55 protein-coding genes, 1 tRNA gene and 3 pseudogenes (1 of these 59 only partly in view) are annotated in these 56309 nt (G+C 72.2%); 26 read left to right on the plus strand and 33 right to left on the minus strand.

Going from position 1 to position 56309, the window contains the following annotated elements:
- Positions 1-367: 367 nt before the first annotated feature.
- Positions 368-1645: a hypothetical protein gene (locus C1729_RS08195; protein WP_102509510.1), complete on the minus strand. Its 1278-nt coding sequence runs from the start codon at positions 1643-1645 to the stop codon at positions 368-370.
- A complete protein-coding gene (locus C1729_RS08200; RefSeq protein WP_129590702.1) occupies positions 1642-2970 on the minus strand; it encodes a hypothetical protein in 1329 nt (442 codons plus the stop codon). The genes C1729_RS08195 and C1729_RS08200 overlap by 4 nt, the downstream gene beginning before the upstream one ends.
- Positions 2971-3110: 140 nt before the next feature.
- Here C1729_RS08200 and C1729_RS08205 point away from each other — a divergent pair.
- The 4 genes and pseudogenes from C1729_RS08205 to surE form a co-directional block, all read left to right on the plus strand.
- Positions 3111-3518, plus strand: a pseudogene (locus tag C1729_RS08205) (aldehyde dehydrogenase family protein); the annotation flags it as partial.
- 166 nt (positions 3519-3684) lie between these two features.
- Positions 3685-4092 carry a DUF779 domain-containing protein gene (locus C1729_RS08210; protein WP_102509512.1) on the plus strand — a complete coding sequence of 136 codons (408 nt, stop codon included), beginning with the start codon at positions 3685-3687 and terminating at the stop codon, positions 4090-4092.
- Positions 4093-4128: 36 nt separating this feature from the next.
- On the plus strand, positions 4129-5061 hold the full coding sequence (locus tag C1729_RS08215) for a 1-phosphofructokinase family hexose kinase (protein WP_102509513.1): 933 nt from the start codon (positions 4129-4131) through the stop codon (positions 5059-5061).
- Between the two features lie 74 nt (positions 5062-5135).
- Positions 5136-5969 (plus strand): 5'/3'-nucleotidase SurE, encoded by an 834-nt coding sequence (surE, locus tag C1729_RS08220; protein WP_102509514.1) that lies wholly within the window; start codon positions 5136-5138, stop codon positions 5967-5969.
- 21 nt (positions 5970-5990) lie between these two features.
- On the opposite strand, the gene C1729_RS08225 is transcribed toward surE, so the two are convergent.
- Entirely contained in the window at positions 5991-7196 is a 1206-nt protein-coding gene (locus C1729_RS08225; protein WP_129590703.1) for a hypothetical protein, read from the minus strand.
- Between the two features lie 64 nt (positions 7197-7260).
- Entirely contained in the window at positions 7261-8322 is a 1062-nt protein-coding gene (trpS, locus tag C1729_RS08230) for a tryptophan--tRNA ligase (protein ID WP_102509516.1), read from the minus strand.
- 182 nt (positions 8323-8504) lie between these two features.
- Between trpS and C1729_RS08235 the strand changes: the two genes are divergently transcribed.
- The 3 genes from C1729_RS08235 (at position 8505) to C1729_RS08245 (ending at position 13197) form a co-directional block, all read left to right on the plus strand.
- Entirely contained in the window at positions 8505-10319 is a 1815-nt protein-coding gene (locus tag C1729_RS08235; protein ID WP_102509517.1) for a bifunctional 3'-5' exonuclease/DNA polymerase, read from the plus strand.
- A gap of 111 nt (positions 10320-10430) precedes the next feature.
- Positions 10431-12704 (plus strand): SpoIIE family protein phosphatase, encoded by a 2274-nt coding sequence (locus C1729_RS08240; protein WP_242493761.1) that lies wholly within the window; start codon positions 10431-10433, stop codon positions 12702-12704.
- Between the two features lie 76 nt (positions 12705-12780).
- Positions 12781-13197: an STAS domain-containing protein gene (locus C1729_RS08245; RefSeq protein ID WP_102509518.1), complete on the plus strand. Its 417-nt coding sequence runs from the start codon at positions 12781-12783 to the stop codon at positions 13195-13197.
- Positions 13198-13248: 51 nt separating this feature from the next.
- On the opposite strand, the gene C1729_RS08250 is transcribed toward C1729_RS08245, so the two are convergent.
- The 4 genes from C1729_RS08250 to C1729_RS15200 all read right to left on the minus strand — a co-directional run bounded on the left by C1729_RS08250 (position 13249) and on the right by C1729_RS15200 (position 15209).
- Positions 13249-13581, minus strand: coding sequence for a cupin domain-containing protein (locus C1729_RS08250; protein ID WP_102509519.1), 333 nt, complete (start codon positions 13579-13581; stop codon positions 13249-13251).
- Positions 13582-13632: 51 nt separating this feature from the next.
- Complete coding sequence (locus C1729_RS08255; RefSeq protein WP_102509520.1) at positions 13633-14298, minus strand: NAD(P)H-dependent oxidoreductase; 666 nt, start codon at positions 14296-14298, stop codon at positions 13633-13635.
- Entirely contained in the window at positions 14298-14789 is a 492-nt protein-coding gene (locus C1729_RS08260) for a MarR family winged helix-turn-helix transcriptional regulator (protein ID WP_165375456.1), read from the minus strand. The genes C1729_RS08255 and C1729_RS08260 overlap by 1 nt, the downstream gene beginning before the upstream one ends.
- 288 nt (positions 14790-15077) lie before the next feature.
- Positions 15078-15209, minus strand: coding sequence for a hypothetical protein (locus C1729_RS15200; RefSeq protein WP_277985808.1), 132 nt, complete (start codon positions 15207-15209; stop codon positions 15078-15080).
- 208 nt (positions 15210-15417) lie between these two features.
- Here C1729_RS15200 and C1729_RS08265 point away from each other — a divergent pair, with 208 nt between their 5' ends.
- The 5 genes from C1729_RS08265 (at position 15418) to C1729_RS15355 (ending at position 19336) form a co-directional block, all read left to right on the plus strand.
- A complete protein-coding gene (locus tag C1729_RS08265; RefSeq protein WP_192278040.1) occupies positions 15418-15882 on the plus strand; it encodes a tRNA (cytidine(34)-2'-O)-methyltransferase in 465 nt (154 codons plus the stop codon).
- Positions 15882-16502, plus strand: coding sequence for a histidine phosphatase family protein (locus tag C1729_RS08270; protein WP_102509522.1), 621 nt, complete (start codon positions 15882-15884; stop codon positions 16500-16502). The genes C1729_RS08265 and C1729_RS08270 overlap by 1 nt, the downstream gene beginning before the upstream one ends.
- A 339-nt stretch (positions 16503-16841) precedes the next feature.
- Positions 16842-18059 (plus strand): hypothetical protein, encoded by a 1218-nt coding sequence (locus tag C1729_RS08275; RefSeq protein ID WP_129590704.1) that lies wholly within the window; start codon positions 16842-16844, stop codon positions 18057-18059.
- A gap of 103 nt (positions 18060-18162) precedes the next feature.
- A complete protein-coding gene (locus C1729_RS08280; RefSeq protein WP_102509524.1) occupies positions 18163-18594 on the plus strand; it encodes a hypothetical protein in 432 nt (143 codons plus the stop codon).
- 88 nt (positions 18595-18682) lie between these two features.
- A complete protein-coding gene (locus tag C1729_RS15355; protein ID WP_422917656.1) occupies positions 18683-19336 on the plus strand; it encodes a trypsin-like serine protease in 654 nt (217 codons plus the stop codon).
- Between the two features lie 4 nt (positions 19337-19340).
- Here the strand turns inward: C1729_RS15355 and C1729_RS14970 are convergent, their stop codons facing one another.
- The 9 genes and pseudogenes from C1729_RS14970 to C1729_RS14605 all read right to left on the minus strand — a co-directional run bounded on the left by C1729_RS14970 (position 19341) and on the right by C1729_RS14605 (position 25525).
- Positions 19341-19787, minus strand: coding sequence for a hypothetical protein (locus tag C1729_RS14970; protein ID WP_242493762.1), 447 nt, complete (start codon positions 19785-19787; stop codon positions 19341-19343).
- A gap of 56 nt (positions 19788-19843) precedes the next feature.
- Positions 19844-20230 (minus strand): annotated as a pseudogene (locus C1729_RS15360) (VanZ family protein); the annotation flags it as partial.
- Positions 20231-20252: 22 nt separating this feature from the next.
- Positions 20253-21035, minus strand: a complete 783-nt coding sequence (locus C1729_RS08295) for an SDR family NAD(P)-dependent oxidoreductase (protein WP_102509527.1) — start codon at positions 21033-21035, stop codon at positions 20253-20255.
- A gap of 594 nt (positions 21036-21629) precedes the next feature.
- Positions 21630-21902 (minus strand): annotated as a pseudogene (locus C1729_RS08300) (sugar kinase); the annotation flags it as partial.
- 176 nt (positions 21903-22078) lie between these two features.
- The gene (locus C1729_RS08305) at positions 22079-23599 is read right to left on the minus strand and encodes a hypothetical protein (protein ID WP_102509528.1); all 1521 of its coding nucleotides are present in this window, start codon (positions 23597-23599) and stop codon (positions 22079-22081) included.
- A 72-nt stretch (positions 23600-23671) separates the two neighbouring features.
- The gene (locus C1729_RS14975) at positions 23672-24046 is read right to left on the minus strand and encodes an IclR family transcriptional regulator C-terminal domain-containing protein (RefSeq protein ID WP_242493763.1); all 375 of its coding nucleotides are present in this window, start codon (positions 24044-24046) and stop codon (positions 23672-23674) included.
- A complete protein-coding gene (locus tag C1729_RS14980; RefSeq protein ID WP_242493764.1) occupies positions 24004-24432 on the minus strand; it encodes a helix-turn-helix domain-containing protein in 429 nt (142 codons plus the stop codon). Before C1729_RS14980 ends, C1729_RS14975 begins: the two co-directional genes overlap by 43 nt.
- Before the next feature lie 310 nt (positions 24433-24742).
- Complete coding sequence (locus tag C1729_RS14985; RefSeq protein ID WP_129590705.1) at positions 24743-25135, minus strand: hypothetical protein; 393 nt, start codon at positions 25133-25135, stop codon at positions 24743-24745.
- Positions 25136-25381: 246 nt separating this feature from the next.
- Positions 25382-25525, minus strand: coding sequence for a hypothetical protein (locus C1729_RS14605; protein ID WP_165375458.1), 144 nt, complete (start codon positions 25523-25525; stop codon positions 25382-25384).
- A 255-nt stretch (positions 25526-25780) separates the two neighbouring features.
- Between C1729_RS14605 and nhaA the strand changes: the two genes are divergently transcribed.
- Complete coding sequence (gene nhaA, locus C1729_RS08320) at positions 25781-27016, plus strand: Na+/H+ antiporter NhaA (RefSeq protein ID WP_102509530.1); 1236 nt, start codon at positions 25781-25783, stop codon at positions 27014-27016.
- Positions 27017-27206: 190 nt separating this feature from the next.
- Here nhaA and galK read toward each other — a convergent pair whose 3' ends face one another.
- The 3 genes from galK to C1729_RS08335 are packed head-to-tail and all read right to left on the minus strand — an operon-like array spanning position 27207 to position 30405.
- Positions 27207-28418, minus strand: a complete 1212-nt coding sequence (gene galK, locus C1729_RS08325; RefSeq protein WP_102509531.1) for a galactokinase — start codon at positions 28416-28418, stop codon at positions 27207-27209.
- Positions 28415-29617: a galactose-1-phosphate uridylyltransferase gene (galT, locus tag C1729_RS08330; RefSeq protein WP_102509532.1), complete on the minus strand. Its 1203-nt coding sequence runs from the start codon at positions 29615-29617 to the stop codon at positions 28415-28417. Before galT ends, galK begins: the two co-directional genes overlap by 4 nt.
- On the minus strand, positions 29614-30405 hold the full coding sequence (locus C1729_RS08335) for a DeoR/GlpR family DNA-binding transcription regulator (protein WP_102509533.1): 792 nt from the start codon (positions 30403-30405) through the stop codon (positions 29614-29616). Before C1729_RS08335 ends, galT begins: the two co-directional genes overlap by 4 nt.
- 142 nt (positions 30406-30547) lie before the next feature.
- Between C1729_RS08335 and C1729_RS08340 the strand changes: the two genes are divergently transcribed.
- Positions 30548-31381: an alpha/beta fold hydrolase gene (locus C1729_RS08340; RefSeq protein ID WP_165375459.1), complete on the plus strand. Its 834-nt coding sequence runs from the start codon at positions 30548-30550 to the stop codon at positions 31379-31381.
- Between the two features lie 87 nt (positions 31382-31468).
- Here C1729_RS08340 and C1729_RS08345 read toward each other — a convergent pair whose 3' ends face one another.
- The 3 genes from C1729_RS08345 to C1729_RS08355 all read right to left on the minus strand — a co-directional run bounded on the left by C1729_RS08345 (position 31469) and on the right by C1729_RS08355 (position 35936).
- A complete protein-coding gene (locus C1729_RS08345) occupies positions 31469-34036 on the minus strand; it encodes an ATP-dependent Clp protease ATP-binding subunit (protein ID WP_102510597.1) in 2568 nt (855 codons plus the stop codon).
- A 173-nt stretch (positions 34037-34209) separates the two neighbouring features.
- Complete coding sequence (locus C1729_RS08350) at positions 34210-34977, minus strand: ABC transporter permease (protein ID WP_102509535.1); 768 nt, start codon at positions 34975-34977, stop codon at positions 34210-34212.
- Positions 34974-35936 carry an ABC transporter ATP-binding protein gene (locus tag C1729_RS08355; protein WP_102509536.1) on the minus strand — a complete coding sequence of 321 codons (963 nt, stop codon included), beginning with the start codon at positions 35934-35936 and terminating at the stop codon, positions 34974-34976. The genes C1729_RS08350 and C1729_RS08355 overlap by 4 nt, the downstream gene beginning before the upstream one ends.
- Before the next feature lie 109 nt (positions 35937-36045).
- Here C1729_RS08355 and C1729_RS08360 point away from each other — a divergent pair, with 109 nt between their 5' ends.
- Together C1729_RS08360 and C1729_RS14610 are read left to right on the plus strand one after the other, a co-directional pair.
- Entirely contained in the window at positions 36046-36828 is a 783-nt protein-coding gene (locus C1729_RS08360; RefSeq protein WP_102509537.1) for a TetR/AcrR family transcriptional regulator, read from the plus strand.
- Positions 36829-37203: 375 nt separating this feature from the next.
- Positions 37204-37563, plus strand: a complete 360-nt coding sequence (locus C1729_RS14610; RefSeq protein WP_165375460.1) for a hypothetical protein — start codon at positions 37204-37206, stop codon at positions 37561-37563.
- Between the two features lie 504 nt (positions 37564-38067).
- Here C1729_RS14610 and C1729_RS08370 read toward each other — a convergent pair.
- A complete protein-coding gene (locus C1729_RS08370; protein WP_129590706.1) occupies positions 38068-39228 on the minus strand; it encodes a hypothetical protein in 1161 nt (386 codons plus the stop codon).
- Positions 39229-39423: 195 nt separating this feature from the next.
- On the opposite strand from C1729_RS08370, the gene C1729_RS08375 reads away from it, so the two are divergent.
- From C1729_RS08375 to dtd, 3 genes are read left to right on the plus strand one after another with little or no spacing between them, the layout of a single operon-like run.
- Positions 39424-40194 (plus strand): ABC transporter ATP-binding protein, encoded by a 771-nt coding sequence (locus C1729_RS08375; protein WP_102509539.1) that lies wholly within the window; start codon positions 39424-39426, stop codon positions 40192-40194.
- 24 nt (positions 40195-40218) lie between these two features.
- Positions 40219-40542, plus strand: coding sequence for a DUF2516 family protein (locus C1729_RS08380; protein ID WP_102509540.1), 324 nt, complete (start codon positions 40219-40221; stop codon positions 40540-40542).
- A 1-nt stretch (position 40543) separates the two neighbouring features.
- Positions 40544-40975: a D-aminoacyl-tRNA deacylase gene (gene dtd / locus C1729_RS08385; protein WP_102509541.1), complete on the plus strand. Its 432-nt coding sequence runs from the start codon at positions 40544-40546 to the stop codon at positions 40973-40975.
- 6 nt (positions 40976-40981) lie between these two features.
- Here the strand turns inward: dtd and C1729_RS08390 are convergent, their stop codons facing one another.
- From C1729_RS08390 to C1729_RS08405, 4 genes are all read right to left on the minus strand, one after another.
- A complete protein-coding gene (locus C1729_RS08390) occupies positions 40982-42073 on the minus strand; it encodes an FUSC family protein (protein ID WP_102509542.1) in 1092 nt (363 codons plus the stop codon).
- Positions 42073-43215: a CAF17-like 4Fe-4S cluster assembly/insertion protein YgfZ gene (gene ygfZ / locus C1729_RS08395; protein ID WP_102509543.1), complete on the minus strand. Its 1143-nt coding sequence runs from the start codon at positions 43213-43215 to the stop codon at positions 42073-42075. The genes C1729_RS08390 and ygfZ overlap by 1 nt, the downstream gene beginning before the upstream one ends.
- A gap of 4 nt (positions 43216-43219) precedes the next feature.
- Complete coding sequence (locus C1729_RS08400; protein WP_102509544.1) at positions 43220-43750, minus strand: heme-binding beta-barrel domain-containing protein; 531 nt, start codon at positions 43748-43750, stop codon at positions 43220-43222.
- A 259-nt stretch (positions 43751-44009) separates the two neighbouring features.
- Positions 44010-44744, minus strand: coding sequence for a hypothetical protein (locus C1729_RS08405; RefSeq protein WP_102509545.1), 735 nt, complete (start codon positions 44742-44744; stop codon positions 44010-44012).
- Positions 44745-44928: 184 nt separating this feature from the next.
- Here C1729_RS08405 and C1729_RS08410 point away from each other — a divergent pair, with 184 nt between their 5' ends.
- Both C1729_RS08410 and C1729_RS08415 read left to right on the plus strand, forming a co-directional pair.
- On the plus strand, positions 44929-45654 hold the full coding sequence (locus tag C1729_RS08410) for a response regulator transcription factor (RefSeq protein WP_102509546.1): 726 nt from the start codon (positions 44929-44931) through the stop codon (positions 45652-45654).
- Entirely contained in the window at positions 45651-46547 is an 897-nt protein-coding gene (locus tag C1729_RS08415) for an alpha/beta fold hydrolase (RefSeq protein ID WP_102509547.1), read from the plus strand. Before C1729_RS08410 ends, C1729_RS08415 begins: the two co-directional genes overlap by 4 nt.
- Positions 46548-46577: 30 nt before the next feature.
- On the opposite strand, the gene nth is transcribed toward C1729_RS08415, so the two are convergent.
- Positions 46578-47306, minus strand: coding sequence for an endonuclease III (nth, locus tag C1729_RS08420; protein ID WP_102509548.1), 729 nt, complete (start codon positions 47304-47306; stop codon positions 46578-46580).
- A 107-nt stretch (positions 47307-47413) separates the two neighbouring features.
- Between nth and C1729_RS08425 the strand changes: the two genes are divergently transcribed.
- Positions 47414-47815: a hypothetical protein gene (locus tag C1729_RS08425; protein WP_102509549.1), complete on the plus strand. Its 402-nt coding sequence runs from the start codon at positions 47414-47416 to the stop codon at positions 47813-47815.
- 52 nt (positions 47816-47867) lie between these two features.
- A complete protein-coding gene (locus C1729_RS08430; protein WP_102509550.1) occupies positions 47868-48545 on the plus strand; it encodes a Crp/Fnr family transcriptional regulator in 678 nt (225 codons plus the stop codon).
- A 90-nt stretch (positions 48546-48635) separates the two neighbouring features.
- On the opposite strand, the gene C1729_RS08435 is transcribed toward C1729_RS08430, so the two are convergent.
- Together C1729_RS08435 and sp36 are read right to left on the minus strand one after the other, a co-directional pair.
- A complete protein-coding gene (locus C1729_RS08435; RefSeq protein WP_102509551.1) occupies positions 48636-49109 on the minus strand; it encodes a RidA family protein in 474 nt (157 codons plus the stop codon).
- Positions 49106-49273, minus strand: coding sequence for a Sp36 family protein (gene sp36 / locus C1729_RS08440; protein ID WP_102510598.1), 168 nt, complete (start codon positions 49271-49273; stop codon positions 49106-49108). Before sp36 ends, C1729_RS08435 begins: the two co-directional genes overlap by 4 nt.
- Positions 49274-49413: 140 nt before the next feature.
- Between sp36 and C1729_RS08445 the strand changes: the two genes are divergently transcribed.
- The 3 genes from C1729_RS08445 (at position 49414) to C1729_RS08455 (ending at position 52950) form a co-directional block, all read left to right on the plus strand.
- Positions 49414-51861: a transglycosylase domain-containing protein gene (locus C1729_RS08445; RefSeq protein WP_102509552.1), complete on the plus strand. Its 2448-nt coding sequence runs from the start codon at positions 49414-49416 to the stop codon at positions 51859-51861.
- Complete coding sequence (locus tag C1729_RS08450; protein ID WP_102509553.1) at positions 51854-52780, plus strand: metallophosphoesterase; 927 nt, start codon at positions 51854-51856, stop codon at positions 52778-52780. Before C1729_RS08445 ends, C1729_RS08450 begins: the two co-directional genes overlap by 8 nt.
- Before the next feature lie 93 nt (positions 52781-52873).
- Positions 52874-52950 (plus strand) — tRNA-Pro (locus C1729_RS08455).
- Positions 52951-53168: 218 nt separating this feature from the next.
- On the opposite strand, the gene C1729_RS08460 is transcribed toward C1729_RS08455, so the two are convergent.
- Entirely contained in the window at positions 53169-55397 is a 2229-nt protein-coding gene (locus C1729_RS08460; protein WP_102509554.1) for an exo-beta-d-1,3/1,6-glucosidase, read from the minus strand.
- A gap of 2 nt (positions 55398-55399) precedes the next feature.
- A protein-coding gene (locus C1729_RS08465; protein ID WP_102509555.1) for an ABC transporter permease crosses the window boundary here: on the minus strand, positions 55400-56309 show its 3' portion. Its footprint extends 65 nt past the window's final position; only the last 910 of its 975 coding nucleotides appear in the window; its start codon lies off the right edge, out of view; its stop codon occupies positions 55400-55402.

Here is a 56309-nt window from a genome sequence, read left to right on the forward strand (position 1 = left end):
CACGCCCCTACCGCCTGCCCGCCCCGCTCGACCTCGACGCGCACCGCGTCCTCGCGTTCCTCGAGCGCGGCGCGCACCGCGTCGCGCTCGCCGCCTACCCCGGCCCGCTCCTGCCCTCGTCGACCGCGCCCGGCGTCGTCGAGCTCCGCGGGCTCGTCCGTGAGCGCCTCCGGGAGTCGCTCCTCACCGACGCCTCCGTCGAGACGCTCCTCGACTTCGCGCGCACCCCCGACGGCAGCGACGACGTCGACGTGTGGCGGACCGCCCTGCGCCTCCTGCCGGCGCGATCCCCGCGCCGGGCGGGCGTCGTCCTCCACGTCGAGCGGCTCGAGACAGAGCTCGCCACAGGCACCTGAGAGGGCGCGGGTCAGTCCGCGAGGCGTGCGTCCGGCACCTCGACGACGACGCTGCGCGCCGCGAGCTTCTCGGCCCCGCGCTCACGCACCGCCCAGGCCACGTACGGCCCCCCGAGGAGCACCCGGTAGGCGGACTCCGGCACGACGATCCGCACGAGGTCGCCCCGGGCGATGTCGCGGACGTGGATGTCGGCCGGCGCGACGCCGGTCTCCGTCCCGAACCACTCGACAGGGTCGATGCCGGTCCACGCGACTCGCCCCCCAGCGACCGCCATGTCGCCGACCTCGTGCACCGCCCAGGCCGTGCGGGCCGCGACGTCGAGCACGACGAGCGTCCAGCCGAAACGGTCGAGAGCGTTGAGCTGCAGGACCACCGTGTCGTCGAACGCCCCGACGATCGACGCGCTCGGCGAGAGCCGTGCGACCGTCTCACGGGAGTTCCCGACCGCCCTCACGAGCTCGCCGTGCTCGACGACCGACAGCAACGGATCGGCCTCGTCGTCCCCCTCGATGCTCCAGAAACACTCGACGTCACCGCACCGCGCGGCGACGAGGTCACGTGTGCCGGACCCGGACCTCGCGCCGGTCGTCCGCACGTCGCCGTCCCAGGTCGTGAGCGTCCCGTCGTCGGCGAGGAGGCCGGTGCCCAGAACCCGTCGATCGCCCTGGTCGAGAACCTCGGCGCGGTGCGCCCCCGGCCGGAGCCTCACGAGCTCCGCGTCCGCCGACTCGGCCTCCCGGTAGCGGTACGCGACGACGCTGCCGTCGATCAGGGGCCACGCACCGTAGTACTGGCTGATGTCGTCGCCCGGGTCGACGTCGTGCGCGCCGTCCGGACCCTCGAACCTCAGCCGCGAGGTCCTCACCGAGGTGATCACGTCCTCTCCCGTCGTCACGGTGTCGGCGACGAGAAGCGTGCCGTCAGCGCTGAGCGCGACGAGATCGACTGCGGCACCGGCGTCCGCCTCGTGCCGGCTCACCGTCCGCACGTCGGCAAGGTCGAGGCGGCGGGCGGACCCTGTGTCGAGCGGGACGAGCTCGACGGGGCTGCCGTCCGGCCACATGATCGGCGAGGTGCCGTCCGTCACCGACGAGCCGTCCCCCGGGTCCTGCGGGCCCGGTCCGAGGTCGAGCGGCGGGTCGAGCCGGTCGACCGTCGGCGTGCTCGTCGGCGCCCCGGGCGTCGTCGGCCGGTCCGGCGATGACGGGGTGCACGCCGTGAGCGCGACGAGGAGCGCGGCCGTCGTCCCGGCCCACCAGGAGCGGGAGGCCCGTCGCCGGGCCCTCACGAGAGATCCGTCGCGAGCCGGGCGACGACGCCCGTGCGACCCACGGAACCGTCCGCGTTCGAGCGGCTCCAGGCGAGGGTGTCGCCCTCCGCCACGGGCCGCACGACACCCTCGCCGAGGATGATGCGGACGAGGTCGCCCGTCGCGAGGTCGAGCACGTGGAGGTCGCCCGTCCCGCTGAGCGCGCCGCCGTCGTCGGCCGACCACGAGGGCGAGGTGCCCCACACGACGCGGGAGCCCGCGAGCGCGACCGCCGGGGCGTCGACGAGGTAGCGCGCCCTGCCGTTCTCCGTGTCGACGAGCCACACGTGCGAGGAGAAGTCGCCCCCGTACACGTCGACGACGAGCCAGCGCTCGTAGGCTGCGACGACCCAGGCCATGCCCTCGAGCCTGAGGACGGGCGTCAGCGCACCGTCCTCGAGGTAGGACACGACCGTGCGGGGGCCGGCGCCCGTCGGATCGTCGACGGACGCCAGGCCGTCGCTCGCGTCCACCTCCGTGACCACGAGCGGGCACGTGTCGCGCTCGCACACGACCGGAAGGACGCTGCCCGAGGAGATGGCGGGCAGACCGAGGTCGCGCGTCGTGCCGTCCCACGAGAAGAACGTGCCGTCGCTGAGGACGGCACCGTTGTCGAGCATGCCGACGATGTCGCCGGGCACGTCGGTCTCGACGCCCCGAGCGCTGCCGGCCGGCGCCCGGTAGCGGTGCACGTACTCGACGGTGCTGGTCTCCCGCGTCTCCGAAGCGATCCACACGGCCGAGCCGTCGCGCGCAAGCAGGCCGAGGCTCACCTCCTCGGGATGCTTCGCCCCCGAGACGAGGACCCGATCGTGCCGACCGTCGACCACACGGACGACGGACGACACGACGGATCCTGGCACGACGCTGCCGTCGTCCCGGTACTCCGGTTCGCGATGCTCCGAGACGAGCGCGGCGCCGTCGGCACCGATGTCGAGGATGTTGAGCGAGCGGCCCTTCTCGGCCTTGATCTCGCGGAGGACGGTGAGGGCGCCCGGCGAGGCCCGCCGCGCCGTCCCGGTGTCGAGCGCGATGCCGTCGACCTCGCTGCCGTCGGCCCACCGGAGGACCGCCGCGGTGAGCAGGGGCTCGCTCGGGTCCACGTCCGGCGGAGGGTCGGGCTGCGGCATCGGCGAGGGTGCGGCCGAGGGCGTCGGCGACGACGTCGTCGTCGGGGGAGTCACGGGAGGCTTCGACGGCGTGCACGCGGCGAGCCCGGGCATCGCGAGGCTCAGCGCGAGCGCGGCGGCCCACGCGGCGCCGCCCCTGCGGGCGGCCCCGCCCCGACGTGCTTCGTGCTGCACCCTCGCCCCCTCCGTGCCGGCCACGTCACCGGCGACGAGTCGACCGTAGCGGACCGGCCGCGCGGCCGTCGACGGCGGTCACGCACCGTCGGCGACCTGCGGCGCAACGTCGTGCAACCTCCCGACACCTAGCGTGTGAGCGCATCGACCTCGGCGGCGACCTCTCGGGCGGCTACTACGTCGCGCCGACGATCTTCGAGGGCCGGAACTCGATGCGCATCTTCCAGGAGGAGATCTTCGGCCCCGTCGTCGCCGTGACGAGCTTCTCCGACTACGACGACGCGATCGCGCTCGCCAACGACACCCTCTACGGGCTCGGCGCGGGCGTGTGGACCCGCAACGGCACGCTCGCCTACCGCGCCGGACGCGCGATCCAGGCCGGGCGCGTGTGGGTGAACAACTACCACGCCTACCCCGCGGGGGCGGCGTTCGGAGGCTACAAGTCCTCGGGCATCGGCCGAGAGAACTCCAAGCTCGCTCTCTCGCACTACCAGCAGACGAAGAACCTCCTCGTGTCGTTCTCCGACGACGCGCTCGGCTTCTTCTAGATCGACCTCTGTCACCCACTCCGCCCTCCCCCACCGCGACTCGTAGGTCTGGAGCACCATCGAACGGTGCTGAGGCCCTACGAGTCGCGGGTTGGGTCGTGGCCCGGAACGGTTCACGCTCGAAGGCAGACCCACCCGGTTCAGCGCACGATGGAAAGGACACTCCATGCTCGACGCCGACGTGACGATCCCCGGCGAGACCCGCTCACGCGTCGCGCTCGCCGACGACTCCCTCGACCTCCTGCGCCGCCTCTGGGAGCAGCACGGGCCGCTGATGTTCCACCAGTCCGGCGGATGCTGCGACGGATCGAGCCCCATGTGCTTCCCCGCGGGCGAGCTCCTCACGACCGATCGCGACGTCCTCCTCGGCCGCTTCGACCTCGCCCCCGCGGGCGACGCGCCGCAGCCCCTCGAGTTCTGGATGTCGACCGAGCAGTTCGCCTACTGGTCGCACACCCACCTCACCGTCGACGTCGTCCCCGGCCGCGGCGCCGGCTTCTCCGTCGAGGCACCCGAGGGCGTGCGCTTCGTCATCCGCTCGCGCCTCATGGAGGACGCAGACCCCTTCGTATGACGCGCGCCCCACGCCCACCCGTGCCTAGGCTCTGGCATGGAAGCCACCGCGCCCCACGTCGTCGTCCTCGCACCCGAGCCGCTGCTTACGGTGACGATCGAAGTCTCGGCGGTGCTCGACGCCCCGGAGATCCACGTCCACGCAGGGGGCCAGGGCCTGTGGCTCGCCCGCATGGCGCGATCGCTCGGCGCCACCGTCACGGCGTGCGCGCCTGTCGGCGGGGAGACCGGCACGGTCGCGGCGCACCTCGCACGCGAGGAAGGCATCGACCTGCGGACGACGCCCGGCCCGCCGACGGGCGCGTACGTCCACGACCGGCGCGGCGGCGACCGCCTCGAAGTCGCACGGCAACCGTCGCGCACCCTCGACCGGCACAGCGTCGACGACCTCGCCGGAACGTTCCTCGTCGCGTCGCTCGACGCCGACGTGTGCGTCCTCACCGGCACGCAGGACCCGACGCTCGCACCCGATGTCCTCGGCAGGCTCGCGCGCGACCTGCGGGCCGCGGGCAGGACGGTCGTCGCGGACCTCTCCGGCCCGCAGGCCCGCGCGGTCGCATCCGTCGAGGGCGTCGTCCTCAAGATGAGCCACGAGGAGCTCGTCGACGGCGGGTTCGCCGCGGACGCGAGCCTCCCGGCGCTCAGGGCGGCCGCGCGCGAGCTCGTCGCCGCGGGGCTCCGGGCGCTCGTCGTCTCGCGGGCAGGGGAGCCCGCGCTCGTCGTCGCGGCCGACGACGCGTTCCTCACGACAACCCCTCCCATGACGACCGTCGACCATCGCGGCGCGGGCGACTCGATGACCGCAGGCATCGCCGTCGGTCTCGCCCGCGGCGAGTCGCTCTCCGAGGCGGTGCGGCTCGGGGCAGCGGCGGGCGCGCTCAACGTCACCCGTCACGGCCTCGGCACAGGCCGGCGCGAGCAGGTCGAGAGGTGGGCGAGCGAGATCCGCATCGACCCGCTCACGGACTGAGCCGGGTCCGTCACCCTGCAGGATCCCGCGGGCCGGGGCAGGGTAGAAGGACGACACAGCGAGGAGGCCCTATCGTGCGCACGCTCATCACGAACGACGACGGCATCGACTCGCCCGGGCTCACCGTGCTCGCGCGCGTCGCGCTCGAGGCAGGTCACGACGTCGTCGTCGCGGCGCCGCGCCGCGAGTCGTCGGGCGCGAGCGCGTCCCTCATGGGCGCGGAGGACGACGGGCGCCTCGTCGTCGAGCGCCGCACGCCGCCCGGGCTGCCGGACGGCGTCGACGCGTTCGGGGTCCGCGCGACGCCCGCGCTCATCACGATGGTCGCCGCACACGGCGGCTTCGGCGGCCCGCCCGATCTCGTGCTCTCGGGCGTCAACCGCGGCGCGAACACGGGGCACGCGACGCTGCACTCGGGGACGGTCGGTGCCGCGCACGCCGCGAGCACCCACGGGATCCTCGGCATGGCCGTGTCGCTCAACACCGCCGACCCGCAGCACTGGGACACCGCGGGGCACTTCACGGCCCGCATGCTCGCGTGGCTGCTCGAGCACCCCGATCCGAGCGGCGTCGTCAACCTCAACGTGCCCGACCGTCCGCTCGCCGACGTCCTCGGGCTGCGGCGGGCGCCACTCGCGAGCTTCGGCATGGTCCACGCACGCATCCGCGAGCTCGACCAGGGTCACCTCACGCTCACGTACACGGGTACGGACTCGTCGAGCGAGCCCCGCTCGGACGCGGGGCTGCTCTCGCGCGGGTGGGCGACGGTGTCGCTGCTGCGCGCGCCCGTCGCCGACGACGACGCTCCGCTGCCGTCCGACGCCCCGCGCCCCCTGCCCGAGGGCGGGCCCGTCGACGTCGTCGACGCGGGCGTCCTCACGGGGCAGGACCTGCCGGTCGACGACTGACCTCTCTGCGGCTGAGCGCCGTCAGCGGCGCGGCCAGCGCAGGACGTCGCCACCGTCGCCGTCCGCCCCCGCGCCGTCGTGCGACGTCAGGGCAACGAGGTCACCCGCGATCCCCACGACCGCCACGCGTGCACCGATGTCCAGCTGCTCGACGGTCCGCGCGCCGAGGTCGACGACGACAGCCCTGGTCGACGGGTGGTCCTGGTCGAGGACCCTTCCGTCGCTCATCGACTGTCCGTACAGCTCGCCGACGATGCGCATCGCCGTGCGGTCGACGATGTCGACACCCCAGAGCGCTGATCCGCCGTCGCTCCCGTCGTCGTGGACGAGCAGGAATCGCCCGTCCGAGCTGTCAACCCACGTCCCGGACGGACCGTGCAGAAGCGGCTGCCGCTTCCCGCCCTCGGTGAGGAGCACGATCTCGCAGGCCTGCGGGGAGCACCGTGTCTCGACGACGTCATCGCCCGCCACCGTGTGGGACACCTCGAGATCGGGGCCCGCAGGATCGCCCGAGACCTTGCCGTCCCACCCGATGACACGTCCGTCAGCGAGGACCGCGCCCCAGCGTGCAAGTGCCGCGATCCGCCCGTCCGCGGCCCACAGCTGGTGCACGAGACGTCCGCGCGACGAGCCCGTCGGGGCGAGGACGAGGCGCTGCCCGAAAAGCTCGACGTACGGCTCGACCCAGGCGACGCCCCCGTCGACCCACCGGGCCTGCGAGATCTGATCGCGCATGTCCGCGTCCGCGTCGTGCGGCGAGGTCAACGTCCGTTCGCGGCCCTCCGACACCTCACGCAGCGCACCCACCGAACCGCCGCCACCGCCCGTGAGCCCGGCGTCGCCCGCGACCGTGAGGAACGAACCGTCGGGTCGCAGGTCCTCGAGGTGGACGACCTTCCCGGGCTCGGCGGGGACGTCACGGACGTGCTCGACATCGCTGCCGAGCCGCACCCGACGCGCTTCGCCGAGGTCGAGCGACGGACCGTCGACGATCGTCCCGTCCGCCCAGGCGAGCACCCCGGCCGCGCCCGACGAACCGTCGGAAGGGGCCGCGGAGCGGGTCGGAGAACCCTCCGCGGGCGTGGTGCTCGCAGGTGCCTCCGACGCGGTCGGTGCCCCGACCGTCGTGGCCTGGCTGGTCTGCTGCGGGGCGCCCTCGTGCGATGTGCATCCGACGAGGACCGCGCAGACCAAGAGCCCCCGCACCGCTGCTGTCGACAGTCGCACCGCGCCCCCGCTCGTCGTCCCGTGCGGACGAACGTACCGCATCCTGAGCGCGGGTGGTCGGCCATCAGTAGTCGGTTCCCATGAGTCGTCGGACGTCGGCGAGCGTCGCGTCCGCGAGCTCGTTCGCGCGCTCGTTGCCGCGCCGCAGGACCTCGAGCACGTCGTCGCCCGCGGACGCGGCGGCGGCACGCCGCTCCCGGAGCGGCCGGAGGTGCTCGACGAGCGCCTCGGTGAGCTCGCGCTTGAGCGTACCCGCGCCGCCGCCGCCGATGCGTTCCGCCGCGAGCGCCGGGTCCTCTCCCGTCGCGAGCGTGAGGAGGTCGAGGAGGTTCGCAACCTCGGGTCGGCCCTGCGGGTCGTAGGTGATGTGCCGCTCGGCGTCGGTCTTCGCGCGCTTCACCCAGCGTGCCGTCTCGTCCTCGGTCGCCGAGAGCATGAGGGCGTTGCCGCGCGACTTGCTCATCTTCGTGCCATCCGTGCCGAGCACGGTCGGCGTCGGTGCGAGCAACGCGTCGGGCTCCGGGAAGTACGGGGCGTCGGGCGCGTAGCGCTGGTTGAAGCGGCGGGCGACGACGCGCGTCATCTCGAGGTGCGGCAGCTGGTCTTGCCCGACGGGCACGAGGTTGCCGTGGCAGAAGAGGATGTCCGCCGCCTGGTGGACCGGGTAGGTGAGCATGAGGCCGCTCATCGCGCGGCCGCCCGTCGCAGCCGTCTCCGCCTTAACCGTCGGGTTGCGGTCGAGCTCCGCGACCGAGACGAGCGAGAGGAACGGCAGCATGAGCTGGTTGAGCGCGGGCACCGCCGAGTGCGTGAAGATCGTCGCGCGCTCGACGTCGATGCCGACGGCGACATAGTCGAGGAGGATCTCCCGGACGGTCGCACGCAGGTCGCCGATGTCGTCGCGGTCGGTGATGACCTGGTAGTCCGCGAGGATGAGCATGAGCTCGACGCCCGCCTGCTGCAGCCGCACCCGGTTGGCGAGCGTGCCGACGTAGTGGCCGAGGTGCAGCGGGCCCGTGGGCCGCTCGCCCGTGAGGACGCGGAACCGGCCGAGGTTCTCGGCGATCTGCTGCTCGAGGCGGGCGCTGCGGGCGCGCGCGGCGTCGAGGGTGGTGGTCTCGGACACGGTGAATCTCCAGGGTTCTTGAGGGAGCGTCCCGTCGCCCCTCTCACCTGCCGAGGCTGCGCGGGGCAGCTCGGTGGACACGTCGGGTCACGGCTGCAGCTGCAGCCACCACCACGCGCGCGACGTCATGGGACGAGGGTACTCCTGCAGGCGATGTCGGTGGCTCGGCGGAGAATGGCGGCATGTACGTCGTCGTCGTCCCCGGACCGGGCGGTCGCACCGCGCTCACGACAGTGAGCGCGGACGGCCCGCCGCGCATCCTGCGCACGGTCGACGACGACGCGCTCGCCGCGAGCGTCATCGAGCTCGAGCGCACGCTCCACCCTCGCTGGACGTGGTCGGACCCCGAGCGCGTCTCCCCGCCGCTGCTCGCCGCGGGTGTGCGCGTCGACCGCTGCCACGACCTGCGCCTGTGCCGTGCGATCCTCCGGCACTCGCTGTGGACGGCGTCGTCGGTCCTCGCGCGCAGCGCCCCCGACGCGTGGGACGCACCGCGTCGTCCCGTCCCCGCGCCGGGCACGCCAGCGACAGCCGAGCCCCTCTTCGAGCTCGGCCGCGCCGCCCCGCCGCCCGACCCCGTGGTCGAGCTCCGCGCGCAGCTCATGGCCCTGCGCGCTGCCGGCCGCCACGCCGCACGCCTCGGCACGCTCCTCGCCGCCGAGTCCGTCGGCGCGCTCGTCGCCGCCGAGATGCACGCCGCCGGACTGCCGTGGCGCGCCGACGTCCACGACGAGATCCTCACGCGCGAGCTCGGCGCGCGCATGCCCGACGGCTACCGACCGGCCCGCATGGAGGCCAAGGCTGCCGAGGTGCGCGACGCGCTCGGCGTCGGTCCCGTCAATCCCGACTCGCCCGTCGACCTCCTCGGTGCCCTGCGCCGCGCCGGCCTGCCCGTCACCTCGACGTCGAAGTGGGAGCTCCAGGCCGTCGACCACCCCGTCGTCGCGCCTCTCCTCGAGTACAAGTCCATGTCCCGGCTCTTCACCGCGAACGGCTGGACGTGGCTCGACACGTGGGTGCACGAGGGTCGGTTCCGGCCCGTCTACGTCGTCGGCGGCGTCGTCACCGGACGCTGGGCGTCCGACGGTGGCGGGGCCCTCCAGCTCCCCCACGTCGTGCGGGACGCCGTGCAGGCCGACGACGGCTGGCGGCTCGTCGTCGCCGACGCCGCTCAGCTCGAGCCTCGCGTGCTCGCCGCGATGAGCGGTGACACGGCGATGGCCCGCGCGGGGCGCGCCGCCGACATGTACGAGGGCATCGTCGCGTCAGGTGCGGTCGTCGACCGGCAGCACGCGAAGTACGGGATGCTCGGCGCGATGTACGGCGGCACGCAGGGCGTCTCGGGGCAGGTGCTGCCGCAGCTGCGCCGTGCGTTCCCCGCCGCGATCGGTCTCGTCGAGCGCGCCGCCGCCGCGGGCGAGCGCGGCGAGCAGGTGATGACGTGGCTCGGACGGACGTCACCGCTGCCCGGGTCCGGCCCCGTGACACCCGGTGGCGGCGCGTGGGGGCGGTCGGGCCCCGTGCCCGCCGGCATGCAGGCCCGGCCGCCCGGTGAGGGCGCGGAGGAGGGGCCGTCGGACGAGCGTGCGGCGGAGCGCGCCGAACGCTCGTCGGCGTCCGCCGAGACCGCGCGTGCCCGCGCCTGGGGTCGCTTCACCCGGAATTTCGTTGTCCAGGGCACCGCCGCCGAGTGGGCGCTGTGCTGGATGGCGGTGCTCCGGCAGCGCCTCCACGCACTCGCGGTCGCGGACGCGCAGCCGCACGCGGCGGGCGACGGCGTCGGCGTGCCCGGCGCGACCGCCGGCCCTCACCTCGTGTTCTTCCTCCACGACGAGGTCGTCGTCCACACGCCCGAGCACCTCGCCGACGAGGTCGTGCGGATCGTCGAGGAGTCTGCGGTGGAGGCCGGACGCATCCTCTTCGGCCCGTCCGGCGACGACGGCGTCGAGTTCCGCCTCACCGCAACGTCCGTAACGAACTACGCAGACGCGAAGTAGGTGGACGAGCCCGCCGTCGGACCTGCACCAGGCCGCCACAACCCTCGTGACAACGTACGATCGAGTCGCTGCCACCTCCGTGCGGCACACCCCTTGAGTCTGGAGCGACCTGTGCGCAACGACGCGTCACCCTCCCTGCTCCCCACGACGACGACGCTCGACCCGGCGACGTGCGCGCTCGAGCCCATCCACGTCCCCGGCGCGATCCAGCCGCACGGCCTGCTCGTCGCCGTCGACGAAGCGACGCTCGTCATCGAGCACGTCTCCGAGAACATCACCGACATGTGGGGTCATGCGGTCGACGACCTCCTCGGCGTCCACCTCGCAGAGCTCATCGGCGCCGAGACCACAGCCCAGGTGCGCCACCACGTCGAGACGTTCGTCGAGCTGCGGGCCCGCAACCCGCTGCCGCTGCAGATCCCCACGTCCGACGGGCTCGTCGACGTCGACGCGGTCCTCCACCGACTGCCGTTGGGCACGCGAACCCTCCTCGTCATTGAGCTCGAGCCCACGACCGACCTCGCCGCCTCGACGTTCCCCGACCTCTACCAGACGGTCCGCCACGTCGCCGACATGCTCGCAGAGCTGCGCGACGTCGACGCGATGGCGGAGGTCGCGGTCGCCGAGGTGCGGGCGCTCACCGGTTTCGACCGGGTCATGGTCTACCGCTTCACCGAGAACTACGACGGCGAGGTCGTCGCCGAGTCCCGCGCCGCCGGCCTCGAGCCGTTCCTCGGCCTGCGCTACCCGGCGTCCGACATCCCCGCGCAGGCCCGCGCGCTCTACGAGAAGAGCCGCGTGCGGCTCATCACCGACGCCCGCTACACGCCCGCGCGCGTCCTGCCGGGCATCGACCGCGCGACGGGCGAGCCGCTCGACCTCACCCACGCCGGTCTCCGGTCCGTCTCCCCCACGCACCTCGAATACCTGCGGAACATGGGCGTCGCGGCATCGATGTCGGTGTCCCTCATGTCCGAGGGCCGGCTCTGGGGGCTCATCACGTGCCACCACACGTCAGGCCCGCGGCACCTGCCGTTCGGGGTGCGTTCCGCGGCCGAGTTCATCGGCACGACCCTCTCCGAACGTCTGAGCGCGCGCGCCGAGGAGACCGAGGTCCAGATCGCCCGCCGCACCGAGAGCACGCTCGTCCAACTGCTCATCGCGTCGCGCGACGCGGACCGCACGCTCGGCGAGACGCTCACGGGTCAGGCCGCGTCCGGCGTGACCCTTCTCGACCTCGTGCCGGCCGTCGGCGCCGTCGCTGTCGGGGACGGCCGCTGCGAGACGGTGGGCACGGTCCCCGACGATCTCGAGGCGCTGCGTGCCTGGGTGGAGGCCCCGGGACCGGAGGTCGTCTCGTCCGGGCGCCTCGCCGCCGACCACCCCGAGCTCGCCGCCGCACTTCCAGGCGTCGCCGGGATCCTCGCTGTCCGGCTCCCTGAGCAGCGGGCACTCGTGTGGCTGCGCGCCGAGGACGTCGAGGTCGTCACGTGGGCCGGCCGCCCGAACGAGCACCGCATCGTCGTCGACGGCGGGGTGCCTCGGATCGCGCCACGCACGTCGTTCGACCGCTGGACGGAGACGGTACGTGAGACGTCGGTGCCGTGGTCCGACCAGCAGGTGCAGGCCGTCACCGCCCTGCGCCGACGTCTTCTCGAGACTCTCCTGCTGCGTTCACGCTGGAATGTCCAGGCTGCGCGCGACGTGCAGCGCTCGCTCCTGCCCGCACGGCTGCCGCAGGTGCCGGGGTGGGCGCTCGAGGCCCGCTACCGCCCGTCCGCGGGAGGGGAGGTCGGCGGCGACTGGTACGACGCGCTCATCCTGCCCGACGGCAGGCTCGCGATCGTCGTCGGCGACGTCGCCGGGCACGGTCTCGCAGCCGCGGCCGCGATGGGCCAGCTCCGCAACGCACTGCGTGCCTACCTGCTGCGCGGCGACTCGCCGGCGGAGGCTGTCCGCTGGACGGACACGGTCGCGCAACGCACGATGGACTTCGGCATGGCGACCGTCGTCGTCGCCGCGGTCGACATCACGTCGGGGGAGGTCGAGCTCACGGTCGCGGGGCACCCGCGCCCGCTCACGCTCGCGGCCGACGGATCCGCGGATCTCCTCGACGCCGACGCCGACCGTCCCCTCGGCATCGGCACGGGCCACCCGCCGACGACGCGCGTGCGCGTCGAGCCGGGCGGTGCGCTCGTCCTCTACAGCGATGGGCTCGTCGACTCGCGCGAGACGAACCTGCGGGCAGGTCTTGCCCGGCTCGTTGAGGCGTTTGACGGGCACGACGCGATGGATCCCCGGACGGTCGACGTCGTGCTCGACCTGTGCCGGGACGACTCGAGCGTCGACGACGTCACGCTGCTCGTCCTCGCACGCGAGCCGTGACGGCCGGCGCGGCGGGACGGTGTCCTCTCGTCGTGCCGGGGCGGCCCAGGTGTGCGAGTCTGGGCAGGTGGACGACATGACAGAACTTCAGGGCCCGGCAGACGCTACGCCGGGGTCGTTGACGCACTCGGTTTCCGGCGGCCTGCTCCGGGTGGTGCTCGCTGGCGAGATCGACGCGGCACTGCGGGACGACGCGAGCGCGGTGCTCACGACGGTCATCACGTCCGACCTTCCGGTCGACGTCGACGCGAGCGGCGTGACGTTCATCGACTCCTCGGGCGTCGGGTTCGTCGTCCAGCTGTGCTTCGCGGTCGAGGAGCGGGCCGGGACGTTCCGGCTCGTCGACCCGCCTCAGGCCATGCGTGACGTCCTCGACATGCTCGGGCTCACCGAGCGGCTCCGCGTCGTCTCGTCGGACGAGAGGACCGACGACGAAGGTTCGCTCGTCGAGCCGCCCACTGACGCGCACCGGGACGTCCCCGCAGCCGTCTGAGCCTGCACGCACCGGCTCCGCGCGCCGGGACCCGGTGCGACACCGAGAAGGTCAGGGTGCCTTCGCGACCGTGAGGACGAACGCCGTGTCCTCGAGAGCCTCGACCGCGTGCCGCGCTTGCGGCACCTCGAGGAGCGAGCCCTCCGTGCCCTCCCATGCGACGTCGCCCGAGCGCAGGACGAGCCTCCCGACGAGGACGTGAACCGTCGCTTCGCCGGGGTTGTCGTGGTCGGCGAGCGTCGAGCCCGCGCGCAGCGCGACGACCGTCTGGCGCAGGATCTTCTCGTGACCGCCGACGACGGTCCGGGCGGCGCGCCCTGCCGACGCGACGCGCGCGTCGACGAGTAGCTCACGGGCGAGGGCGACGAGCGAGTGCTTCTCCATGCCCCCACCCTCACGCGAGTGCCGCGGCCCGGCAAGCCCCCACGGCAGGTCTCACCAGCCGCTCCCGCTGATGTCGCCCGTGCGGACCGCTGACCTTCGCCCGGCCGCGGCAGGGCTCAGCCGCGCGTCGCGTCGGCCGCGCGCCTCGAGGCGCGCCAGCCATGCCGCCCGATGCTCGGGGGTCGACGTCTTGACGACGGTGAGCCGATCGACGCCGACAACCTTGACTCCGGTGTACCAGAACGTCGCGCGCGTCAGCTGGACGACGGCCGAGTCCCGGTAGACGAGCTGGTTCCACCAACGTGGGGAGTCCATCGTCATGACGACGCGTGCGGTGCGCCCGCGCAGCAGCTTCTCGGGCAGCCCCGTGCCCGTCGAGCGGAACGCGACCCCCGAGAGCACGACGCGGTCGAGCCACGCCTTGAGGACCGCAGGCTGCCCGCCCCACCACTGGGGGAAGAGGACGACGACGTGCTCGGCCGCGAGCAGCTCGTCGACGAGCGCGGCGACGACGGGCTCGAGGTGGTCAGTCGCGCCGTCCGGGGCGCGCAGGGCGGTGCGCGCGGGCGGGTCGTGCGGAAGGTCGGTCGTCGCAAGATCGCGCACGACGACGTCGCTCTCGCCCGCAGCGCGCAGCCCGCTGATGTAGGCGTCGGCGAGCGCGTGCGTGAACGAGCCGGGCACGGGGGTGCCGACGATGACGAGGGTGCGGGGCATCAGGACTCCTGGGGTGCGAGGGCGGCGAGGGCGTCGGTGAGGGCGGTGTGCAGCGCCTCGAGGTCGAGGCGACCGGCGAGCTCAACGGCGAGCCATTCTTCGAGGAGTGCCGTCGACGTCGCGACGACGGCAGCGCCCTCGTCGGTGAGCGCGAGCCGGACGCGTCGGGCGTGATGCGGGTCCGCGGACGTGCGGACGAGGCCCTGCGCGACGAGCCCGGGGACTCGCTTGGAGACGGCGGCCCGCGTGACGCCGAGGCACTCGGCGAGGGTCGTGAGGTCCGGCACCCAGCGTTCGGCAGGGCCGTCCGCGGGGTCGCCGAGGGCATGGGGGCGCTCGGCGTCGGCGAGGACGGAGAGGAAGGTGACGGTCGCGAGGTCGTAGTCGGCGCGGGCGCGGAGGAGCGCGTCCGAGGCAGCGTCGATCGCACCGACGAGGCGGTGGAGGGCGACGACGACGCGGCCGGACGGTGTCTGCGCAGGGGTGAGCACGCAGTGAGCGTGCACTGCCGGAGCCGTAGTGTCAACCGGTTGACAACATTGGACCGCATCCCGGACGCGGCACCCGTTCCACGTTGCCGTCTCCCTCGTGCGGCTCGTCGGCCTGGAGCACCGTCCGGCGGTGCCGGAGACCTCCGAGTCACCCCGCTCTCCCGACTCGTAGGCCCCCAGCACCATCCGACGGTGCTGCAGCCCTACGAGTCACCCCTACCTTCCGACTCGTAGGCCCCCAGCACCGTTCGACGGTGCTGGGGGCCTACGAGTCGGCGCAGCGGCGGATCAGACCGCGCCGCGCTCCGCGAGCTCGTCGATCGCCGCGAGCTCGTCGTTCGTGAAGGCGGGCGCCGCGGGCGCGCCGACATTGTCGTCGAGCTGCGCACCCGGGCTCGCCCCGATGATCGCGGCCGTCATGGCGGGGGGGGTCGGCGGCCCAGGACGACGTCGTCAGGCCCCCGACGATACCCCCGCCGGTCCCGGACACGTCGCCTCCCCTTCCCGACTTGTCGGTGCACAGCACAGTTCGACGGTGCTCCGGGCCTACGAGTGGGCAGGGAGTGAGCCTCAGAAGGGGCCGTCGCCNGAGGGAGGGAGCGTCGGGCCCGGCGTGGGACCATGGAGCGTGCCCGTCATCGCCTTCTTCGAGCCCCGCATCCCCCAGAACACCGGCAACGCGATCCGCCTCGCGGCCGTGACCGGCGCCGAGCTCCACCTCGTCGAACCCCTCGGCTTCGACCTCTCCGAGCCCAAGCTGCGCCGCGCCGGCCTCGACTACCACGACCTCGCGCTCGTCACAGTCCACCAGGACCTCGAGACCGCGATCGCCGCGTGGGGCGACGCCCGGATCCTCGCGTTCACGACGCACACGACCGACCGTTACAGCGACATCGCCTACCGCGACGACGACGTCCTCCTCTTCGGCCCCGAGCCGACGGGCCTGCCGCCCGAGGTCCTCGCACACCCGCGCATCAGCGCGCAGGTGCGCATCCCCATGCTGCCGCAGCGCCGGTCGCTCAACATCACGAGCTCCGCGTCGATCGCAATCTACGAGGCGTGGCGTCAGCTCGGCTTCCCGGGAGGCGAGTGATGACGACGCTCCTGCTCGTCCGCCACGGCCAGACCGTGTGGCACGAGGGCCCGCGCTACGCGGGCTCGTCGGACGTCGGGCTCACGGACCTCGCGCGCGCCCAGGCGCAGCAGCTCGCGGCGTGGGCGCCGTCGGCGAAACTCGACGCGATCGTGTCCTCCCAGCTCACGCGCGCCGTCGAGACCGCACGGCCCGCAGCCGACGCGTGCGGGCTCGACCTGCGCATCGACGCGCGCCTCGCGGAGGTCGACTTCGGCGTCGCCGAGGGACGCACACGCGCCGACATGGAGGTCGACATGCCGGCCGAGCTCGCCGCGCACCTCGCCGACCCCATGCAGCGCCCGTTCCCGGGCGGCGAGACCGGCCTCGAGGTCGTCGGGCGCGCGGCCGCCGCGTTCCGCGACGTCTGCGCGGCGCACCCCGACGGGCGCGTCCTCGTCGTCGGGCACTCGATGACGACGCGCCTCGTCCTGTGCGTCCTCCTCGGCATCGACCCCACGACGTTCCGGACGGTCATGCCGTACCTCGGCAACGGCACCGTGACGACGCTCGACCTGGCCGACGACGGCACCGCAGCGCTGCACGGCTACAACGTGCCTCTGGGCCCGCTGCCGGTCTAGGAACGCCACACTGCGCAACGACCGGCGATTGGTCACGTCAGCATCGCAGCCCGATCGCGCACATCCGATCATGCAGGTGCGCACGGAGGTCTGAGGCCCGCGCGTCCAAGAAGACGCGAGTCGCCGAGTGACGGTTTGCGAATCTCTAGCAGTGTCGAGGGCTGACCACACGATGCGGCGTGACTGTCATCGCACCCTGGCACCGCAGCCATCCACGAGTCCCTGACCTGCATCAACGAATGTCTGATCCGTCCTGGACACCCATCTCTCCTACCGCTACGGTTCTATCGGTTCTATCGGTTCTATCGGTTCTATCGGCAATCGAACGAATGGATGACGATGAGAAGATCCACGACGCTGCTTGCCCTGTCCGCAGCATTTGCCCTCGCAACACTCACCGTGACACCCGCGACCGCCCATGATGCCGTGGGATCCGAGGTAAACCTCGAACAGTTCGTCCCGACGATCGAAGACTCGCGCGAGCTCACTTCAGAGCCATTAGTCGAAGGATCCGTACTGTCACCGGAAGGCGAAGCTCTTGGGGGCACCGTCGTGACACTCGAGGCCTGGCCGTCGGGTCGGGAACTGCGAGACCTCAAGGTCGGCGAACAGATCGAGGTCGCGACGATCGCCAAGACCGCTACGGCCTTGGACGGCTCGTTCGAGTTGCGCGCGGAGGACCTCGACCTTCTCAAGCGCTATGAGGACGATGGCGAGATCGATCTCAGCGTCGTCGTCCACGGCGATCGGGGCAACGAGACCTTCAACCTCTCCGCCACGACCGACTTTGTGAACGGCGAGGTGGCCATCGAGGACGACAACATGACGGAACCGCTGACGATGCAGATCGAAGAGCCTGCCTCCGTCGAGTCGCTGCTTGCCCGGGACAGGGAGCTGCAGACCAAGATCTGCGGCTGGCGCAAACACTCCGATCTGCGCAACAGGGTGACGACCATCGCTCAGGTCTATTCGACGACGTCGAAGGTCACGACTAAGGTCGAATACTCGAAGGGGTCTTCAAGCTCGCTGGGCGCGGCCGTCAACATCGGAACCAGCGCAGTGAGTTTCACGTCATCCGGATCGGTCAGCACCTCATACGACTCCTCCACAGGGTACAACGACAGACGGGGAGTTCACGCGACCTCGTATCGAAAGTACGCTCAGTACACCAAGTTCCGCGAGTATTGCGCTCTTCATCCCCTTGCTGGAGGCTCACCGACAGGAGCGCCCGTACCCACGAGCAACTACCAGGTGCGACCGGTGGACCTTACCGACACTTTCTCTGTCGCCCTTGCGACGAGCAGCACGCCCAACGCTCCATACTGCTCACTCACGGAGACCTTCTACGAGGCCAGCACGGGCACAGCGGTAACGTTCTCCAACGGTGTAGCGCTCAAGACTGCCATCGGTGTTGATCTATCTGCAAAGTCCGGATATAGCAACGGCATCAAGATCCGATTTGACCGCACGAGTGGAAGCTCGTTCAAGGTGTGTGGCACGGCGGGAAAGCCTGACGCAAAGGGAACCTACTTTGGCCTTCTCGTTGCAAAGGCATAGCGCACGAGTAGCGGCCTCTCTGATCGCGATATTCGCTCTCGGATCATGCGCAGAGAACGGGGCAGGCCCGCTCGCGACAGGCGACGGCAGTTACGTCGTTGGCGTGCAAGACCCCGGCGACGGACGCCACCCTAGCCTCGGGACGATCACCCTCACCAACACGAGTTCCACCGACGAAGTCGTTCTCAAAGAGGTCCGTCTCATCGGCTCCGACGGCATTCGTGTCGGAAACACCTATCTCGTTCCGGCCCTCGAATTTGTCGACTTTGGCGGCGGATTCTCTCTCCCTCCAAAGCCTGAGGGATTTCCCTACGATTCCCAGAACGAGCAGTGGGCGGCGCGCACCGACTTTGTGGATGCCATCCTCCTGCCCGGCGAGGAGGCGAACCTTCTCTTCGACATCCGCTTCGATCGCCCCTGTGCGGGGTCATCCAAAGGCGTTGAGGTGCACTACAAGGTCGGTTCGAGAAGACTTGTAACGTCGAGCAACGCAGGGATGGAGCGCGTTCTTCGTGACGATGAGGACTGCTCGTAGGCCCGCATCCGCGGCGGTGCTGGCTGTGTTGATCGCAGCCGGCACCGCCGCAGAGCCGCTGCCCGAGCGGTTCCCAACACCACACGCGATGGTCATCATTACTCGGTGGTTCTCTGAACACGAGAGTCCATTCTTCAAGGTGGTCTGTGCCGGGGTTGTCAACGATATCGGCGAGATCACCACGGCCGCCCACTGCCTTCCCAGCGACGACGTCAGTAACCTCGTCGTCTTGCCGGGAACGTCGAACACGTGCCAACCGGTGAGTCTCACGGACCGGAGGTCGGTCGCCTCGCTCAAGCATGTCGACCGGCGCGCAGACGTCGCGGTACTAGCCGTGCCTGGTGCCATACCGCCCGCGCGTCCTTCCGCTCATGCCGGCCCGCCAGCTCTCGTCGCCTTCGGACTCGGCACCGGACCGCACGGAACGCGCAGGTGCAGCGCACGACCCGTGCGGCTCACGCAATCGGACCCGACAACGTGCGCGAGCCTCAGGTCAGACCTCGGACTACCTTCGAGTCTGCTGTGCGCCACCGCTGCCGACGGGGAAGAGTTCAACACGTGCAGCGGCGACAGCGGCGGCCCCGTCTACAGCTACTCGCCAGGGCGGCCACCCACGCTCGTGGGCGTGACGTCGTCCGGCGTCGGGTGCGAAGCAGACTCCGTCGGCTTCATCGCCGCCCTCGTAGGTCCAAACGACGGTGCTCCTCCTGCGGTCACGGCGTCGTGGCCGACCACAGACTGAACTGCTACGGGCCAGCAGAGGTACGGTCGAGCGCCCGCGCGTCGACGTACGACACCCCACCGACCACGCCCGAACACCCGCTTCTGTCGGCCGTCACGAGCACGGCCAGGACGGACACGATCGCTAAGAACGACGCGACCGCCCCGAGAGGAGCCGAGTCGAGCCAGCCGGGCACTTGGGCGTCGTCTGGTAGGGTCTCAAGCGTCACCGCGAGCACCCACAGCCCGCCAGGGGCGAGCGCACGCAGCGCGCGCCGCAACAGCAAGGGCCGCGCACCGGCCCGCACGGGGACGAGCCACAGCGCCCGCTGCCCGAGCGACGCGCCCGAGCCCAGCACGGGCAGCACGACGACGAGGACGAACGGCGCCGCCGACCCAAGCACCCACTCGCCCCACGTGACGTCACCGAGCTCACGCCCCGTGGCCGCGAGGCCGAGCCGCCACGCGACCACAGCCCGACGAACGCGCCGACCGTGTTCGGGAGCAGATCGTCGACGTCGCCGACCCGGTACGAGCAGCCGACGAGCCCGAAGACGCCCGTGTACTGCGTCGTCTCGATCGCTAGAGAGGCGAGGAGACCCGAGAGCGTCGCCGTGACGGTCCCCCGACCGAGGAACCTGCGCCACAGCACGCCCCACGGGACGAACAGCACGACGTTGAGGACGACCCGCAGCACCGTCGGGTGCAAGAGCGTGGCCCGTCGTCCGAGCCCCGCCGTGTCGCGTCGGACGTCGTCGACGAACTGGAAGAGCTGCGTCTGCGCACCGTCGACGCCGTGCGCCGCGCACCACGCGGCCAGGTCGCCCGACGGGATCGGCAGCAGCGTGTACGCGGCGAGGACCGCGACTCGTAGGTCGTGAGCACCGTCGAACGGTGCTCGGGGCCGACGTGTCAGGAGCGGTCGAGCCGCGGCCGGCCTAGAACCAGGCGCCGCCGTTAACGTGGGTCATCGTGCCCGTGACGAACGACGCCGCGGGTGAGACGAGCCAGCGGACCGCCGCTGCGACGTCGTCGGGGTAACCCGCGCGGCCGAGCGGGATGCTCTCGACCGTCGCTGCGCGCTTGGCGGGCGTCGAGAACGTCTCGTGGAACGGCGTGTCGGTGATGTACCCGGGCGCGACGAGGTTGACCGTCGTGCCGCGCGGCGCGAGCTCGCGCGCGAGCCCGCGCGTGAGGCCCTCGAGCGCGGTCTTCGACGCCGCGTAGGCGGCCGAGCCCGTCGATCCGCCGGTCTCCCCGGCGATCGAGCCAAGCATCACGATGCGTCCACCGTCGGGCATCGTCGCCATGACCTCGCGCGTCACGAGGAACGCCGAGGTGACGTTGACGTCCATGACGGCCCGCCAGTGGTCGAGGCTCATCTCCCCGATCGCCACCCGCCCGACGAGGCCGCCCGCGTTGTTGACGAGCGTGTCGACGGGCCCGCCGAGGGCGTCGGCCGCCCGGGCGACGACGTCGCGCACCTTGTGCTCGTCGGTCGCGTCGAGCGCGAACGCCGCGGACCGTCGGCCGAGCGCCCGGATCTCGTCGGCGACGGACTCGCCGTCGTGCGTCCGGAACGTCACGGCGACATCCGCGCCCGCACGGGCGAGCGCGAGCGCGACGGTCCGGCCGATGCCGGTTCCGCCGCCGGTGACGAGCACGCGACGCCCGTCGAGATCGAAAGAGAGCTGGCCGTCGGATCCTGGCGTCGAGGTCATGCCTCACGCTACCGCCGCACCCCGCNACGGCATACGAGTTGTAGTACGGGCTCGTGGGCTCGGAGATGGGTATAGGAGACAGGCCCAAGAATCCGCGCAGATGGTCGCTGGTAGTGACCATCTGCGCGGATTTTTGGGTGGTGTGGGGCGCGCGCACCCGCCACCGGTAGACGAATCCGCGCGATTGGTCACTGGGAATCGCCAATCGCGCGGATTCTTCGGCGAGGGGAACGGCGCTGCGTGGCCCGGCGCAGAGCGCAGAGCGCGGCACAACCGCGCGAGGCCGCGGACGACGACGGCGCCCCCCGCGCGTACTCGGGGGGCGCCGTCCGGGGCCGACGGTCTCGGGTCCGTCGGCCACAGGAGGGGCCGTGTCAGCGGCCCGACGTTCCGGCCTCGCCGTGACCACCTCGGCGAGGCCGTCCCTCCCGCCGGGTGCGCGCCCTGCGAGAGGTTGTCCTGCCGGTCGGGAGACCTCCGGCGGCAGGGAGCCGTCCCGGGAATCCGCGCAGATGGCTAGTGGGAGCGACCATCTGCGCGGAATCCCGGGGTAGGGGGTGGGGAGGGGACGGGTCAGCGGTCGGCGCGGGCCGAGCCGCGCTCGGTGAAGTTCAGACCGTTGCGGACGGTGCGGCCGATTCCGTCGAAGTCGCGCCACTGGATGAACTGGGTGTCGACACCGCCCTGGAGGATGAGGTCCTCGACGAGGCGGCCGACCTCATTGTCCGCGAGCGCGGTGACGACCGCGGTGCGGAGGCCGAACGCGCGGCGCAGGCCACGGGTGACGTTGTACTCGCCGCCGCCTTCCCAGGCGGCGAACTGGCGGGTCGTGCGGATGCGGCCGGCGCCCGGGTCGAGGCGGAGCATGTGTCGAGAACCTGCAGTGGCGTGGGGGAGGTCATGTCCCGTCCTCCCGGCAACGGCGTCGCTGCCATTTCGCTCTCCGAAGCGAATATGTCGCTGAAGGAAACGAGGGTGACATGGGACGACCCCGGGGGGCAAGCCCTCCCTGGGTCGTCCACGTCACGCCGCCGCGCGGCAGCTCAGGCCTTCGGCGCCACCAGACGCCCGACGGTCGTGAGCGCACCGCCCGAGAAGTCATCCTCGAAGAGATCCTCACCCTCCGGGTCGACGTCGTCCTCCTCGACGATCTCGACATCACCCTCGGTCACCGACGCGTCGTCGGACGCGTCGTCGGACGCCTCCTCGGACCCGCCGTCGCTCCCGCCGGCCTCCCCCTCGGTGGCCTCCGGCTCGGAGCCGTCGTCGTCGCCGCCCTCGCCCAGGTCCTCGAGGTCCTCGTCCTCGAGCCCGTCCTCGCCGAGCGGCGCCAGGTCGACCGGCCCGCCGAACGCCACGACGCCCGGACGCACGACGAGCAACTGCGACTCCGACTCGCCGAGCGAGAAGACCTTGCCCGACGGACGGTGGACGACGAGCTGCTGCCCGAGCGCGGTGTCGAGGTCACCGACCCACACGGCCGCCCACTCCGTCGTCATCCCGACGACCTGGAGGTCCGCGACGCCGTCGCCCACGAGCACGATGTCCCGCTCCCCGCCGCGCAGCACCACCTTCGAGGCGACGCCACCGTCCTCCGAGTACGTCTCGACGGCACCGCCCGCACCGCAACGCAGCGACACCTCCTCGCCGTCCCCGAGAGCGAGCGGCGCGAGAACCGCCCCGAGCGCACCCTCCGCCGTCACGGTGCGCCGCTCGGCCGTCGCGTCCGTCGTCACCTGCGCCGTGATCGGCGAGCCGTCGAGGCAGTCGTCGCGCACGAGCGCACCCGCCTCGGCGGCGACGGTGACGACGCCGCCGCTCGCGTCGAGCGGACGCGCGAAGACGGACGACGTCACGGGGTCGCCCTCGTCGAGCGGCAGCTCGTCACCGTCGAGCAGCTCGTCCGCATCCGTCGCGTCGTCGCCCGACTCCCCCTCGTCAGTGCCCGTGCCGCCGCCGGCGGCACCGTCGGCATCTTCGACCGGGAGTGCCCCCTCCCACACGGCGAGGTCACCCGCGATGAGCACGCGGCTGCCCGTCGTCCCGGGCGCGAAACCGCCCTCGCTCGTGCCGTCGGCGAGGACGTACGTCTTCTGGGACTCACGGTCGAGCGCGAAGACGAACGGGATCGCGTCCTCGGGCGTCACGCCCGCGTCGCTCTCGACGGACCACGTCACCCACCGCTCGGTGACGTCGCCGGGCATGACGTAGGTGCCCTCGGCGACGTCAGCGGTGACGACCCAGTCGACCTCGCCCGTCGTCGGGTCGAGGACCCCCACCGAGTCGTCGACGATGCCGTCGCTCGAGCCAGGCACGAGGATCGCACCGTCGTCGAGCATCGCCGTTGAGTAACCGGTGTCGAGGTTCTTGCCGAGCACCTCGAGGATGCCGGACTCGAGCGCGTCGGGGAACGCCCCGCCGACGACGTCGATCGTCAGCGGCTCGGGCGCCTCCTCGCTCTTCGTGCAGCCTGCGAGCGCGAGCGCGCCGACGGGCGCGGCAGCTCCGAGCGCGAGCAGCCGCGTGCGGCGGGTAGGGCCGGTGGGGCGGGGGGCGACGGGCATGGAGGCTCCTCGTCGAGGCGGCGGCGGAATGCGCCGAACATACCAGCCGCGCCTGGGAGCGCCAGCGGACGCTCAGCCCGCCAGCGCGATCCCCGCGGGCAGGAGCGGGGGAAGCACCCGGGTCATCTCGCCGAATCGCTCAGCCGCGCGCGCCGCGCCCATGCGTGCAGCGGGGGCGGTGACGCTCACGGCCCCGACGGGCGCGCCCGCGCGGACGAGCGCAACGGCGACGCACGCGATGTCCGGCTCGTTCTCGCGGTCCTCGACCGCGTAGCCGCGGCTGCGCGCCGCCCGCACCTCGCGCCACGCGCGCTCGGCGATGTCCTCGTGCCCGACGGTGTACGCACCGAACGCTCCCCGGTCGACGCCGCGGGCCGCGAGCAGCGCGCGGCCGAGCGCGGTCGTCACCGCGGGGTTGCGGCGGCCGATCGCGGAGACGACGCGCACCGACCGCTCGGGCTCAACCTTGTCGAGATAGACGATGCTCGTGCCGACGAGCACGCGAGGTGGACGAGCTCGCCCGCGGCGCGCGACAGCGCGAGCAGCGCGGGATGGAGGAGGCCCGGCAGGTTGTCCTCACGGAGGAAGGCGTCGCCGAGGCCGACGGCCGCGGCGCCGAGCGCGTAGGTGCCCGACGACGGGTCCTGGTCGGCGAAGCCGCGGTGGCGCAGCGCGGCGAGGGCCCGGTGGAGGGTCGTCTTGTTGAGGCCGGTGGTCGCGGCGAGCTCGGCGACGGACAGGCCGCCCGGCCCGGCGCTCGCGAGGGTCTCAAGGAGGACGAGCGCGCGGTCGATCGCCTCGACGGGCGGGGCCGTCGCGGTGGGGTCCGGCACGGGTGCCTCCTGGGACGGGCGTCGGCGCGGTGCCCGGAGCGGGCGCCCCCACGATACGCGGGGACACCCGTGGGGGGTCAGTGGTCCGGGCCGAACGTCTGTCGTGGCGCGAGGTCGTCGACGTCGGGGTTGATGGTCGTCGCGGGGCGGCGCCCGTGGCGGCGAGCGCGGCGGGGTCGATGCCGTCGAAGCCGGCGCCGAAGCGGGCGAGGCGCTTGAGGCGGGGGCTTGCCGCGAGATAGCGCTCGTCGGACGAGATAGCGCGCCACACCCGCTATCTCGTCCCGGAGTCGCTATCTCGCGAGAGGGGTCAGCGGCTCGTGAGCCGCGCGTACGCCTCGCCGAGGGTCTCCGACGTGTACGTCGAGCGGGCCTCCTGGAGGCCGACGCGCACGGCCGGGCACGCGCCGCGGTCCGCGCTGTAGACGTCGATCGACTCGGGGCTGTGCTCGGTGACGGGCAGCGGCTCCTTGAGCGCGGCGGGCGCCTGCGGGCGCAGCGCGACGACCTCGGCGAGGTCGGGGTCGGCGTCGACGAGCTCGACGAGGACGTTGCGCGGGACGGCGTCGTTCTCCGCGAGCACGCGGCGGACGAGCGCCGAGCGGTCGTGCGCGAGCTCGGCGTAGACGCGCGCGTCGAGGTCGGGCGCGGCAGCGAGAGCGATGCGGTCATCGAGCAGGCCGGAGGTCGTCCGGCGTTTCATCGTCGTGAGGTCCACACCTCCACACCATCACCCGGACGGGTCAGATGCATGGGACCTCCGGGCACGGTCGCGTCGTGGCGCTCGGCATGACGCAGGGCTCCACGACCGTCGTCGTGGAGCCCTGCGCGCACCGGCCCCTGAGCCCCAGGATGACCGGCGCCCTACCCCCGAGATAGCGTCCCGCGGACGAGATAGCGCACATCTCGCGCTATCTCGTCCCGGGAGCGCTATCTCGCGGAACTGGGGTTAGCGGGCCAGCCAGCCGCCGTCGACCGCGCGCGTCTGGCCGTGGACGTAGTCCGACGCCACGTCCGCGGCCTGACGCCTGGGGGCGGTCGCCTGGCGCTGGTCGCCTGGCGTCAGGCCGCCGGTCGCTCGGCGCGGGGGCACCCGCAAGATTGTGCGCTACCCGCAAGTCTGAACTTGCGGGTAGCGCACAAACTTGCGTGCAGCTGCGCAGCGGCCGACGCGTCCGGGCCTCACCGCGCCGGGCCGCCGTGACGTGCCTCACGTGGCCGCGACGAGTTGGTTCTCGCGTGCGCCTGCGCGCGATAGCGGACGGCCGCCGACGATGCAACACGCTGCGCCCCGAACGCGCGAGATAACGTAGAACTCGGCCCCCTTCCCCGTCGTCCGAGGACCCTCATGACCGACCACCGCCCCGTCGTGCTCGACGAGCCGAGCCCCGGCTCGAGCCGCAACCTCGCCGACACCCTGCGCAGCGAACGGACCGGCGCGATCCTCCTGCTCGTCGGCGCGGTCATCGCGCTCGCCTGGGCGAACTCGCCGTGGAAGGACACCTACGCGTCGCTGTCGTCGCTCACGGTCGGACCCGCGGCCCTCCACCTCGACCTCACGCTCGCCCAGTGGGCGACCGACGGGCTCCTCGCGATCTTCTTCCTCGTCGTCGGCCTCGAGCTCAAGCGCGAGATCGTCGACGGCCAGCTCCGCAAGCCCTCGACCGCGATCGTCCCGATCCTCGCGGCTGTCGGCGGCATGGCCGTCCCCGCGCTCGTGTACGTGCTCGCGAACCTCCAGCCGGGCGGCGAGGCCCACGGCTGGGCGATCCCCGCCGCGACCGACATCGCGTTCGCGGTCGCGATCCTCACGGTGTGCGGGCGCGGGCTGCCGTCCGCGCTGCGCGTCTTCCTTCTCACCCTCGCGGTCGTCGACGACCTCCTCGGGATCATCGTCATCGCGCTCTTCTACTCCGACGGCCTCGACCTGCTCGTCCTCGGCCTCGCGCTGCTCGCGGTCGGTGTCTTCGCGGTCGTCGTCAGGCGTCCTGCGCTCGCACGCTGGTGGGTCCTGCTACCGCTCGGCGTGCTCGCGTGGGGCCTCATGCACGCGTCCGGCGTCCACGCGACGATCGCTGGCGTGCTCCTGGGCCTCACCGTCCCGGCGCTGCCCCGTGCGGGCGAGCACGAGGCGCTCGCGGAGAGGTACGAGCACCTGTGGCGGCCGGTCTCTGCAGGGTTCGCCGTGCCGGTGTTCGCGCTCTTCGCGGCCGGTGTCGCGCTCGACCCCGCGGCGATCTCCGCGGCCGCCTCGACGCCCGCCGCGCAGGGCGTGTTCCTCGGGCTCGTCGTCGGCAAGCCGCTCGGCATCGTCGTCGCGACGTGGCTGCTCGTTACCCTCACGAAGGCGCGGCTCGACGCGTCGCTCGGCTGGGGCGACGTCATCGCGGTGTCGTTCGTCGGGGGCATCGGCTTCACCGTCGCCCTCCTCATCGCGGCCCTGTCGTTCCCGGCCGGCTCGCCGTCGACGGACGCGGCGAAGGCTGCGGTGCTCGTCGGGTCGCTCACGGCGGCCGCGATCGGTGGCTTGCTGCTGTCCCTCCGCAGCCGCGCGCACGCCCGCCGCGCGGCCCCGACGGCATAGCCGCGACCCACCCGCCCTCGCAGGTGCGCGCACCCGCGCACCCGCGAGTTTGTGCGCTACCCGCGAGTCTGAACTTGCGGGTAGCGCACAAACTCGCGGGTAGGCGGCGGGGCGCGGACCAGTCAGCAGACCAGCAGCCCAGCCGGCCGGCCCGTCAGCCCGCCGGTCAGCAGGCCGGTCAGCAGGCCGGTCAGCCCGCCGGGGACGACGGCGGCGCTGCGAGGAACGCCGGTGCCGCGAAACCGCGCAGCTCGAACGCGTCGGCAATCGCCTGCGCGACCTTCGCACGCTCATCCGCGCGCAGCAGGACGATCGCCGAGCCGCCGAACCCGCCGCCCGTCATCCGCGCACCGAGCGCTCCGGCTGCGAGCGCCGCGTCGACAACCGTGTCGAGCTCGGGGACGGTCACCTCGAAGTCGTCGCGCAACGAGACGTGCGACGCGGTCATGAGCGGGCCGAGCGCCGCGACGTCGCCCGCGTCGAGCACCGCGACGGACTGGCGCACGCGTTCGATCTCCGTGACGCAGTGCCGCGTGCGACGCCGGATGACCGGATCGTCGAGGCGCGCCAGTGCCTCGTCAAGTCCGTCGAGGGGAACGGCCCGCAGGTCGGGCACGCCGAGCGCGTCGGCCGCCGACTCGACCGCCGCACGGCGTGCCGAGTACTCGCCGTCGACGTGCGAGTGCGGTGCGTGCGTGTCGACGACCAGCACGTCGAGCCCGACGGCGAGCGGGTCGAACGCGACGGGGCGCACGGAGCCGTCCCGGCAGTCGAGAAGGATCGCCGAGCCCTCGACGCAGCGCAGGGACGACGCCTGGTCGAGCCCGCCCGTGTTCGCGCCGGCGATTTCGTTCTCCGCCCGCACACACGCGTCGGCCAGGACAGCGCGCGCGGCGTCGTCGAGCGCGGCGACGCCCGGGCCGGCACCCAGGTCGAGGTCGAACGCGTCGACGAGCGCGACGGCCGTCGCTGCTTCGAGCGCCGCCGAGCTCGAGAGGCCCGCGCCGAACGGCACGCACGAGTCGACGGCGGCGTCAAAGCCTCCGACGGTGTGCCCGGCCTCACGCAGTGCCCAGGCGACGCCCGCGACGTAGACGCCCCAGCCCTCGACGGCGCCTGGGGCGACGTCGTCGAGGTGGGCGGTCCACTGCTCGTCGGTCTGCGCGGACACGAGCCGCACGACGTCGTCGTCCCGGCGGTGTAGCGCGACGAACGTCCGGTGCGGGAGCGCCGTCGGGAGGCAGAGCCCGCCGGTGTAGTCGACGTGCTCGCCGATGACGTTGACGCGGCCGGGCGCCGAGCGCACGGCGTCGGGGCGGACGCCGAGGCGCTCGTGGAGGAGCGCGGCGACGCGAGCGTCACCCTCCTCGCGCGTCCACGAGGTGAGGTCGTCGAGGCTCATCGGTGGTCCCCCGGGTTCTCGAGGCCTGCGGGGACGTACGCCGTGGCGACCTCGCGCAGGCGGTCGGCGACCTTCTCGGGCGTGGTGTCGGAGATCCACGCGGCCATGCCGGACTCGGATCCTGCGAGGTACTTGAGCTTGCCGGGGGCGCGGCGGATCGAGAAGAGCTGCAGGTGCAGGCGCAGGTCGTCACGACCCTCGCCGACGGGGGCCTGGTGCCAGCCGGCGATGTACGGCAGGCGGGTCGGCGAGCCGTCGGAGTCGGGGAAGAACATGTCGCAGCGCGTGAGGATCTCGAGGTAGAAGCCTGCGATGTCGTCCTTCTCGGCGTCGGTGAGGGCCGCGAGGTCGGGGATGGGGCGGCTCGTGTCGAGCGGCGCGACGTGGATCTCGACGGGCCAGCGGCCGGCCGCGGGCACGTACGCGACCCAGTGCTCGGACTGCGCGATGACGCGACGGCCCGAGCGGAGCTCGGCCGTCATGACGTCGGCGAGGAGGTTGCCGCCCGTCGCGGCGCGGTGCTCGCGCGCGCGGTCGAGCATGACGCTCGTGCGCGGGGTGAGGTACGGGTAGGCGTAGATCTGGCCGTGCGGGTGGTGGAGGGTCACGCCGATCTCCTCGCCACGGTTCTCGAACGGGAAGACCTGCTTCACGCCCTCGAGCTGGGAGAGCTCGGCGGTGCGCGACGCCCACGCCTCGATGATGGTGCGCATGCGGTGCAAGCCCACCTCGCGCAGGGAGCGCGTCGAGTCCGGCGAGAAGCAGATGACCTCGCACCGTCCGTCGGCGGGGCGGACCTCCCAGAGGGGCTCGCCCTCGAGGTCGCCCGGCCCGGGGGTGCCCTCGACGCGTGCGAGCGACGGGAAGCGGTTCTCGAAGACGACGACGTCGTAGTCGGTGTCGGGGATCTCGCCGTCGGAGTATGCGGCGCCCGGGCGCGCGGGGGCGAGCGGGTTCGCGTCGGCGGGCGGCAGGAACGTGCGGTTCATGCGGTGGGTCGCCATGGGGATCCAGTCGCCGGTGAGCGGGTCGCGGCGCATCTGGGGGCCTTGCGCGCCGTCGGCGAACTGCGGGGGCAGGGGCCGCGGGTCGTCGAGGCGACGTGTCGCGCCGCCCGAGACGTACGGCTCGGAGTCGTCGAAGTAGAAGAGCTCGCGGCCGTCGGCGAGGTGGGTGGCGGTGATCCTGACGTGGGTCATCGGGCTTCCTTGGTGGTGGAGACGAGCGTGAGGTGGACGCCTGCGTCGTGGACGGCGGCGCGGGCGGTGTCGGGGAGGGCGTCGTCGGTGACGAGGACGTCGATGTCGTCGAGGCTGCCGAAGCGTCCGAGGCCGACGGCCCCCCAGGACGAGGAGTCGGTGACGACGACGACGCGGCCGGCGGCCCGCACGAGCGCGCGGTTGGTCTCGGCCTCGAGGAGGTTCGGGGTGGTGAGGCCGGCGTCGGCGTCGAGGCCGTGGACGCCGAGAAGGAGGACGTCGACGCGCAGCGTCGCGAGGGCTGCGACGGCGAGGGGGCCGACGAGCGCGCGCGACGGGGTGAGGCTGCCGCCGGTGAGGACGACCTCGGGGCGGTCGCCGGGGGCGCTGCCGAAGGCCTCGGCGACGGGCGCGGAGTTCGTGACGACGGTGAGGTCGGAGCGGCCGCGGGCGGCGAGTTCGAGCGCGCACAGGTGGGTGGTCGTGCCGGCGGAGAGGGCGACGGACGCGCCGGGGCCGACGAGGTCGGCGGCGGCACGTGCGATCGCGGTCTTGGCTTCGCGGGCGAGCTCGGTCTTCGCGGTGAAGGTGGGCTCGAGCGCGGTGGGCCGGGCGGGGACGGCGCCGCCGTGGACGCGGCGGAGGAGGCCGGCCTCGGCGAGTGCGGCGATGTCGCGGCGGACGGTCATCTCGGAGACGTCGAGCTCGGCGGCGACGTCGACGACGCGGACGGCGCCGTCGGCGGCCGCGCGGGCGAGGAGGTGCTCCTGCCTCTGGTGCGCAAGCATGACCTCAGAATCTCACAAAGCCGAACACGAAACAACACCCGGGCGGTTGGGCGCACCCGAGCCGGCCGCCACCGACGAGCGCCGCGAGCCGATAGGCTGGGCGGGGCCCGAGGACAGGGCCCCCGGACATCCAGAGGCACAGGTGGCAGCACTCAACTACGGCGTCGTCGAGGCCGGCTCGGGGCACCTCGGGCACGTGACCTGGGCTGCCTACGGGCCTCCGACGTCACCGCTCACGCCCGTCGTCCTCCTCCACGGCCTCGCCGATTCCTCCGCGTGCTGGCCCAGCGTCGTCGAGCACCTCGCCACCGACAGACTGGCGATCGTCACCGATCTCCGCGGCCACGGCGAGTCGCCCCTCCCTGAGGCGCTCTTCACCATCAAGGCCGCGGCAGACGACCTCGCGGTCGTCGTCCGGCAGGTCGCGCAGCGTCCCGCGCTCGTCGTCGGGCACTCCCTCGGCGGGCTCGTCGCGCAGGACCTTGCCGTCCGCGCCCCCGCTCTCCTGCGCGGTCTCGTCCTCGAGGATCCCGCGTGGGACATCGGCCGCGACCGCGACGCCGAGGTCGGCGCGTGGGTCCGCACGCTGCGCCGGAGCTCGTACGCGCAGCTCGTCCGCCAGTGCCTCACCGAGAACCCTGACTGGCCGGCCGACGAGGTCGCGCCCTGGGCCGAGTCGAAGCTCCAGGTCGACCCGCGCGTCGTCGACCTCGCGCAGGGCTGGGGCGACGGCGACCGCGTCGGCGAGCTCGCGCGCCTCGCACCTCAGGACGAGTTCAGCACGACGGTCGTGCTCGGCACGCCCGAGCACGGCTCGGTCGTCCCGGCCGAGATGGCCGAGCGCGCCGAGCTGACGATCGAGGGCAAGGGCGAGGTGCTCGTCGTCGAGGGCGCGGGCCACTGCGTGCGTCGCGACCGTCGGGCGCAGTTCCTCGCGATCCTCGACGAGGCACTCGAGGCGGCCGACGCGCGCTGACAGCCCGCGCACGTCGCCCCGCGACATACGGCTGCGGCCTCCCACCCCGAGGGGTGGGAGGCCGCAGCCGTGCGTGCGTGGTGGACGTCAGGCGCCGGCCTGGCGCAGACCGCCGTCACCGCCGCCGGGCGCCGACGGGATCGTCGTCGCGCGCGACGTCAGCGGCTCGATGGGTTCAGCGCCCTCGAGCTCGGGGAGCGCGCCACGGTCCGTGCCCGTGAACGTGAACTCGCCGAGCGGCCCCTCGCCCTGCGCGTCGACGACGATCGTCTGACCCGCGTGGACGTCACCGAAGAGGATCTTCTCGGAGAGCACGTCCTCGATGTCGCGCTGGATCGCGCGACGCAGCGGACGCGCGCCGAGCACCGGGTCGTAGCCGCGCTCCGCGAGGAGCGCCTTGGCCGCGTCGGTGAGCTCGATCGACATGTCCTTGGCGCGCAGGCGCTTGTCGAGACGCGCGACCATGAGGTCGACGATCTTGACGATCTCGTCCTGCGAGAGCTGCGGGAACACGACGATGTCGTCGACGCGGTTGAGGAACTCGGGGCGGAAGTGCTGCTTGAGCTCGTCGTTGACCTTGCCCTTCATGCGCTCGTAGTCGGTTGAGAGCGCACCGGTCGCGGAGAAGCCCGTGAGGACGCCCTTGGCGATGTCACGCGTGCCGAGATTCGTCGTCATGATGATGATCGTGTTCTTGAAGTCGACCATCCGACCCTGGGAGTCGGTGAGGCGGCCGTCCTCGAGGATCTGCAGCAGCGAGTTGAAGATGTCGGCGTGCGCCTTCTCGACCTCGTCGAAGAGGACGACGGAGAACGGACGACGACGGACCTTCTCGGTGAGCTGGCCGCCCTCGTCGTAGCCGACGTAGCCGGGGGGCGAGCCGAAGAGGCGCGAGACGGTGTGCTTCTCGCTGAACTCCGACATGTCGAGCTGGATGAGCGCGTCCTCGTCGCCGAAGAGGAACTCGGCGAGCGCCTTGGCGAGCTCGGTCTTGCCGACGCCCGTGGGGCCGGCGAAGATGAACGACCCGCCGGGACGCTTGGGGTCCTTGAGGCCGGCGCGCGTGCGGCGGATGGCCTGGGAGATCGCCTTGATGGCGATGTCCTGGCCGACGACGCGCTTGTGGAGCTCGTCCTCCATGTTGAGGAGGCGCGCGGACTCGGTCTCGGTGAGCTTGAAGACCGGGATGCCGGTCGACTGCGCGAGCACCTCGGCGATGAGGTCTTCGTCCACCTCTGCCACGGTGTCGAGGTCGCCGGACTTCCACTGCTTCTCGCGCTCGGCGCGACGGGCCTGGAGCTGCTTCTCGGTGTCGCGCAGCGCGGCGGCCTTCTCGAAGTCCTGCTCGTCGATCGCGGACTCCTTGTCCCGACGGGCCTGGGCGATCTCCTCGTCGAGCTCACGGAGCTCCGGCGGCGCGGTCATGCGGCGGATGCGCAGGCGTGCGCCGGCCTCGTCGACGAGGTCGATGGCCTTGTCGGGGAGGAAGCGGTCGTTGACGTAGCGGTCCGCGAGGGTCGCGGCGGCAACGAGCGCGCCGTCCGTGATGGACACGCGGTGGTGCGCCTCGTAGCGGTCGCGCAGACCCTTGAGGATCTCGATCGCGTGCTCGAGGTTGGGCTCGGCGACCTGGATCGGCTGGAAGCGGCGCTCGAGCGCGGCGTCCTTCTCGATGTGCTTGCGGTACTCGTCGAGCGTCGTCGCACCGATCGTCTGGAGCTCGCCGCGGGCGAGCATCGGCTTGAGGATCGAGGCGGCGTCGATAGCGCCCTCGGCGGCACCGGCACCGACGAGCGTGTGGATCTCGTCGATGAAGAGGATGATGTCGCCGCGCGTGCGGATCTCCTTGAGGACCTTCTTGAGGCGCTCCTCGAAGTCACCGCGGTAGCGCGATCCGGCGACGAGCGCGCCGAGGTCGAGCGTGTAAAGCTGCTTGTCCTTGAGGGTCTCGGGGACGTCACCACGGACGATGTCCTGCGAGAGGCCCTCGACGACGGCGGTCTTGCCGACGCCGGGCTCACCGATGAGGACGGGGTTGTTCTTGGTGCGGCGCGACAGGACCTGCATGACGCGCTCAATCTCCTTCGAGCGGCCGATGACGGGGTCGAGCTTGCCTTCGCGGGCCGCCTGCGTGAGGTTGCGGCCGAACTGGTCGAGCACGGCCGAGCCGGCGGGCGTGGCCTCGGCGGGGGCGCCGGAGGCGACGGGCTCCTTGCCCTGGTAGCCGGAGAGCAGCTGGATGACCTGCTGGCGCACTCGGTTGAGGTCCGCGCCGAGCTTCGTGAGGACCTGGGCGGCGACGCCCTCACCCTCGCGGATGAGGCCGAGGAGGATGTGCTCGGTGCCGATGTAGTTGTGGCCGAGCTGGAGGGCCTCGCGCAGCGAGAGCTCGAGGACCTTCTTGGCGCGCGGCGTGAACGGGATGTGCCCGCTGGGCGCCTGCTGGCCCTCGCCGATGATCTCGGTGACCTGAGAGCGCACCGCATCGAGCGAGATGTTGAGGGACTCGAGCGCCTTCGCGGCGACGCCCTCGCCCTCGTGGATGAGGCCGAGCAGGATGTGCTCGGTCCCGATGTAGTTGTGGTTGAGCATCCGCGCCTCTTCCTGGGCGAGGACGACCACCCGGCGGGCCCGGTCGGTAAATCTCTCGAACATCAGCTGCTCCTCACGAGCGGCGTACACCCGCGCCGGGTTCGGCGCGCAGGTCTGACCGCATCGACTCTAACCAGCCGAGGGGGCGGTGGATGCCCGTGTTCGCCACAGGCGTGACCGGCTCCGGCCCCGGGGCAGGTGTGCACCTGCCCCGGGGCCGGGGATCGCTGCTGCGCTCAGGCGCGTCGCCGCAGCGCGAGCGCCGCGAGCGCGATCGACGCGACGCACCACGCGCCGAGGACGACGACGCTGCGCCCCGGCATGTCGAACGTCGTGCGCGCGAGCCCTGCGCGCACGGCCTGCGCCATGGGCTCGACGGGGAGCCAGTCGTGCGCGGTCGCGAGCCAGCCGGGCATGCGGTCGCGCGGGAAGGAGATGGGTGAGAAGAGGAGCACGAAGAACACGAGGACCTGCGACAGGAGCATGGCGATCGGCGGGGCGAGCGTGAGGGCGATCGCGTAGCCGACGGCGGCGGACGTCATCGAGACGACGACGACGGCGAGCGGCAACCACCACGCGAGGTCAAGCGTGACGTCGAAGCGGACGGCGCCTGCGAGGACTCCCATGACGACGCCGGGCAGGGCGAGCACGGTCCACAGGGCGAGGTCGGCGACGAGGAACAGGGAGCGTGGCACGGGCAGCGACCGCATCCAGTCGTGCGAGCCTTCGGTGCGGGCGGTCGCGACGGACTGCGGTGTCATGACGAGACCGACGACGACGAGCGTGATGGTGGGTGCGCCCGTCGCGAGGTAGAGCGCTGCGGCGGGGTCGGGGTCGCCGACGAGCAGGCCGTATCCGGCGACGGTCGCGACGGCCATGAGCACCTGGACGACGACGAGCAGCGGCAGGTACATGGCCTGGCGGCCGAGCTGCCAGCGGACGAGGAGCGCGATGGTCTGCGCGTGGTGGCGCAGGTCGCTGGGGACCGGTGCGGCGACGCTCATGCTGCGACCTCCTCGGTGGTGGTGGGGGCGTCGCCCACGAGGGCGACGTAGACGTCCTCGAGGGACGCGGGGGTGAGCGCGTAGCGCTCGAGGGTGCGGTCGCGGGTCGCGGCATGGGCCCAGTCGACGACGGCGGTCGCGTCGTCGGCGTCGAGCGTCGCGGTGAGCCGGCCGGGTGCGTGGGTGACGTCGCGCAGCGCGGGGTGCGGGGCGAGGTCGTCGCGGCCGAGGTCGGCCTCGAGGGTGAGGGTGCTGCGGAGGTGGGCGGTGAGCTCGGCGGGGGTTCCGGCGGCGACGACGCGTCCGTGGTCGAGGACGACGAGGTCGTCGACGACGCGTTCGGCCTCGCGGACGTTGTGGGTGACGAGGAGGACGCCTGCGCCGGCGTCGGCGAGGCGGCGGATCTCTGCCCAGAGGAGGCGGCGGCGGACGGGGTCGACGTCGTTGGTGGGTTCGTCGAGGATGACGAGCGGTGCGGGGGTGACGACGGTCATGGCGAACGCGGTGAGGCGGGCGACGCCGCCGGAGAGCTTCTCGGACCTGGTGTCCGCCCACTCGCCGAGGTCGAGGGCGTCGACGAGGCGGGCGGCTGCGGCGGCGACGTCGTCGGGGCGTCCGCCGCGGAGGCGTCCGACGATCTCGATGGCGGTGCGTGGGGTGAGGCCGGTGAGGGGGACGGCGGACTGCGGCTGGGCGGCGGCGAGGGCTCGGGCGGACGCGGGGTGGGTGATGGCGTCGACGGCGCCGGGGCCGTCTCCGAGCGTGAGGCTGCCGGCGTCGGGGCGGACGAGGCCGAGGACCTGGTTGACGAGGGTGGTCTTGCCCGCGCCGTTGTGGCCAAGGAGGCCGACGACACGGCCGGCGGCGACGTCGAGGTCGATGCCGTCGTTGGCCGTGACGCCGTGGCGTCCGCGGTAGGTCTTGCGGAGACCGCGGACGGTGAGGACGGGGGTCGTCATGGGAACCTCTCTAGGTCGTACCGGTCGGTATGTGAATGGAACGTAGTAAGATACCGCTCGTTCGTCAAGAGCGCTGTACCGATCGGTATATCCGTCCTACGATCGAGGCATGAGCGAGAACCAGACCCCCCGGAACGACGACCTCAGCGCCGCGACCCGCGCGCTCAAGGACGCGACCGCCGCGCTCACCCGACTCCTCAAGGAGGAGGTCGCAGCCGTCGCGCCGCAGGCCAAGCAGGCCATCAACGTCGCCCTCCGCGAGACCGCCCAGGGCCTCAACGAGGCCACGCAGGCGTTCGCCCGCGAGACCGCCGCCTCCGAGAGCCGCCGCGCCCGCGCCACCGTCACCCGCACCGCACTCCTCGACGCCGCCGCCCGGCTCGTCGCCGAGCGCGGCTACGAAGGCGCGTCGGTCGGCGACATCGCCGAGGCCGCCGGCTACACCAAGGGCGCGCTCTACTCCCAGTTCGGATCGAAGAACGGCCTCTTCGTCGCCCTCGCCCGCCGCTGGTTCGACGAACCCTCCGACGGCGCGCGCCTCGATGGCGTCCCCGCGAGCGCCGACGCCATCGCCCGCTGGTGCGAGGCCGCTCAGCAGGACCCCCAGCTGCTCCTCCCTCTCGAGTTCGCCGCGTTCGCGCTGCGCCACCCCGAGTCCCGCACCGAGCTCGCCGACGTCCTCACCGGCGCGCTCGACCGCGTCGCGACCCAGCTCGCGGCCTACCGCACCGACGACGACACCACCGACCCCACCGAGCTCGATCGCGACCGCGCGCTCGCCGTGACGTCCGTCTACCTCACCGCCAACCTCCTCGGCGCGGCGACGGGCTCCCCGCACGCGGGACCGGCCGCCGTCGCGCGCGTCGTCGGGCAGATCCTCGGGGACGTCTGAGACCGACGTTATCCACAGCACTAAAATTCATGGGACGAACCGGCGGATCATCTGGGACAATGAGGTACGTGCACACCTCGAATCCCACCCCCCCCGCCACCCGCCTNCCCCCCCCCGCCGCCGCCGCCCCGCCCGCCCCCCCCCCCCCCCACCCCGCCCCGCCGCCCCACCCCTGCTCCCCCCCCCCCTCCCCCCCGACCCCGGCCCCCGCCGCCCCCCCGGCCCCCCCCGCCGAGCCCCCCGCCCCCCCCCCCAGCCCCCCCCCCCCCGAGGCCGCCCCCGGCCGCGGTCGGTGCCACCCTCACGGACGCCCAGGCCACGAGCCTCAAGGCCGCCGAGGGTGACTACGCCTACCCGCTGCCCGACGGCAGCAAGGTGCGCGTCAACGCGCGCCAGGCCCTCCCCGCCGCCGTCGCGGCCGACATCGACCGTCGCACGACCGAGGCCATCATCGTCCCGACCGAGGAAGCGCCCGACGGCGCCTACGACGCCGCGGTCGCCCTCGCGACCTCGGTCAGCTGGGACACCGGCAAGTACGTCGCCGTCGTCTTCGAAGACTGGGGCGACGCCTGCGGCACCCTCGAGACCCCCGAGGTCGTCTGGACGTCGAACGTCGACCTCGGCGACGGTTGCTCCTCCGTCAAGACGCGCGCCGAGGCCCGCGACCGCGTCAACGCCTACGTCGAGAAGGCCGTCAGCGGTCACGACACGTGGATCATCCTCGGCGGCGAGTGACCCTCTAGGGCCGCCTCATGGCGCCCGCACCCCCCGACGCCCCGTCCCGCCGCACCGGCGGGGCGGGGCGTCGTTCTCCGCCCGCCGCGAGTCCCCCTGGGGCGACACCCGCCGCATCGACGGCCCGGCTCGCCCCTTCGGCAGGACTTCGAACGACAACGCCTCGACAGCGTCCGGTGATCAGCGCGCTCGCGACAGCAGGACCCCGCGTCGGGTCGATCACAACCGCAGCGTCTGCCACAACCAGAACGCCAGAGCCATCAAGAACACGTCGTCCCCACGCTCGCGGGGCGGGCGATCCTGAGCTCGGCGGGGCGGACCGTGGGGTGCCAGCCCTCTCCGCGCGCGCAGAGATGTTCCCGCGCCCTGTGAACACCCCCGCGGCACCGTTCACCGGCCTCTCCAAGTCCCGCCAGCGCGCCGCATCACGGCACCCGGCCGTCCGCCATAGCGAAGCGGCCTCCACCCCCATGCCGGAGGTGGAGGCCGTTGCGGTAAGGGCGGTCAGCGTCGCACTGTGACCTTGATGCTGCCGGACGTTGCGGCCTTCTTGCTGCTGGTGGCCTTGACGAAGGTGCGGTAGGTGGTGGTCGTGGTCGCCTTGACCTTGAGCTTCCAGGTGCCGGACTTGCTCGCGGTGACGGTTTTCACCGTCTTCCACTTCTTGCCGACCTTCTTCTGGACGGTGACCTTGGCCTTGGCGTAGCCCTTGTACTTGGATCCGGACTTCACGTAGGCCTTGCCGGAGAGCGTCGTCGTCGCGCCCTTCTTCACCGTCGAGGGCGATGCCTTCGGGGTGGACAGCTTCGTGGCGGCGGGCGTCGTCACACGAATGATCGGGGAGGGCGACGTCTTCGCGCCCAGGTAGATCGAGCTGCCCGGGTAGACGACGCGGTAGGACGCGGAGCGGCTCGGCTTGAGACGCACGTTCCAGGCACCGGTGGACGCGGTCTTGACAGTTGCGACCTGGCGCCACTTTGCGGCTGGGTTCGTCGGGCTGCTCGTGGTCTCCTCGACGTGGAGCGGAGCGCCACCGAGGACAGACGCGCTCCGGAGGCCGTAGGCGTCGTCGTACTTGAGGATGCCGGACATCGTGACGATCCCGCCCTTGGTGACGGACGTCCGCGACGTCTTGACGTCGGTGAAGAACGCCTGGGCGACGTACTTCAGCGGGACCTGGACGCGGATGTTGGCGTCGTAGCTCGCGGCGGGGTGGCCCTCGACGCGGCGTGTGGCCCAGACGTCCACGGTGACGGTGCAGCTGCCGGGGTCGGTGTCCTTGAAGAGGACGTCGGTCCAGTTGGCGCCGCCGTTACCCTCACCCGACGATTGCCGGGCGGCGAGGACGCACCCCGGGTCACCCGCGGAGGACGCGGTGGCGGTCCACTCGACCTCGGCGGTCCTCGGGGAGCCGTATGCCGAGTAGTAGCGGTATGCGGCCGGCACCGCGATGGAGACCGAGATGACGCTCGGGAAGAGGTCCTCGCGGGTCGAACCTGTCAGCTGGTCGTAGGTGGACACGGTGACGGTCGTCCCGTTGGACGATGCGGACTTGACCGAGGTGGCCGTCTCGCCTGCGGCGGTCGCGGCGGGCGCCGTGGCGGCGAGCCCGGCGGCACCGAGCGCGACCGTGATCACGGCAGCGGAAAGTGAACGAAGCTTCATGTCATCCCCTGGCTTTCGTCTGGTGCGGCTCAACCTCGCCCCTTGCTCGGTTCAAACCCGCAGGGGGATCCTCACATCCATCCGATGGCACCGCAACCGGAACAGTGTGCTGCATCTCACCGGACGGAACCCGTGGTCCTCCCCACCCGTTACCGTGGGACAGGCCTTGCCGGCACCAGCAACGAACGGACCCCCATGCCCTCCGCACCTGCCCTCGTCGTCACCGATCTCTTCGCGGGCTACGAGCGCTCGTTCGTCCTCGAGGGCGTGAGCCTCACGGTGACTCCCGGCGACGCACCCCTGGGCATCGTCGGTGAGTCGGGTGCCGGCAAGACGACCCTCCTGCGCGCGATGCAGGGTGTCGTCAAGCCCGACCGCGGTTCGGTGACGTGGAACGGCCGCGCCGTCCACCGGGTGGGTCGCGACAAGAAGCTCTTCGCGTCGTCGGTGCGTCGGGTGCTCCAGGGGGACCTCACGGAACCGGAGCGTGCGCGCACGGTGACGAAGCTCGTCGAAGAGGGCCTCAAGGACGCGCGCAAGGCGGGCCGGACGGTCAACCGGTCGGTCGAGGAGCTGCTCGACGTCGTCGCGCTCCCCCGTCACGTCGCGCAGCGTCAGGGGTACACGCTCTCGGGCGGTGAGCGTCAGCGTGTCATCCTCGCGCGGGCGATCGCGGGCCGGCCGGACATCCTCCTGCTCGACGAACCCCTCACGGCGCTCGACCCGGCGATGCGCGGCGACATCGCGGCGAACATCGCGGAGATCACACAGGACCTTGGCACGGCCGTCGTCCTCGTGTCGCACGACCTCGAGCTCGTGTCCCGCATGACGGAGGAGGCGATCTTCCTCGCAGGTGGCAAGATCGTGGCGCGCGGCCCGGTGTTCGCGACACTCGCGTCGGGTGAGCACCCCGAGCTGCGTGACCTCGCGGCCGCTGCACCGCTCGCCGTGCAGCGCATCCCCTAACACTTCGGAACGAACGGCTCTCCGGTGATCTACGAACTTCAGCGCCTCATCATCCTCGTCCTCGCGCTCGGCGCGTTCGCGGTCGAGGTGTTCGCGCTCGTCGAGGCGATCCGCACGCCCGCGCACGCATTCTCGAGCGCGGGCAAGCTCTCGCGTCAGGCGTGGCTCGCGATCGTCGGGGTCGCGACGGCCATCGGGTTCCTCACGCTGCCGTTCCCGGGCGCCCTCAGCCCGTTCAACTTTCTCGCGATCGTCGCGGCGGTCGCCGCGATCGTCTTCGTTGTCGACGTGCGGCCTGCGGTCGCGCCGTACCGCCGCCGCCCCCCGCGCTCGCCGCAGGGGTGGTGACGTGAGGGTCGTCGTCCAGCGCGCGTCGCGCTGCTCCGTGACGGTCGACGGCGAGGTCCTCGCGGCGTTCGACGGGCCGAGCCTCGTTGCCCTCGTTGGTGTCACGCACACGGACACGCCTGCGCAGGCGAAGGCCGTCGCCACGAAGGTGGCAGGCCTGCGGATCCTCGACGGTGAGCGCTCGGTCCTCGACGACGACGCGCCCGTGCTCGTCATCAGCCAGTTCACCCTCTACGGCGATGTCCGCAAGGGGCGTCGACCGTCGTGGACGGCGGCCGCGCCGGGCGCGGTCGCGGAGCCGCTCGTCGACGCGCTCGTCGCGGAGCTCCGCGCGCTCGGCGTCACCGTCGGCACGGGTCGCTTCGGAGCGGACATGCAGGTCGCGCTCGTCAACGACGGCCCGGTAACGATCGTCTACGACGCTGACGCGTAGCGGACGCTAGAGCTCCGGCAGCGCCGCGCGCGCGGCCTCAGGCGTCTCGCCCGACGCTTCGAGGAGGTCGACGAGCGGTGAGCGCATGAGCATGACGAGGGACTGCACCTGCCAGCCCGCGTCACCGAGCGACCCGGGGTCGGCGAGCGACGCGGCGTCGCGCAGCGCCCCGCGGGCCGGGGTCGGGTCCGAGCCTGCGCCGATGACGGCCGCGAGCACCTGCGTCGCGCGCGCGGACCGTCCGAGGAGCTCGCCGACGCTGTCGACGTCGGCGTCGGGCGGGATCGAGATCGCGCGTCGCGCGAGGACGCGCACGGAGCGCACGGCGCGGTCGAGCATCTCCGCCTGCCGGACGAGCAGCCGGAAGTCGTCCCGGAAGCGGCGCGACGCCGCGTCGAGCCGCGTGTTCTGCAGGCCAGCCTGCGCGGACGCGGCCCAGTCCTCGAGGAGGCCCTGCGTGCCGCGCCCGCGGTCGAGGGCGGTGCGCACGCGGTCGATGTCGTGGGTGCGCAGCCCGGCGGCGAGCTCGCGCAGCATCTCGGCGAGCGCCGTCGTCGCCTCGGCGCCGAGGGCGCGGGCGTGCCGTCGCGGGTCGCCGGGGGTGAGTGTCGCGACGAGCAGGGCGGTGACGCCGCCGACGAGCGCGTCGGTCCAGCGGCCGACGGGTCCTGCCTGGATCTGCGGCATGCCGATGATGACGATCGACTGGACGCCGGCCTGCATCGTGAGCATCTGCCCGCGGTCGAGGAACTGTGCGAGGAGCGACGCTGCGAGGAGCGTGAGGCCGATCTGCCACCAGCCCGAGCCGATGCCGTGCGCGACGAGGTCGCCGAAGCCGACCCCGAGGGCGACGCCGACGCCGAGCTCGGCGACGCGACGCAGCTCACGGTCCGCGGAGAACCCGAGGCAAATCCACGCGGAGATGGGCGCGAAGAACGGCATCTCGTGGCCGAGGACGAAGAACGCGAACGCGTAGGCGGCGCTTGAGGCGACAGCCGCCTGGAGGACGGGCACGAACGCTCGTCGCACGCGCGAGCGTCCCTGGAGGACGCGCAGCTGCAGCGCCCGGCGGCGGACGGTCCGGGCCGGGCTGTCCATCACTCGCGCCGCTGACGCGGCGCGAGTCCCCGCGCGACGGGTGCGCGCGGTGCGGGACGGTCCGGGGTGACGCCCTCGGCCGCGACGACGACCTCCTGGCCGGCTGCGACCGTGCCGCCCTCGGCGGCGACGACGAGGTCCGCGGCAGGGTCGACGTTCCGCTTGAGGGTGACGAGGGCGATGGGGCCGAGCTCGTGGTGCATCGCGACGGACGTCGCACGCCCGACAACCTTCTCGCCGACGCTCACCTCGGCGCCCGGCTCGGGCAGGAGGTTCTCGGAGCCGTCGAGGTGCGCGAACGCGAGACGCCGCGGCGGGCGTCCGAGGTTGTGGACGCGCGCGACCGTCTCCTGACCGCGGTAGCAGCCCTTGGCGAGGTGGACGGCGGTGCGCAGCCAGTCGAGCTCGTGCGGGATCGTGCGGTCGTCGACGTCGAGGTCGACGCGCGGGCGCAGCGCGGCGACGCGCGCCGCCTCGGTCGCCCACGTGCCGACGAGCGTCCAGCCCGCGTCTTCGCGCGCCCGCACCTCGTCGAGGAGCGTCGCGCGCGGCACGATGACGAGCCGCCACGCACGGTCGGCGCCCGGGTGGGTGTCGTCGGCCGGCCCGTAGCGGGTCGCGCCGGGCGCGACCGTCGGCCACGGGTCGACCCACGTGACGGGCTCCCCTTCCTGGCCCTCGGCGCGCACGTTCTCGCCGATCGCCGCCCAGTCGTCGGTGACGTCGGCGACCTCGACGCGCATCATGAAGCGCATCCGGTCGAGCCACGCGGCGAGCGGTGCCGCGTGGTCGCCGTCGGTGAGCAGCCACGTCGTCGTGCCGTCGTCGACGACGCCCGCGGCGTGCTCGACGTGACCCTGCGGGTCGAGGACGAGCAGCTCGGTCGACGTGCGGGGCGCAAGCCCCGTGAGGTGCTGCGACGTGAGCGAGTGGAGCCACGTGAGCCGGTCGGGGCCCGTGACGGTGACGACGCCCGTGTGCGAGAGGTCCGCGAACGCGCTGCGCCGCTCGAGCGCGCGCTGCTCGCCGAAGGGGTCGCCGTAGTGCCAGGCGACGCCCTCGTCGGGTGCGAGCGCGGGCACCGCGCCGCGGCGCCCGAGCACTGGGCTCCGGCGGACCTGCACGACGTCGTCGCCCGTCATCGCGTCACTCCGTGACGCGGTCGAGCTCGGCCGACGCGTAGTTCTGCAGCGGCTTGCCGAACGCGGCGAGCTCCCACGCCCACAGGAGGCTACCTTCGACGAGCCCGTACATGCGCTTGGACGCCGTGATGTCCGCGCCCGTGCCGGTGCGCGCGATGAAGTCGGAGCCGAGGTCGACGCGGCCGTTGCCGATGACACCGAGGTAGACGCTCACGCGTCCCGCCGGGTCGGCGAGGAGGACCTCGAGCGACGTCTGGCCCTCGCCGATGCCTTCGAAGGGCTCGGGGGCCACGCGCCAGTAGCCCGTCTCGGTCGACCAGACGGTCGGCTCGGACTCGTCGTCGTCCGCGGGCAGGCGGATCGTCGACTCGTAGCGGAGGTACGGGCCGCCGTCGTGGTCGAACGTCACGTCCTGGACGAACGCGGTCTCCGGGATGTCCGGGTACTTGATGACGCCCGCGCCGCTCCAGCGGCCGACGAGCCAGGCGAGCGGGTAGGCCTCGGGGGCGAGTCCGTCAGGGAAGGCGAAGGCCACGGTGAATCTCCGGTGCAGATCGATGAGGTGGGGTTGGGCGGGGCGCCGGCTGCGTCGCCGGCGCCCGGCTCAGCGCTGTCCCTTGTAGAGCCGGAAGACGACGAAGCCCGCGAACCACGTGATGGTCACGGTCGCGGCGACCAGCAGGCCGATGAACACACCCTCAAGCAGCTCGATATTCATGCCCTGATCCTAGCCGCCGGCGCAAGGCGCCGCCGGGCTCGTTCACGGGCCGCGGCCGCCGCGGCACCGGGGACAACTACAGGGCGCCGAGGAGGTCGCCGACGACGTACGCGACGACGCCAAGCACGAGGACCGGCACGACGGCGCTCGCGACGCCGCCCCAACGGGACGTCGACGCAGGCAGCTTCTCGAGGAGCACGTGGAGGGATGCAGCCAGCACGCCCGCGAACGCACCGATGACGACGCCCTCGCCGAGGGCCGTCACCGGAACGAGCGCAGCGATTCCGGTCCCCACGGCCGCACCTGCGGCGACCGCGACCCCGACGCTCGACCAGCCCTTCCAGGGAACGAGCACCGCGGCGACGCTCGCGGCCGCGAGCGCGCCCGCGCTCACGACGACGAGGTCCGGTCCGCCGTCATGCTCGACGACGGCGGTCCAGCCCGCGCCGCACACCGCGACGACGAGGCCGGCGACCGTCCCCGTGAGGGACTCGACGAGCCGCGGGCGCCCGTCACGGCGCAGCATCTCGACGAGGAACGCGAGGACGAGCCCGCACGCGACGACGAACGGCAGGGTGCCGAGCGTGCCGCCGTCGAGGACGACCGCGGCGACGCCACCGAGGCCCACGAGCGCGAGGACCGTCGTCGAGCCGGCGCCCGAGGGGAGGTCGAGGAGGCGCGGCCAGCCGATCGCGAGCACGACGACGAGGAGGGCGACCGCGCCAGAGACGCCTGTCGCACCGAGGAACGCCGCAGCTGCAAGAAGGGCGGCAGCCACGGCCGTCACGACGGCGCGGGTCGATCTGCTCACTGCACGTCCTGGGAGGGTCTCGACGTGGGGCGCCGGTCGGCGCCTCACGGCTCCGCCGACCTTCGGGCGACGACGCGAGCCTCGTCGATCTTCCCAGAGAACGGTTGAGCACGACGAATCGGCTGCGCCGACCTGTAATCTCAGGCTCGGACCCGCAGGAACACAGGCAGGAGGGAGGACGTCGATGGACCTTCTGCTGCTCACCTCGTCCGCGGAGGCGTCGTCGCAGGTGCTTCCCGCACTCGGTCTCCTCGGTCACCGCGTGCACGTCGCGCCGCCCGAGCCGTCGGCGCTCCTCGCCACGCAGGACGCGGACGTCGTGCTGCTCGACGCGCGCCGCGACCTCGCAGGCGCACGCAGCATGTGCAGGGTCGTCGCGGCGGCGGAGCTCGACGTGCCGCTCGTGCTCGTGCTGTCCGAGGGTGGGCTCACCGTCGTCACGGCCGAGTGGGGCGCGACCGACCTGCTCCTCGAGCAGGCGTCACCCGCCGAGGTCGAGGCGCGGCTGCGGCTCGCGGTCGAGCGTTCGCGTGCGAGCGGCGCCTCCGGCCCGGACTCGGAGGAAATCTCGTCGGGCGACCTCGTCATCGACCCGAGCGGGTACACCGTCAAGGTGCGCGGCGAGCCGATCGACCTCACGTACAAGGAGTTCGAGCTCCTCAAGTGCCTCGGCGCGCACCCGGGCCGTGTCTTCACGCGGGCGCAACTCCTCCAGGAGGTCTGGGGCTACGACTACTACGGTGGCACGCGGACGGTCGACGTCCACGTGCGGCGCCTGCGCGCGAAGCTCGGCCCTGAGCACGAGCAGCTCATCGGCACCGTCCGCAACGTCGGCTACCGCTTCGACCCGCCCTCCTCACGTCGCGCCCAGGCCCCGGCCGACCCCGCCCCGCACGAAGGACCGCAGTGAACGCCGACTTCTCCACCGTCCTCATCGACGGGCCGTGGCGCCACGGCTTCGTCTCGGCCAACGGCACCCGCTTCCACGTCGCGGAGGCCGGGCCCGAGGACGGTCCGCTCGTCGTCCTCCTCCACTCGTTCCCGCAGTTCTGGTGGACGTGGCGCCACCAGCTCGAGGCGCTCGGTGCGGCCGGGTACCGGGCGGTCGCGCTCGACCTGCGCGGCACGGGAGCGTCCGACAAGCCGCCGCTCGGCTACGACGTGCTCACGCGCACGCGCGACGTCGCGGGGGTCGTGCGCTCGCTCGGGGCGTCGTCGGCGACGGTCGTCGGGCACGGGCTCGGAGCGCACGTCGCGTGGTCGATGCCGAGCCTGCAGCCTGCGGTGACGGAGTCCGTCGTCGCGCTCGCGTGCCCGCACCCGGCGCGCATGCACCGGCGCCTGCGCGCCGTGCTCACGCCACGCGTCGCGCGGTACCTCGCGCTCGTCCAGTTGCCGTCCGTGCCGGAGCGCCAGCTGCGCGACGGTCTGGCGGGCCGGATCGTCGCCGACGGCTCGGTGGTCGCTCGGAGCAGCGACGAGCTCGCGACGTACGACTCGGCGATGCAGGTGCCGTTCGCGGCCCACAACGCGCTCGAGCCCCTGCGCTGGATCGTGCGGTCCGCGCCGCGGATCGACGGACGGCGGTTCCTCTCGGTCGTGCGGCGTCCGATCGCGGTGCCGACGATGCTCGTCCACGGCGCGCAGGACCCGTTCCTGCGCGCGGACGGCATCGAGCTCGACGCTGCCGCGCTGTGCCGCGACTTCCGCTTCGAGATGATCGACGGCGTCGGGCACTTCCCGCACGAGGAGGCTCCCGAGCGGGTCACGGCGCTGCTCCTCGAGCACCTCGGCCGCCTGTAGCGGCCCCGTTCCGGGACCTGCGGTGCCGGGTCAGGCGTCCGGGTCGACGATCTCGCCGCGGACGAGCGTCCGCGCGACGTCAGGGTCGGACTCGCCGACGCCTGCCGACGGGCACCAGCGCGCGACCGCGCACGCGCCGCACGCGGGGCGCCGGGCGTGGCACACGCGCCGCCCGTGGAAGATGAGCCGGTGCGAGACGAGCGTGAGGTCCTTGCGCTCGAAGAGCGAACCGATGGCCGTCTCGGCCTTCACGGGGTCCTCCTCGTCGGTCCAGCCGAGCCGGCGCGCGAGCCTGCCGAGGTGCGTGTCGACCGTGAGTCCCGGCACGCCGAACGCGTCTCCGAGCACGACGTTCGCCGTCTTGCGGCCCACCCCGGGGAGCGCGACGAGGTCCTCGAGACGCGCTGGCACCTCACCGTCGTGCCGTTCGACGAGCGCCTGACCGATGCCGACGAGGGAGCGCGCCTTAGCGCGCTGGAAGCCGGTCGGTCGGATGATCTCCTCGACGTCGGTCACGTCGGCCTGCGCGTACGCGAGAGCGTCGGGGTACGCCGCGAAGAGCTCGGGCGTCACCTGGTTGACGCGGACGTCCGTCGACTGCGCGGACAAGACCGTCGCAACGAGCAGCTCGAGCGGCGTCGTGAAGTCGAGCTCGCAGCGTGCGTCGGGGTGCACGACGCCGAGGACGCGCACGATCCGACGGGCTCGGCGCACGAGCGCGGTGCGCGAGACGTCCGGGCCGATCGCAGGTGGTCGCATGCCGGAATCCTAGGTGTCGTCGGGGCGGAACCCTCAAGGCGCGGGCCCTGCCGGCCGATGAACGTCCCGTAGCACCCCGACGAGACGACGAAGGCTGAGGCGCCGCAGTGAGCACCCGACCGCTCCTGGACGACACGGAGTCCCTCCGGGCGCGCCGTCGTGCGCTCCGGGCGGAGATGAACCGCGTCCAGCACTGGCGTCGGCTCCTGCGCGCCCGCATCGACCTCTCGGTGTCGGCGGCGCTCATCCCCGACCGGCTGGGGCTCGTCGCGTCGGGCGCGCTCTCGGACGTCGCGCCGCCCGACCACGTCCGCATGACGACGCTCGTGCGCGGCGACCTGTCGGCGTCCGCGGTGCTCGACATCGAGGAACTGCGTGACCTCGAGAGCGACGTGCAGGAGTACGGTCGTCGGGTGCGCTCGGAGCTCGAGCGTGTCACCGAGCAGCTCGTGCAGCGACTCACCGACGACCTCGCGAGAGCCCCTGGGCGCCTGTCGCCATTGTTCTGAGGCATGATGGTGTGTGTTGGGGCACACAACACCGACCCGATGGGACAGAACCGTGGACGACGCCGTCATCCTCTCCGCTCCCCTCTTCGCGGGACTTGACCCGCAGGAGGCGCAGCCGCTTCTCGACGCACTCACCCCTGTCCACCTCACGCGCGGCGAGACGCTGTTCAACGAGGGTGAACGTGGCGACAGGCTCTATGTCATCTCCGACGGCAAGGTGAAGCTCGGCCGGCGCTCGTCGGACGGCCGCGAGAACCTCATGGCCGTCCTCGGCCCGGGCGAGATGTTCGGTGAACTCTCGCTGTTCGACCCGGGGCCCCGCACGCTCACGGCGACGGCCGTCGCGGATACGACGCTCCAGGAGCTCTCGCACGCGGACCTCGTCCGCTGGCTGCAGACGCACCCGGGCATGTCGAAGTTCCTCCTCGGTGCGCTCGCGCGTCGTCTGCGTCGCACGAACGAGAACCTTGCGGACCTCGTGTTCTCCGACGTCCCGGGGCGTGTCGCGAAGGCGCTTCTCGACCTCTCGACGCGGTTCGGTCACCCGACGGACGACGGCATCCGTGTCGCGCATGACCTCACGCAGGAGGAACTTGCGCAGCTCGTCGGCGCGTCGCGCGAGACGGTCAACAAGGCGCTCGCCGACTTCGCGGCGCGCGGCTGGGTGCGTCGTGAGGGCCGTGCGGTCGTGCTACTCGATATCGCGCGGCTCGAGCGCCGCGCGCGCTGATCCCCGCCGGCTCGCCGACGCGAGCCCGTTCGTCCGGGAGGGCGCCCACCTCGAGGTGGGCGCCCTCCCGTCGGGAGGTGCGCGCGGGGGTCAGGCGACCTCGACGACGAGCTCGACCTCGACGGGCGAGTCGAGCGGCAGGACCGCGACCCCGACCGCGGAACGCGCGTGGACGCCCGCGTCGCCGAGCAGCTCACCGAGGAACGTGCTCGCACCGTTGATGACGGCGGGCTGCCCCGTGAAGTCCGGGCGCGACGCGACGAACCCGACGACCTTGACGACCCGCACGATGCTGTCGAGGTCGCCGACGAGGTCCGCGACCGCCGCGAGCGCGTTGAGCGCAGCCGTGCGCGCGAGGCCCGCAGCGACGTCGGGCGCGACGTCACCCTCCTCGGTGCCGACCTTGCCCGTCACGGAGAGCGCCCCGTCGACGAACGGCAGCTGGCCCGACGTGTGGACGAGGTTCCCCGTCCGCACCGCGGGCACGTACGCCGCGACCGGCGCCGCGACCGGAGGCAGGTCGAGGCCGAGCTCGGCGAGGCGCGCGAGGACGCGCCCGCTCACTTCTCGCCCGTCGGACGCTTGAAGTACGCGACGACGTTCTCGTTGCCCGCAGGCCCGGGGACGATCTGGACGAGCTCCCAGCCGTCCGAGCCCCAGTTGTCGAGGATCGCCTTCGTCGCGTGGATGAGGACAGGAACGGTTGCGTACTCCCACGTGGTGACCATGCGAGGAGCGTAGCCCGCACCCGCCCGACGGTCACGGGCTGACGGCCAGCGTCCACCGTGAGGCACCGCACGGGCGTCGTGCACACGATCCTCACCGTCCCGGCCGGGTCCTCCCAGCCAGGACGACTACCCTGGGAAGCATGTCTGCCACGCGCCCTGCCGCCCGTCAGGTCACCGTCCTCCAGGCTCTTGGTCTTCTCGTGACGTTCGTGCTCCTCGCCGGGGTCGGCGGCCTGCTCACTGCTGGCCTCGTCCTGCCCGCCGCCGCGGGCGCGAGCGCGATGACGAACACCGCGACGAAGCTCTTCGACGAGCTGCCCACGGAGCTCGAGCCTGGTGAACCGTCCCAGGCGTCGCACATCTACGCGGCGAACGGCAAGCTGCTCGCGACGTTCTACGCGGAGAACCGCACGGTCGTCGACCTCGACGAGATCTCCATGGCCATGCAGAACGCCGTCATCGCGATCGAGGACAAGCGCTTCTTCGCCCACGGCGGCGTCGACGTCGAGGGCATGGCGCGTGCGCTCGTCCTCAACGCGACGACGGGCAGCAAGCAGGGCGCGTCGACACTCACGCAGCAGTACGTCAAGAACGTGCTCATCGAGGAGGCGAACCGTCAGGGTGACAAGCTCGGCGTCGCGGCCGCGCGCGAGGGCACGAACGAGCGCAAGCTCCGGGAGGCGAAGCTCGCGATCGCGATCGAGGACCGCATGTCGAAGCTCGAGATCCTCGAGGCGTACCTCAACATCGCCCAGTTCGGCGTCTCCGTCTACGGCGTCGAGGCCGCCGCGAGCTACTACTTCGGCACGTCGGCCGCGGAGCTCACGCCCGTCCAGGCCGCGACGATCGCCGGCATCACGAAGGCGCCCGCGAAGTACGACCCGGAGCGCAACCCGGAGAACGCCGAGGCCCGCCGCAACATCGTGCTCCGCGAGATGTACACGCAGGGCTACATCACGAAGGCCGAGTACGACGAGGCCCGCGCGCTGAAGATCGCAGACACCCTGAAGATCACGCCGACGAAGCGCAACTGCGAGGCCGCGGGCGGTGCCGCGTACTTCTGCGACTACGTCACGAAGGTCATCCTCAGCAACGAGGCGTTCGGCACGACGCAGTCCGAGCGCGACGACCTCCTCTACCGCGGCGGGCTCGAGATCCACACGACGATCGACCTCGACCTCCAGAAGATCGCCAACAAGGAGCTGCGCAACACGATCCCGACGAAGGACGCCTCGGGCCTCGGCACCGCGATGTCCGTCGTCGAGCCCGGCACGGGCAAGATCCTCGCGATGGCGCAGAACCGCACGTACGTCGCCGACCCGGAGGCCGTCGGCCCGGGCAAGACGTCCATCAACTACAACACCGACCAGAAGCACGGCGGCTCGCGCGGGTTCCAGGCGGGTTCGACGTTCAAGGCGTTCACGCTCACCGAGTGGCTGCGTGAGGGGAAGCCCCTCAACGCGTCCGTGAGCGCGACGAAGACGATGTGGCCGGGCTCGACGTGGCGGGCGTCGTGCATCGACAACTACCGCTACGTCGGTGAGTACGGCCCGGGCAACTCCGACGGTCGCGCGAGCGGGCAGACGAGCGTTCTGCGCGCGACCGCGTTCTCCGTCAACACGGCGTTCGTCGCGATGGAGGGTCAGCTCGACCTGTGCGGCGTCGCCGACTCGGCGTACCTCGCCGGATTCCGTCCGTCGCTCGCTCTCGAGCGCGACGACCCGCCGTCGGACGACAACGGCGTCGAGGTCACCCCGTCGATGACGCTCGGCACGCAGAACACGTCGCCGCTCGCCATGGCGAACGCGTACGCGACGTTCGCGTCGGGCGGCACGTACTGCGACCCGGTCGCGATCACGCAGATCCTCACGGCCTCGGGCGAGGAGCTTCCCGTGCCGCAGGCGAACTGCCGCACGACGCTCGACGCCGAGGTTGCCCACGGCGTCACGTACGCGCTGCAGAAGGTCCTCACCGAGGGTGGCGCGACGCGCGCACGTCTCGCGGGCGGTCGCGTCGCCGCCGGCAAGACGGGGACGGCCCAGCTCAACCGTCACACGTGGTTCATCGGCTACACGCCGCAGCTCGCGACCGCCGTGTGGATCGGCAACCCGGACCGTGACACGTCGATGCAGTACATCCGCATCAATGGTGTGCCGTACTCGTACGTCTACGGCTCGACGCTCGCCGCGCCGACGTGGAAGCGGTTCATGGACCAGGCCCTCGAGGGCAAGCCGAACGTCGCCTTCCCGGACCCGACGACGAAGACGATCCACGGGGAACGCGTGCCGGTCCCGTGGGTCGGCGGGCGCTCGGTCGCGGACGCGACGAAGATCCTCAACGAGGCCGGGTTCTCTGTCGTCGTCAACCCGGCGCAGGTGCCGTCGTCCTACCCGCGCGGCACCGTCGCGAACACGAACCCATCCGGCACGACGACCGCGGGCTCGACGATCACCCTCAACATCTCGAGCGGCGAGCCTGTGCGGACCGACAACGAGGACGACCGGGACGACGAGAAGGACAAGAAGAAGGACAAGAAGAAGGAACGACGTTCGCGGCCGGGCCGAGGGAATGCCGACACCGATGACTGAGCTGCGCAAGGCCGTCGGGCTCACAGCCCTCGCGGGGGCGGGCGCGCTCGCCTGGGCCCGGCTCGAGGCCGAGGCGTTCACCGTGCGGCACGTCACTGTGCCCGTCCTGCCGCCGGGGTCGTCGCCGCTGCGGGTGCTGCACGCATCCGACCTTCACCTCACGCCGTCGCAGCAGCGCAAAATCGCGTGGGTCCGGGCGCTCGCGGAGCTCGAGCCGGACCTCGTCGTCACGACGGGCGACAACTTCGCACACGTCGACGCGCTCGAGCCGCTCATGGTCGCGCTCGGGCCGCTCACGGCCTTCCCGGGTGTCTTCGTCATGGGGTCGAACGACTACTTCTCGCCGCTCGCGAAGAACCCGGCACGCTACCTCATGCCGTCGTCGCGTCGGCCTCAGACCGAGGTCGCGCGGGAGCCGGACCTGCCGACCGCGGCGTTCGCAGCGCGCCTCACGGACGCGGGCTGGCTGGATCTCGACAACGCGCGGGCGCGCCTGCACGTGGGCGGACTCGACGTCGCGTTCGTGGGGCTCGACGACCCGCACATCGCACGGGACCGCCTGCCGGCCCCGGACGCGGCCGTGACCGACGGCGCCGACCTGCGCCTCGGGGTCGTCCACGCACCGTACGTACGTGCGCTCGACGCCCTGCGCGCCGACGGCGCCGAGGCGATCATCGCGGGGCACACGCACGGCGGGCAGCTGTGCCTCCCGGGCTTCGGGGCGCTCGTGACGAACTGCGACCTCGACCGGGGTCGCGCAAGCGGTCTGCACGGCTGGCCGGGCCCTCGCCCGGACGAGTTCGGCGGGCACGACTCGGCGTGGCTGCACGTGTCGAACGGCGTGGGGACGAGCCCCTACACGCCGTTCCGGTTTGCGTGCCGGCCGTCGGCGACGCTCCTGACGTTCGTCGCGCGGTGAGGTCGCCGGTTCGTCAACCGCAGGATTCCGCCGGTTTCGTGTTGGGGCACTGCGTCCGATAGCATAGGCGAGGTTCGTTCACGGACGGACCACCGGGGTGTGGCGCAGCTTGGTAGCGCGCTTCGTTCGGGACGAAGAGGTCGCAGGTTCAAATCCTGTCACCCCGACCACCAGAGAGACCCTCCGACCAGCGGAAACGCTGAGGTCGGAGGGTCTTTTGCTCTCCCCAGCGGGTGCAGCACGCGCAGCGTGCCGGTCGAGCGCAGCCCGCACCTCCCCGACTCGTAGGCCCCCGACACACTCCGACGGTGCTCCAGCACGACGAGTCGGACACAGCAAGGCCCTCCCGCCAGCCGCGGGTGCTGGGGGGAGGGCCTTGGCGTGGGTGCTACTTCACCGTGAAGCCGGCGCGCAGCAGCACCTCGTCACGGGACGACGGGCCGACGAGCAGCTCGAACGCGCCCGGCTCGACGATCCGTCGACCGTCGGCGTCGACGATCGTGCACGCCGACGCGGGGATCTCGAGCTCGACGACGACGGACTCTCCCGGAGCGACCGACACCTGGCGGTAGCCCTTGAGCTCCTTGTCCGCCCAGCTCACTGACGTCACGACGTCGGACACGTACACCTGGACCGTCTCGAGCGACGGCCGCGCGCCGGTGTTCGTGAGCGTCACGCGTGCGCGCACGTGGTCGGCCGCGGACACCACGGGCGTCTCGACGACGAGGTCGGAGTACTCGACCGTCGTGTAGGAGAGTCCCTCGCCGAACGCCCACGCGGGCGACTGCGTGAGGTCCGCGTACCGGTCGCCGTGCTGGCCACGGATCTGGTTGTAGTACGTCGGCTGCTGCCCGACGTGCCGCGCGAACGTGATCGGCAGGCGACCCGACGGCTCGGTGAGACCGTAGACGATCTCGGCGAGCGCACGCCCGCCCTGCATGCCCGGGCTCGCCGCCCACACGACCGCAGCCGCGTCCGCGACCGACGGCGGCAGGACGAGCGGCTTGCTCGCGAGGAGCACGACGACGACGGGCTTGCCCGTCGCGATGACCGCGTCGAGCAGCGCGACCTGACCTCCGATGGGCTCGAGCGTCGCCGTCGAGCGGCCCTCACCGACGAGCTCGATGCGGTCGCCGACGACCGCGACGACGACGTCGGACGCCTCGGCCGCAGCGACAGCCGCGGCGAGTTCCGCCTCGTCGACCGGCGCGGACGCGACGACCGGCGGACGCGGCTGCCCGTCGGGGAACGTCTCGCCCGCAGGGTTGGTGACGAGCTCGAGGATGTCCGCGCCCCGGACGTACGTCACGTCGGAGCCCTCGGGGGCGAGCGCCCGCAGCCCGTCGAGGACGGTCGTGATCATCTCGCGCGGGTGGCCGTCGGGCAGCCAGTCGACCTGCCCCGACGACCCGGCCCAATCTCCGAGCTGCGTCTGCGCGTCGTCAGCGAGGGGGCCGACGACGGCGATGCGGGCGGGCACGTCCGCGGCGAGCGGGAGCGTGCCGTCGTTCTCGAGGAGCACGAGCGACCTGCGCGCGACCTCGAGATTGAGGTCCGCGTGCGAGCCGATGACGGCCTCGATGCGCTCGTCGGACGGGCGCCGCGGGTTCTCGAACAGCCCGAGCTCGAACTTCAGCGTGAGGATGCGCGCGACGGCCGCGTCAAGGTCCTTCTCCTCGAGCAGGCCCTGCGCGATCGCGTCGAGCGCCCCCTCGTAGAAGCCGGGCGTCGTCATCACCATGTCGTTGCCGGCCTTGACCGCGGCCGCAGCCGCGTGCATGAGGTCGGGCTGGACCTTCTGCTCCCACACCATGCGGCCGACGTTGTCCCAGTCGGTGATGAGCATGCCGGTGTAGTCCCACTCGCCGCGCAGGACGTCGGTGAGCAGCCAGTCGTTCACCGTGATCGGCACGCCGTCCGTCGTCTGGTAGCCGAGCATGAACGTCCGGCAGCCCTCGCGGGCGACCCGCTCGAACGGCGGCAGGAACCACGAGCGCAGCTTGCGGCGCGAGATGTCGGCCTCGGACGCGTCGCGCCCGCCCTGCGTCTCGGAGTAGCCGGCGAAGTGCTTGGCAGTCGCGAGGATCGCGGTCTCGTCGGTGAGGCCCTCGCCCTGGTAGCCGCGGACCATCGCGGACGCGAGCTCGCCGATGAGGAACGGGTCCTCACCGAAGGTCTCGTCGACACGGCCCCAGCGCAGGTCACGGGCGATGCACAGCACGGGTGAGAACGTCCAGTGCATGCCGGTGGCTGCGGCCTCGACGGCCGTCGCGCGCGCCATGCGCTCGATGAGCTCCGCGTCCCAGGACGCAGCCATGCCGAGCTGCGTCGGGTAGATCGTCGCGCCCTCGTAGAACGAGTGCCCGTGGATGACGTCCTCGCCGACGAGCAGCGGGATCCTCAGCCGCGTCCGTGCCGTGAGGTCGTGCGCCTCACGGACGCGTTCGGGCGAGGTGTGGAGGATCGAGCCGACGTGCTTGTCGAGGATGTGCTCCTGCACGCCGTCGCGGGCGTCGAGCTGCATCATCTGGCCGACCTTCTCCTCGACGGTCATGCGGTCCAGGAGGTCGGCGACACGGTCAGCGACCGGAAGCTCGGGATTGAGGTAGGGATCCATGGTCACTGGTTCTCCATCGAGGGCTGGTGGGCGCGGACGACGGTCACAGCGTTGGTGACGTCGAGCCCCTTCTTCTTCATGGCGCGGGCACGCTCGCCCGCCGACCGCAGACGCGGGTTGACGTACTCGTCGATGCCGAAGTTCAGCAGCGCAAGTGCGACGCCGATCGCGGCGATGCACAGGCCCGGCGGCAGGTACCACCACCACTGGTTCTGGACGAACGCTCCCTGGGCCGACGCCCAGTTGAGGATCGTGCCCCAGTTGTAGGCGTTCACCGGGATGACGCCGATGTACGAGAGGGTCGTGAGGCCGAGGATGGCCGCCGTGACCGAGCCGACGAACGACGAGGCGATGATCGCCATGAGGTTCGGCAGCATCTCGACGCCGATGATCCGGTGGAGCCGCTCACCGTTGAGCTTCGCCGCCTGGACGAAGTCACGGTTGCGCAGCGACATCGTCTGCGCCCGCAGGACGCGTGCACCCCACCCCCAGCCGAGGAGTCCGAGGACTGCGGCGATGAGCCACAACGGCGGGTTGGTGAACTGCGAGGCGATGATGATGAGGATGGGGATGCCGGGGATGACGAGGAAGACGTTCGCAAGGGCGGAGAGCGCCTCGGACCGCCAGCCCGAGAGATAGCCGGCGAGGACGCCGACGACAATCGCGATGGTCATCGCGATGAGCGCGGTGAGCGCCCCGACGATGACGACACCGCGCGTGCCATAGATGACCTGGCTGAGGACGTCCTCGCCGAGGTGCGTCGTGCCGAGCCAGTGCTCCGCCGACGGCGGCTGCAGGCGCGCCCGCGGGTTGATCTGGGTGGGCGAGAACGGCGCGAGCTGCTCGGCGAAGATCGCGACGAGGACGAACGCCATGAGGATCGAGAGTCCCGCGATCGACTTGCCGTTGCGG

It is taken from the genome of Sanguibacter massiliensis, from assembly GCF_900240335.1.
Taxonomy (GTDB): Bacteria; Actinomycetota; Actinomycetes; order Actinomycetales; family Cellulomonadaceae; genus Flavimobilis; species Flavimobilis massiliensis.

Excerpts from the sequence above, each read along its gene's own strand:
- C1729_RS08210 (WP_102509512.1), top strand. The coding sequence starts at position 3,685 with ATGCTCGACGCCGACGTGACGATCCCCGGCGAGACCCGCTCACGCGTC.
- C1729_RS08215 (WP_102509513.1), top strand. The coding sequence starts at position 4,129 with ATGGAAGCCACCGCGCCCCACGTCGTCGTCCTCGCACCCGAGCCGCTG.
- C1729_RS08235 (WP_102509517.1), top strand. The coding sequence starts at position 8,505 with ATGTACGTCGTCGTCGTCCCCGGACCGGGCGGTCGCACCGCGCTCACG.
- C1729_RS08245 (WP_102509518.1), top strand. The coding sequence starts at position 12,781 with ATGACAGAACTTCAGGGCCCGGCAGACGCTACGCCGGGGTCGTTGACG.
- C1729_RS08250 (WP_102509519.1), bottom strand. The coding sequence starts at position 13,581 with ATGGAGAAGCACTCGCTCGTCGCCCTCGCCCGTGAGCTACTCGTCGAC.
- C1729_RS08255 (WP_102509520.1), bottom strand. The coding sequence starts at position 14,298 with ATGCCCCGCACCCTCGTCATCGTCGGCACCCCCGTGCCCGGCTCGTTC.
- C1729_RS15200 (WP_277985808.1), bottom strand. The coding sequence starts at position 15,209 with ATGACGGCCGCGATCATCGGGGCGAGCCCGGGTGCGCAGCTCGACGAC.
- C1729_RS08270 (WP_102509522.1), top strand. The coding sequence starts at position 15,882 with ATGACGACGCTCCTGCTCGTCCGCCACGGCCAGACCGTGTGGCACGAG.
- C1729_RS08275 (WP_129590704.1), top strand. The coding sequence starts at position 16,842 with ATGAGAAGATCCACGACGCTGCTTGCCCTGTCCGCAGCATTTGCCCTC.
- C1729_RS15355 (WP_422917656.1), top strand. The coding sequence starts at position 18,683 with ATGGTCATCATTACTCGGTGGTTCTCTGAACACGAGAGTCCATTCTTC.
- C1729_RS08295 (WP_102509527.1), bottom strand. The coding sequence starts at position 21,035 with ATGACCTCGACGCCAGGATCCGACGGCCAGCTCTCTTTCGATCTCGAC.
- C1729_RS08305 (WP_102509528.1), bottom strand. The coding sequence starts at position 23,599 with ATGCCCGTCGCCCCCCGCCCCACCGGCCCTACCCGCCGCACGCGGCTG.
- C1729_RS14985 (WP_129590705.1), bottom strand. The coding sequence starts at position 25,135 with ATGAAACGCCGGACGACCTCCGGCCTGCTCGATGACCGCATCGCTCTC.
- nhaA (WP_102509530.1), top strand. The coding sequence starts at position 25,781 with ATGACCGACCACCGCCCCGTCGTGCTCGACGAGCCGAGCCCCGGCTCG.
- galK (WP_102509531.1), bottom strand. The coding sequence starts at position 28,418 with ATGAGCCTCGACGACCTCACCTCGTGGACGCGCGAGGAGGGTGACGCT.
- galT (WP_102509532.1), bottom strand. The coding sequence starts at position 29,617 with ATGACCCACGTCAGGATCACCGCCACCCACCTCGCCGACGGCCGCGAG.
- C1729_RS08335 (WP_102509533.1), bottom strand. The coding sequence starts at position 30,405 with ATGCTTGCGCACCAGAGGCAGGAGCACCTCCTCGCCCGCGCGGCCGCC.
- C1729_RS08345 (WP_102510597.1), bottom strand. The coding sequence starts at position 34,036 with ATGTTCGAGAGATTTACCGACCGGGCCCGCCGGGTGGTCGTCCTCGCC.
- C1729_RS08350 (WP_102509535.1), bottom strand. The coding sequence starts at position 34,977 with ATGAGCGTCGCCGCACCGGTCCCCAGCGACCTGCGCCACCACGCGCAG.
- C1729_RS08355 (WP_102509536.1), bottom strand. The coding sequence starts at position 35,936 with ATGACGACCCCCGTCCTCACCGTCCGCGGTCTCCGCAAGACCTACCGC.
- C1729_RS08360 (WP_102509537.1), top strand. The coding sequence starts at position 36,046 with ATGAGCGAGAACCAGACCCCCCGGAACGACGACCTCAGCGCCGCGACC.
- C1729_RS08370 (WP_129590706.1), bottom strand. The coding sequence starts at position 39,228 with ATGAAGCTTCGTTCACTTTCCGCTGCCGTGATCACGGTCGCGCTCGGT.
- C1729_RS08375 (WP_102509539.1), top strand. The coding sequence starts at position 39,424 with ATGCCCTCCGCACCTGCCCTCGTCGTCACCGATCTCTTCGCGGGCTAC.
- C1729_RS08390 (WP_102509542.1), bottom strand. The coding sequence starts at position 42,073 with ATGGACAGCCCGGCCCGGACCGTCCGCCGCCGGGCGCTGCAGCTGCGC.
- ygfZ (WP_102509543.1), bottom strand. The coding sequence starts at position 43,215 with ATGACGGGCGACGACGTCGTGCAGGTCCGCCGGAGCCCAGTGCTCGGG.
- C1729_RS08410 (WP_102509546.1), top strand. The coding sequence starts at position 44,929 with ATGGACCTTCTGCTGCTCACCTCGTCCGCGGAGGCGTCGTCGCAGGTG.
- nth (WP_102509548.1), bottom strand. The coding sequence starts at position 47,306 with ATGCGACCACCTGCGATCGGCCCGGACGTCTCGCGCACCGCGCTCGTG.
- sp36 (WP_102510598.1), bottom strand. The coding sequence starts at position 49,273 with ATGGTCACCACGTGGGAGTACGCAACCGTTCCTGTCCTCATCCACGCG.
- C1729_RS08445 (WP_102509552.1), top strand. The coding sequence starts at position 49,414 with ATGTCTGCCACGCGCCCTGCCGCCCGTCAGGTCACCGTCCTCCAGGCT.
- C1729_RS08450 (WP_102509553.1), top strand. The coding sequence starts at position 51,854 with ATGACTGAGCTGCGCAAGGCCGTCGGGCTCACAGCCCTCGCGGGGGCG.
- C1729_RS08460 (WP_102509554.1), bottom strand. The coding sequence starts at position 55,397 with ATGGATCCCTACCTCAATCCCGAGCTTCCGGTCGCTGACCGTGTCGCC.